We start from the raw sequence: 57,410 nt of genomic DNA on the forward strand, positions 1-57,410 counted from the left end.
GGCCACTCACGACCGGGAACTCCTGCAAAGGATCTTGAATGGACTCCACAAGCTCTGAACGCTACTTACCAGAGGGCTCCCGGTCCGTGAAGGTCGTCGTCCTCGGTCCCTTCGGCGTGGGCAAGACCACCTTCGTGCGGGCCGTCTCGGAGATCAGGCCGCTGCACACCGAGGAGCGGATGACCCAGGCCGGGGAGCTCGTGGACGACCTCAGCGGGCTGGCGGGCAAGGACACCACGACCGTGGCCATGGACTTCGGCCGCGTCACGCTGGCCGACGACGTCGTCCTGTATGTGTTCGGCGCTCCCGGCCAGGCGCGGTTCGCCCGGATGGTGCGCAGCCTCCTCGAAGGTGCCCTCGGCGGGATCGTCCTGGTCGACACCAGGCGCCTGCGCGCGAGTTTCGACGCGATCGATCTGCTGGAAGAGGCAGGGCTGCCCTACACCGTGGCTGTCAACGGATTCGACGGCACATCTGACACCTACAGCGATGCCGAGCTGCGTGACGCGCTGACCATTGCCGACGACCGGCCACTGGTGCGCCTGGACGCCCGCTTCCGTCATTCGGCCAAGCAGGGCCTCGTCGTGCTCGTCACCGACATCCTCCACCCCCGCACCCGGACGGAGTCCTCCCGATGAACGCACCAAGTCCCGTTCCGCGGCTGTTCGGCGAGGAGTTCGCAGCCCGGCCGGACGTCGCCTACCAGCAGTTGAGGCAGAGCGGGCCAGTGGCGACGGCGGAGATCGCGCAGGGTGTGTACGCGCTGGTCGTCACCAGCCATCGGGCCGCCGTCGCTCTGCTGAACGACACCGCGGTCTTCAGCAAGGACAGCCGCAACTGGACCGCGCTGAACCAGGGTTGGATCCCGCAGGACAGCCCCGTCCTGGCCTTGATGGCATACCGGCCCAGCCTGCTGTACGCCGACGGGGCACAGCATGCCCGCCTGCGGCAGGCCATGGACGACTGCCTTGCCCGCATCGACGTGCACGAGCTACGCGAGACGACGCATCGCCACGCCTCCCGGCTCATCGCGCGCATCGCCCCGACCGGCCACGCGGAACTGATGCGCGACTTCGCGGACACCCTCCCGCTGCTCGTCTTCGTCGACATCCTGGGCTGCCCCGCACAGTTGGTCAGTCGCATGGTCACCGCCTGCCAGGGCGTGATCGGCGCCGATGCCGGGGCCATGCAGGCCGCTGCCGACTTCGCGGCCTGCCTGGCCGAACTGATCGCGGCGAAGAAGGAAATGCCCGGGCGGGACGTCACCTCCTGGATGCTCGCCCACCCCTCCCAGCTCACCGATGAGGAAGTCCTCCACCAACTGTTCTGCTTCGTCGGAGCGGGCACCATCCCCACCGCGGCCTGGATCGCCTCCACGCTGCGGCTCATCCAGGACGACGACAGCTACGCGACGCGCCTGACCGCAGGCGCGGTCACCGTTCGCGGTGCCATGGACCACACGTTGTGGACCTGCTCCCCCATGGCCAACTTCAGCGCCCACTACGCACGCTGGGAAACCCTCCTGCACGGTGTCCCCATCCCGGCCGGCGTACCCGTACTGATCAGCCATGCCGCAACCGGTACCGACCCCGCCCTGCCCGACCTCGGCCCGGACAACCGCGCCCACCTGGCCTGGTCCGCCGGCCCGCACCGCTGCCCCGCCGACAACCAAGCAGGCGTCATCGCCCAGACCGCGATCGAGGCGCTCCTGGACCAACTGTGGGACCTGGAACTCACAGACCCAACCGTTCCCAACCGGCCCGGCCCCTTCCACCAGTGCCCCGCAGCCCTGCCCGCCCGCTTCCACCCCGCACCTGCCGACGCCCTCACGTCCACCGCACCCACCGGAGGTACCGGATGACCACCGCCAACATCCCCACCGTCCTCGACCCCACAGGCGCCGACCTCCACAGCGAGGCGGCCCGCCTGCGCACACAAGGCCCCGCAACGCCGGTGACGCTCCCCGGCAACGTCACGGCATGGTCCGTGACCCGCCACGACATCATCAGGAAGCTCGCGGCAGACCGCCGCGTCTCGCGTGATCCCCGCCAGCACTGGCCCGCACTGGACGCCATACCCGCCGACTGGCCCCTCAACGTCTGGGTGCGCGTCACCAACGCCTTCACCTCCTACGGCGACGAACACCGCCGCCTGCGCAACCTGATCTCCACCGCCTTCACCCCACGCCGCACCCAGGACCTGCGCCCGAACGTCCAGAACCTGGTCGACACCCTGATCCACGACCTACGCCAGATCCCGCCCGGCCAGGCCGTGGACCTGCGCAGCCGCTTCGCCTACGTCATCCCGACCGAGATCATCTGCGACCTGTTCGGCGTCCCCGACACCCTGCGCGACCGCACCCGCCGCGTCATCGACGCCGCGCTACACACCGGTGCCACACCCCAGCAGGCCCAAGCCGACTTCGAGGACCTCCTCGCCTGCATGCGCCACCTTGTCGCCCTCAAGCGCGACGACCCCGGCTCCGACCTGACCAGCGACCTCATCGCCGCACGCGACGGCCAGGACAGGCTGGACGAGGAACAACTCGTCTCCACCCTCATTCTGATGATCGGTGCGGGCAGCGAGACCGCGGTCAACCTCATCGCCCAGGCAACCCTCGCCCTGCTCACCCACCCGCTCCAGCGCTACCTGCTGGCCGCCGGAACGGTGACCTGGGAAGACGTCATCGAAGAAACCCTGCGCACGCAGGGGCCCATCATGCACATGCCCCTGCGCTACGCCGTCGAGGACATCGACCTCGGCAGCGGCGTCGTCATCCGCAAGGGCGAGCCGATCCTCCTCGCCTTCGGCGCCGCCGGACGAGACCCCGCCATCCACGGCCAGGACGCAGACGTCTTCGACGCGTCGCGCCCTTCCAAGGATCACCTCGCCTTCGGCCACGGCGTCCACTACTGCCTCGGGGCACCCCTGGCGAAGCTCGAAGCCGACATCGCCCTCCGCGCCCTCTTCGACGCCTTCCCCCAGATCCGACTCGCAGTAGACCCGAGCCAGTTGCGCCCCCAGGCGTCGTTTATCGCCAACGGCCACCGCGAACTGCCCGTCGTCCTCACCCCGGCCGCAGCCGCTTCGGGACATCAGGCAGCCCAAGAGACGACGATGCCCACACGCCAGGTAACGCCGACCCCGCAGGCAGCCGCCCCGTCCCTGCCTCCCGACCAGAGAGGCCCTCTACTGGCGCCGACCGAGCGTGCCACTCTCGCGCTGGTCGCGGACGGCCTGTCTACAGCCGCAGTCGCCACACGTCTCGGCGTCACCGAGGACACAGTCAAGTCGACGATGCGGCGCGTCCAAAGCAAGGTCGGCGTCCACGGCCGCCCCGCCCTCGTCAACACCGCATACCGCAACCGCCAACTCCCCGCCCCACCCCGGGCATCCACCGGAACCCCGCTGGTCAACCTGACCCCTGAGCAACGAACCCTCCTCCAACTAGTGGCGACCGGCGCCACCGTCCGCCGCATCGCAACGGTGACGAACAGGTCCCTTGAGGCCGCCAAGTCCCGCCTGAAAGCCCTATACACCGCCCTGGGAGCCAACACCGCCGCCCACGCCGTACGCATCGGCTGGGAAAACGGCTACCTCGGTCACGAGCACCCCCTGATCACACACTCCGCAGCGCTGCCTCCGGCTTCCGCCAGCAACCTCCGTACGGACGCAACGGTGGTAGGAGGGCGCGTGGCTTCCCGGCACACGCCGGCCAGCAGTTGGGGAGCGGGTACGTCGGCCGGGGGGAGCCAGCGGTAGACGTACCGCATCATCGCTGCCAGGCGGGGGCCAGAGGCGTTCAGGCCACCCGCGTGCCCAGGTGCGGTGAGCCGCGACCCACAGGGCGGTCCGGGTCGTGAACTCCCACATGGCGATGACGGTCTCGTGCAGGGTCCGTCGCAGTCCCTCACGAAGTGGGTGCCGTCCTCGCGCATGTTCAGTTTGCGCAGGTCACGGGTGCCGGGCAGGGCATGGGGCCAGGACGCGTCCAGCCGCAGCACGGGCTCCGGACAGGGGCGACCGGTGACTACTGCGGCGACCGCAGTGTTCGTCAGCTCGTCGGCGAGCGGCAGGGTCGCGTTCCGCAATATCCCGGGCGACCGCGTCGATACCGGAACGGGCGTACCGCCCAAGAAGCGTGCGGAGGCGTGTCGGCAACGTGCCAGCAGCATCGGGGTAGAGGTGCCTCCCTCGGCGTCGTGAGTGAGTGCACTCTGCCTGGTGTCCGCAGAGGCCCGCTTCAACTCGCCAGCGGGCCAGCCTAGCGTTCTGCCGCTGCCAGCGTTTGCAGCGGCAGAACGGTTGAGGAGCCAGCACTCATTCAGGCGGCTCTCTCAGACTTTCCAGAAAATAGAGTCTGAAATACTTCGGAAAATTCTCGCATCTCCCGGTCACCCTGGTGTGACGTGACAGTCTCGAAGTACCACGCACTTTCAGATTCTGCCACCTCCCCCGATATCCCCCACGTCAAGACGATGCGCCCACCCGAACGCCGCTGCGCAGAAATTCTCAATTGCTCTTCATCTGACTTCCAAATGCGGACTTCATCCCAACTGCTCGATTCGTCAGCCAGTGATGAAAAGAATTCCACCAATCTGTCACCGTCCAATGTCCGGATCGACTCCTTGACGTCCACCCACGCACCCTTGGCCCGTATGGGAATGTCGAGCGCAGGATCGTCTCCGTACGGCCGCGTTGGCGTGGAGAACAGCAGATGGACCCCTTGCCCCGGGTCCCCTACACGGAGGAGCTGTCCGCCATGTGCGTCATGCATGATCATTGGCATCCTATTTTCTTCTTCTCTCTCCTGAAGAGTGCGGCTGGCCACGCAGTTTCGCTGCGAGCACCGCACACTCACCTGGTACTGGAACGGTCTTTTTCGTAGGGGTGTGCAAGTGAGCGACTAGAGTCGTTGTGGCGAGATTCCATGAAGTCACGCCGCGGCTTTGCGAGTTGAACGCGTATGATCCTTGGGTCGTTACGGGCCGGAGCCGCCAGTACCTGCTATGCGGCGAGCGGATAGCACCGCTGGAGCGGAAGAGCGGGTAGATGCTGGCCGCGGAGGTCGGTCATGCCGCGCCTACCCGGTGCCAAATTCAAATAGCGCCATGACAGCCGTGCCCCAACCTCGCGGTACATAACCGAATGGCGGTAGAGGGCACCATCACGTTACTTGGACAGGCTGCTCGCATGCCGGCTCGCGGCTTGCTCGCTGGACCAGGATCGTCATGCGGCAACCAGGAATGCCAGCAAGCTGCAAAACATGGGTGACCAGTTCGGTCACCTGACCGTCGAAAAGCGGGAGCGCCAGCTGAAGTATGTGGCCGTCATAGTGGTCAGCGAAGTCGGCTGCACCATGAGTCCACAGATGGCGGACGGCGGGGTTCTGACTGGTGTCGCTGATGAGCTGCTGAAGGTCTGCGTCGTGGGGACGGTCGACGGCTGCGGCACGGAGCATGCGGACGCACACCTCCGCGTCAGCCTCCCAGTTCAGATGCTGGTCCCGCGCATCAGCACTCAGGAGCACCCACCGCATGAGGTTGGCCCCCGGCCTTGTCGACCACGGGAACAGGGCGGCCATCGCCGTGTTGACCGCCACGACGTTCCATGTGGCATCAACGACGTAGGCGGGGAAAGGCTGCTGGTCCAGCAGGAGGCGCAGTTCGTCACTGATGCGCGGTGGCTCCACGGCTTCCGGACTGGAGAGACCCCCGCCGTTGCTGACGAGGAACAGCGCATGTCGCTGGACCCTGTCGAGTCCGAGCAATGTGCCGATGGTGTCCAGTTCGTGGCGGGTGAAGGTCCGGGTGATCACTCCGCCCTCAAGGTCCCGGTACCAGCGCTCGCTCTTATGCAGGGCGTCGGCTACGTCTCGCTGGAGGATCGAGCGGCCGAGCCTGGCGCTGGCAGCATCCCGGAAAGCGCGCAGCAGGACACCGAGCCCGGTGGATCTTCCTTCACCACTGCCATCCTCCATGACCCTGTGCATGCCACGTTCCTCGCAATTCGCGTCTGCATGGTACTGAACCCGACTGATTATATCCGGATCAAATCATATGAGGTTCCAAGTTAATGTCGACCAGGCACTGTTCCCTCCATCACACGGAAGTTCGACAGTGACACTGCGTGACCGGCAGAAGATTGCCGGTCACCAAATTTTGAACCGAATTGTCCCCCGAGAACGCAGAGGGCCCTTGGCGGCCGCGTTGCATAGAGCTCGCGAAGTCCGCGCACAAATAGGCGAGTTGAGCATTGGTGGGCGCATCGAGTCCGGTACGAGCAAGCATCTCGTTGCTCCGTCGTGATCGTTTTCCTGCATTGACGAATGATCTGGGCCAAGCCCAAGATCTGTCCGTCCGCACAACGGGCGGCAGCTCACGTCGGTGAGCCAAGGGGGGTGGTCATGAACGGTGCCCCCCCGCAGGATCAGCGCGGGCGCTCCTGGTCACGCGTGACTTGAACCGCCCTGGTCAAGCGACTAATAGGCCGTCGCGGCATGCGACACGAGGGAGGGTGCATTGAAGATCATCAGCGCGAACGTGGGGCCGACCGTGCCGCTACCCGTGTCCCGGTCGGCCGCTCCGTCGGCAGAGGCACGTAGCTGTGGCCACCACCACTTAAAGAGAGCCCATTTGCGAGGTCTGGATCTTGATAAAGGCCACGCCTATGTTCGTCGTCGCCAGCCTGGCATCTGGCAACTAGAGGAGTGGGACGCGGAATTGAGCGATCCAACCGGGAAACGTAGACCTCATAAACAGCGACCACACCCAAGGGGGGTTTCAACTCCCCGGCGCCGAACGCTAAGTGGCGCTTCACCCCTTGCAAGGGCTGGAGTTTTTAACCGCCTTCATCGCGCCGGTCCTCTCCTACGGTCACACTGGCGCGGGCTCCATCCCGGAGGAGAGTTTTACGATCCATCGCCCTGCACACGAGGTCGGTACCCCGTGCCAGCGCAGCGGCCCTCACCGCCCCTGGTATGCACTCCGCCGGCGTACCTCCTGCACTCGGCTGCAACACACGGTCATCGGTGACTCTCTGCAACCAGTACAGGGTTTGAGAACCAAGTCTGGATCTTGATCCGGGTCCGTGCGTATGTTCGTCGTCCCCGGGCAACTCACCCGCGGCGACGAGAGTGAGGAGAGCACGAGCGCAGACAGGTACCGCGAAGGCCCGCACACAGCGACGGCGCCCGAGGAGGTTACTCACGGACGCCGAACGCTTTGTGGCATACCCGCCCCGGCAAGGGCGGCAAATGCCGACCATCACCACGCTGAGTCCTTCCGACGGGCACATCAGCGTGGCAACACTGCAAAGGGGAGTCTTTCATGCCTCCTGCCCTGCGCGAAAGGCGTTTCCGCCTGGCCTGCGCGGCAGCCACCTCCGCCTCGGCGCCTGAGTGCTCTGAGCCGCATCGCACCATCCCGACCCCGGCCCGTAGCCGGTCCTGCCCGCTCCTCGGGAGCGGCCGATGAGCAGCGAAGCCCGCGAGTGGGTGTGGGAGCACAGCTCCAGCCGAGGGGCCGCGCGCCTGGTCCTACTGTCGATCGCCGACCGGGTGGCCGACGAGCAGTGCATCTCGTATGCCTCGCTGTCCACCCTGGCCAAGCGCACCTGCGCCTCGGTTTCCACGGTGCGCGAGGCCGTCGGGCGCCTGCTCCAGGCCGGCGAGCTGGAGCAGCTCGACGACCTCGTCGGTCCACAGCGCAGCACCGTCTACCGCATGCCTCTCGCCGCCGAAGCCGTCGGCCAGGCGCAGCGCGATCAGCAGGACGAGGTCGGCGACACGACAGTGTCAGATGAGTCCGCCAGCCCTGTGACACTTCGGCTCTCGCCTCTGCGGCGGTACGGAATCCGCCCGCGGGAGGTGCCGGAATCCCCTGCGAGGGTCCGGAAACCGGCAGTACCGGAAACCGGCAGGTCGCGGCGGAAACCGGCACAGCGACGTACCGGCCACCGACACAGCGATGTACCGGCCACCGGCGCACAGAACCGTAGTGAACCTGATGTGAACCGGAGGTACAGCAGTAGTGGTGCTGCCGTCCTCTCGGCTGCCCAGTGGCAGGTCGACCCCGCCACCCACACCTGGGCCCGCCAGCAGGGGCACCTCGACCGCCTCGGTGAGGAGGGTCTGCGCACCGCCGATGCCAAGTGGCGCGCCCATCGGGCCGCTCTCAAGCCGAGGCCGGCGGACGCCTGGGCTGCCGACTGGCGCTCCTGGGTCGCCCGGGAGCACGCCCCCAGCCGCCCGAACCTCTACGCCGTGCCCGGCAAGAACACCGCCGCACCGGGGGGCATGACGCGGACGGAGGCCCACACCGCCGCCCTGCTGGCCGCCCTCGACGAGCCGACCGGAACGGAGGGCTGACCGTGGAGCGCCGCGAAATCGCCGCCCTGCTGGCCTACATCGGCAGGCTCGACCCCCGCACCATCCGCACCGACCAGGGCGAAGCACGCGACCAACTCGCCCAGTGGCACGAGCTGCTCGGCGACGTGCCGATGGCCACCCCGCACGGCTGGGACGTCCGCGTCGCCGCCCGCAAGCACATCCGCACCTCGCCCTACCAGATCCTGCCCGCGGACCTGGCCCGGCCTTGGGAGAGCTACCGGCGCGACCGCCTGGCGCGACACTGCGACCCGACGCCGTCCGTCGACCCGGACGACCAGGCCGCCTGGACCGCGGAGTTGGGCGGTACCCGCCTTGCCGTCTCCGCCGGTACCGCGCAGCCCGCGCAGGCCCGAGCGATCACCAGCGGTCGCGGCAGGGTCGACCCGAAGCTGGAGGCGCGGCTGCGGGAGATCGGCTCCTGTATACCTCCCGCCGCCCGAGCGGCCCTCGCGCCCTACCGGCCCGCCCGCGCGGCCCGGGAGGCCGCTGTCGCGCAAGGGCTACCCGACGCACTGAGCGTGCGGTGCGAATGGTGCCTGGCCCAGCCCGGCGAGCCGTGCCGTCGCCGGAGGGTCGGTCCCGACGGCGGAGCCCGCGGAACCGCCGCTCGCGCGACCCCGCACCCCGGCCGCCTCGACCTGGCCGCCGCCCAGCAGGCCCAACGCCCGGAACAGGCCCAGCAGTCTGCCTTCGCCTGACCGGCGTACCCGGCGCGTGCACCCCGTCCGCTGCACCGCCACCCGACCTCACCGTCCCGCACCGGCTGCCGCGCACGCCCAGCGCTGCAGCCGGCACTCGACGCCGCACCCCGCCGAGCACCATGCCCGCCGGTCGGCGCGGCAGCACATCGGAGACCCGCCTTGCGCCACATCACCACCCACGACGCGCCGGCCACCGGCCTGCGCGGCATCGCAGACACCAACTGGCACAGCGCCGGAGCGTGCCACGGCATGGACGTCGAGGACGCCGACGCGGTGTTTTTCCCGGGGCCGCGGGATCATGAGGAGATCGCGGAGGCGAAGGAGCTGTGCGGCTGGTGCCCCGTACGCCGCGAGTGCCTGGCCTTCGCCCTGGAGAACACGCTCAAAGAGGGTGTCTGGGGCGGTCTCACCGAGGCGGAGCGGCGCCCGCTGCACGACAATCTGCACCAGCGCCTGGACTACCGGCGCGTGACCGCTTTCTTCCAGGGGCGCGACGTGCACCTGACCGAAGCCGAGCGGCAAGTCGTCATCGACCACGCCTACGTCCGGGGCTGGCGGCCCGACCGGCTCGGCGCCGCCTTGCAGATCAGCCGCAAGCACGCCCGCGACCTGCTCCGGCAGGCCGCCAACAAGGTCCTTGACCGCGACCGCAACTACGGCGTGCCCCGCCCCGAGAAGAAGCGGAAGAAGACCTCCGAGGCCAACGGCACCCCGACGCCCACGACTCCCGGCGCCCAGAAGTCCGTAGGCCGCCCGGCGGCGTCGGCACCGGCGCACGCCCCTGTCGGAAAGGCAGCATGACCCACTCCGTCCTCGCCTTCGGTGCTACTTCGGACCTCCCTCTCCTCCTGGCCGCCGTCGTGTTCGCCGCCTTCGCGTTCGTACTGACCGCGTGGACCATCCGGCGAAGGGGAGCCCGCTCGCGGAATCGTCTCGGCGGGCCGGCGGTCAAGGTCGCCGCACTGGCCGCCGTGGGGTGCACCGCCTACAGCGCCGACACGAGCTGGCGCTTCGCCGCCGACTACCTCGACATGGCCGGCACCGCGGAGCGCGCCAGCATGTTCGCCGCCGCAGAACTCGCCCTGTTCGCGACCGCTCTGATGGCACGCCAGAACCTCGCCGTCCAAGGCGCCCCCGGCATGCCGGGCACCCTGGTCTGGGTGATCACCACAGTGCAGGTGATCCCCGCCTACGCCGAGAGCGGCCCCATCGGCGGCACAGTCCGCGCCTTCGTCGGACCGATCATGGCAGCCACACTGTGGCACCTGGCCATGGGCATCGAACTGCGCCTGCACACCCCCGACGCTGCCTCGAAGGGACTGATCGCCGTCCTGGGCCGGGAAGCCCGCGAACGGCTGCTGTCCCGCCTGGGCATCGCCGCGCGAGACCGCGACGCCGCACAGATCACCCGGGACCGGGCCACCGCCCGCGCGGTCACCCTCGCCGCCCGCCTCGCCGAGCGCACACCCGAGCAGCAGCGAAACCGTCGGGGCCGGCGGCTGACCCGACGCCTGTCGAAGGCGGTCGGCAGGGCCTCGGTCGGCACCGACCCCCTCCAGCGGGCACAGCTGCTCGACCAGCTCGCCGCTCGACGGCACGCGCTCGCACTCGCCTCGGTCCCGCTCCCTTCTCCCTGGTCCCCTGCGCGCAGCAGCGCATCGGCGGCCACGGTCCCCGCACAGCCGACATCGAAGGTGACGGTCCCCGCCTCCGGTCCCGACGTGCCGGTCCCGGACCGAGGACCGAGGACGCCTCCGGGACCGGTCCCCGAGCAGGCGGACTCACAAGCCCAAGCTGGCTCGGGGACCGGGGACGACGAAACGGGAATGCTCGCCCAGACCAAGCGGCCTGGAGGCAGCGCGGTCCCGGGGACCGGTCCTGCCGAACCAAGGACCGCAGCGCGAGAAGTAGCAGCCCAGTGCCCGGATTTCCATCGAGGACCGGACGCCGCGACGTCGGGGACCGAGAGCACCCGGGACCGCGGACCGGCCGCCACCGAGTCCGGGACCAAGACCACCCAGGACCGCGGGCACAAGGTCCCACTCCGCCGGAAGACCGCGCGGAAGTCCCAGACGAAGACCAGGGACAAGCGTGCCCGGTCCCGCTCTCCGCAGACCGAGCGCCCGGCACGCGAGCTGGGCGAGTCCGAGCGCCAGCTTGTCCAGGAGGTGCGCCCTCACGTTCCCGCCCTACTCGATCGGGACAGCAACGCAGCGATCACCCGGGTGCAGCTGCGCGAGATCATCCGCCGCCAGGGCCTGACCGGAGTCGGGAACGACCGGCTCGGCCTCGTCCTCCAGGAGCTGCGGAACGAGGGCATCACGACGACGAGGAGCACCGCCTGATGAAGACCTGCCACCAGTTCGACACCGTCCGCGTGGAGTACGAGCGAGAGATCGGCTTCATGCTCGCTCACTCCGAACGGCACGCAGGCAGGCCGGCGGCGAAGGCCAGCGCGAAGCAGGCTACCTCGGCAAAGCAGCGGATGGCCCGCGCGCTCAACAGCCACGTGGGGCGCTGCCCTGAGTGCGGCTGAACCGGCAAACCCCCAGCTCAAACCCCATGCCCGTAAGGGTGGCCCGGCTCCGCGCCGGGCCACCGCCCCGTTCAGGAGGTATGCCGTGGTTCCACGTCCACCTCGCTCTTCCGACCCCACCGTCGCCGAGGCCGTCGCCTGGGCGGAGGTCTTGGTCCGCCGACAACTCGTCCACGCTGTCGTCCGTACGCCGACCGGGCAGTGGCTCCTCCAGGACCAGCCCGACGGACCGGTCCACGTCCTGGCGAGCCCGGCCGATGTTCTCGCGCTGGCCGCAGCAATCCAGCAACGCACCCGCTCTGCGAGGCCCGAATCCCCATGACGAACCCCAGCAGGAACGGCACCACCCCGGAACCTGATCGCGACTCCAACTCGGTCTCGGGGCGAGCAAGTTGGGGCGGAAGCATAGCTTCCGCCGAACCCGCCCCCGAGGGGGCGGGAGAGGACCTGCACCGGGGGGCGCAGGTCCTCCGGGCTTCGACCGGGGGCGGATCGAAGCCGGGGCAGGAGGAGAAGCACACCGAGCCGCGCGCCCTCCGACAGCGCGCGCCACGCGCCCGTCAGCGACCACGTCAGCCGCCCGAAAACAAGCGACTGCGCCAGCCCGCCACACGATTCAACGAGGACGAGTACGCCCTGATCAAGTCCGCCGCCGCCCGATGCAATCTGTCCGTCGCCGGGTTTCTCGCCCGTTCAGCGCTCGCCGCCGCCCGCGACCTCGACCGCACCAGCGCCGAGATCCCCGACGAACGCGAAGTGATCACCGCCCTGTTCGACAGCCGGCGACGGCTCGGCTGGGCCGGCAGCAACCTCAACCAGGCCGTGAAGGCGCTCAACTCCGGGGCTGAGGCCGCTCACCTCGAAGCGGCCGTCGCCGCCGTGCGGCGTGCCGCCGACACCGCCCACGAAGCCGCCACACGATTGATCGAGCGCCACGGCTCATGATCCCCAGCGTGAACCCGTCCGGGTCGGACACCAGAGGGCTCCTGTACTACCTGTACGAGACCGGCAAGTACGAGGACCACACCGACCCCCACCTCGTCGCCTCCTTCGACGGCATGTCCCCCGACCCCGGCCGCGACCCGGACGCCACCCTCACCGACCTCCAGCGGCTTCTGGATCAGCCCGTGATGGCCCTCGACAAGCACGCCCGCCCGGCCAAGCACGTCTGGCACACCTCCGTACGCGCCGACCCGGGCGACAAGATCCTGTCCGACGAGGAGTGGGCCGGCATCGCCCGCCGCATCGTCGCGGCCACCGGCATCGATCCCGGCGACGGACAACCCGGCTGCCGCTGGGCCGCCGTACGCCACGCCGATGACCACATCCACATCGTCGCCACCCTCGTCACCGAGGACGGCCACCGCCCCGACGACTACCGCTCCGGCGCCCGCGCCCAGGCCGAAGCACGGCTCATCGAGAAGGAACTCGGCCTGCGCCAAGTCGCGCCCGGTGACGGCACCGCAGCCCAGCGGCCCACCAGCGCAGAACGGCACAAGGCCGAGCGGCAGCGCCGCGAGCGCACCGCCCGCGAGGAACTGCGCGAAACCGTACGCCGCGCGGTGAGCGGGGTGCGAAGCGACCAGGAGTTCTTCGACCGGCTCGCCGCCGCCGGCCTCCTGATCCGCAGGCGTGTCGCGCCCTCCGGCGACCTCCTCGGGTACAAGGTCGCCCTGGCCGACGACCTGAACAAGGACGGCGAGCCAGTGTTCTACCCCGGCGCGCGCCTGGCCCCCGACCTCTCACTGCCCCGCATCCGCGAGCGCTGGACCGCAGACACCCCGGCATCCCGGCAAGCGGAAGCAATCCTGACGCAGCCGGGCAGTCCGGCCACCGCGCGCCGCAGAGCGGCATCGACCGCGTGGCAGACCATCCTCGTCATCGAGCACGGCGAGGACGCCGTCGCCGCCGCCCACATCGCCGCGGCCGGCGAGGTCCTGGACGCCCTCGCGAAGACCTCCGCCGCCCACACCCGCCGCGAACTGCGCAACGCCGCAACGGCTTTCGAACGGGCCTCACGCTCTCACATCCACGCCGTACGTGGACACGATCGAGCCCTGCGGCAGGCCGCCCGCGACCTCGTCCAAGGCGGCCCGGCCCTCGGCCGCGGAGAGGACGGCGCCACCACGGCCATGGCGATCGACATGCTGTTCTTCCTCATCACCGCCACCGCGCACTGGCACACCAGAAAGGGACACGCCCAACAAGCCGAGGCCGCCACCCGGGCCGCCGAACACCTGCGCACCGCCTACCAGGCCGCCGCCGCCCAACCCCTCGGCGTCCTCCACCAGCACGGCCGGCGCATGAACCGACCGATGCTCCAGCGCCAGACCGCACTGCTGCGCGAGGCCCTGCCAGAACTTGCCGAACAGATCCTCGCCGAACCCGGCTGGTACGCCCTCGCCGCCACCGTCGCGGAAGCCGAAGCCGCCGGCCACGACCCTGCCGCTCTCCTGTCCGACGCAGCCGAACGGCGCGAGCTCGGCACCGCGGACTCCGTCAGCGACGTGCTCGTGTGGCGGATGCGACGGACGGCCGACCTGCCCTCCGACGCCTCCCGCCTGTCCGAGACCAGCACCGCAGGGAACCGGTCCGCGACACGCGTGACAACCACCATGCCCTCCGCGCCCGGCAGACAGCACAGCGGCGAGGACACCTCGGCCCAGAGTCGGTAAGGCCGCCGAACGTGTGATTGGGCGCACCGTGGCAACGCCGCCGCGCGCACCGAGACACGCACCGCGCCCAACTCGTCATCTGGGCAGCCGAGAAGCCGATTCCCTGCTGAACCTAGCCGGAGGGGACTGTGGACATCGTGAATTGAAACCGGCGGGGGCGTGGGGCACGATCATGAAGCGCGCAGGACGAGGTCACGAGGTAGAGGAGGACGCCAGGGTGTTTCATCGGATACGCCGCCAGGCCAAGGAGCCGACCGAAGCTCTGAGTCAGTTCGCCGCGCTGCACGCGCAGTTGCAGGGCCAGGTCCCGCCCGGCTTCGGAGTGCCAGCCCCTGCACCGGAGCCCTTCGCGCCGGCCGTCGTCATGGATGACTTCCTTCCGCCGGAACTGCGCGTGCCGAGCCATGATCAGGTTGGCGGCAAGATGATGCCCTGGTCGCAGCCCCTCGTCCTCGACGGCGAGATGGTCGCCTGTACCGAGTGCGGCGCGTACCGGGACTGGCTCATCCTCTCCACCCGCGGCGAGATCTGGCTGCGCTGCCGGGCAGGCCACCAGCAGCACGAGACCCGCATCGACACTGCCTGGTACAACCGGCACTCCGGGCCGGCGGACGCGACGCACGCCACGTTCGAGGACTGCCTGCGCCACCTCGGACACTGACCACCACTCCTCTACGATCCCACCGGGCCCCCGGGCCCGCACTGACCACCCGTCGCCTAGCACCAAGGGGTCAGTTCCGCCATGCGTGTACGCGTCGCCACCACCGCTCTCGGCATCACCGCCACCCTCCTCATCCTGCCCGCTTGCTCCACCGACCCCACCGGGAAGCAGCACAGGACCCCCTCGGCTGCCCGGGCGAGAAGGCCGTCCGGCGGCGTCCAGGAGCCGGGTGTGCTCTCCTCGGCCGCGCTCAAGTCCCGCCTGCTCGACCCGAGCGACCTCGGCAGCGGCTACCTGCCCAAGGCGGAGCTTCCGGCCCGGCACGACGACGTGACCGTCCTCGGCTGCCCGGCCTTGAGCGAACTGGGCGGCGACGCCGCGACCGGCGCCACGCTCACCTTCCCGCACGAGGCGAAGGCGGACTTCACCTACGGCGGCACCTCCTCGGAGATCTCCGAGGAGCTGTACAGCGACAGCGCAAAGATTCTCTCCGACAACATCGGCCGGATCTTCAACGCCATGACCGGCTGCCCGACCTATCAGATCGTCACTGGCGGCGCCCCGGTCGACATCGCCTCGCAGAAGCTGACCGCACCCCACGCCGACGGTGATCAGCAGTGGAGCCAGCTCCTGACGTTCACCGCAGCAGGGTGAAGCAGCGTGGTCAAGCAGACCGCGATCCGCGACGGCAACCTGTTGGTGATCATCTCCGGCTCCCCGGGCCTCGTCGACCGCCACCTTGATGAGGCCCTCGCCAAGGCTACGGCGACAAACTGACGGCGGGATCCGTGCGCGCCGGTCACCACCGCGCGGCCGGGGCTTCGACGGACCGCGGCACGCGAGTTACATGTCCCGCCTGATACGCAGTGTGGCGCATGTGCGTCGGTTGGCCGACGTCGCCGGCATGCACGAAGCCCGGCCCCGTTACGGGAGGCCGGGCTTCGCCCGTACTCAGCGACGTGGGCCGGGCCGCGGACGCCATTCCCGCTTACAACGGTTAACACATGAGGTGGACCGCTCCTGGTTGCCTTGTCTGGGGCAGGAGTTGAGCGTTCTGTGCGGTGCGAGGACGTCGCCGTGGATCGTGACAGATGAGCTGTGGGATCACATGAAGCCGCTGTTGCGGTAGCGGTGATTCCACCAGACCCTGGGCACGTCAGAGCCTTCACCGAACCCGGAAAGGTTCTATGTGCTGCGTGGGATCTTGTACGTCCGGGATCCACCGGGCCCATTTCGGCGTTGCCTCTCCGGGGTGAGGGCGGCCTTGGGGATGACGGTCATGTGGGTGGATCTGATCCCGGTTCTGCGGAAGATCTGCCAGGACTTCAACCGTGCCATGCCACAGACGACGGAGTCGAGGCCACGGTTGGCGGTGCGATGAGTGGGAGTGAGTTCTCCGCGCGGTGGTCGTTTCAGTCTGGTGGCGGCGCATTGGTAGGCGCGGTCGGCAAGGATCGGGACGCCCTGCGGCTGGCAGATCAGGTGATGAGATGGGTGCGGGCCGCAGTCAGGTCGTGGGCGAGGCCGGATAGTGTGGGTGAAATCCACAGCACGGCACCGACCAAGTCGGTGACGACCCGACGTTTGAGCCGTACGACGGTGCTCGGCCGAGTAGTAGGCCGCGGTTGTCGCCGACGCGGTCGCACACGGCGAGGGAGCCGTCGAGCTGGACAAAACCCAGGTCACGCTGTCGGGGTGGCGGCAGTTGCGCCAGACCAACCGGCGCGTCCTGGTGCAGTGGGGGTATGCAGCGTCGGTCACCCTGGCGGGTGACGATGAGCATTGTTGCCTACTCGACCAGGCTGTGAGGTACGTCGAGGGCAGCAAGATAGGGAACCAAGGCAGCTCCTGTGCTGATGGGGTGACACGTCGAACACCGCTCTCCATGGCACCGGAGCTTCGTGCGTTACGGCCTTCCGTCACCCGATCGGTGGCCACCCTGAAATGGCTCACTGAGCGAGATGGGCCCGGTAAATGTTGCTGACGCCCCGTTCATGAGTCGGCGCCGGAACCCGCTCACGTCACTCGAAAGAGAGCGCGCTCGTCTGAATCTCCCCGGATTCCCTTGGGCAGAACACACCCAGAATCTGCCATCGGAAAACCTGAAGCAACGGCGAGGCCAGATGAGGCATTTGGAGAGACGACCGCAAATCGACCAGCACGATGGCGATCAAGAGTTTCAACCGCACGGGAGAGAACTTGAGCCGAGGAGACTATCCGTGACCATCGGCCAAGGGCCCACGCGATATACGAGCGGGCATGAAGGCATGCACCTACGTCATGATATTGCTTGTGTAATCCGCGACCTGTTGGAGTGGGCCAGGGCGCAACAGGGATCAACGATCGATCCTGGTTCGGGAAAAGGAAACAGCTAGCATGGAAAAAACGGGTGCGGGCGCATTGGCGGACGAGGGGGACGCGCCGCAGGCTCAGGCTGACGTTCTCAGGGCGCCTTCCGGGCGCTCGCAACACGGTCAGATACTATCTGACCTGGCCGTCTCCCCCTTCGCGATGTCGTTACCGCTTCTCCATGAGCCAGTGCGAGTGGCATGGATTGGTCGCACATCCACCGAGGATCAGCAAGATCCGCGTAACTCGTTGATGCGCCAATTGGACCGGTGCAAGGGTGTCCTTCCTGAATCCTGGCTGCTGGCCTGCCACTTCTACGACGTGGAGTCCGGGAGGATGCAACTAGAGAAGCGGGGGCAGAAGGAAGGTTACGAACGATACGACATTCCGATCTCACGCGACGGAGGGATCTCGGATCTGCTTGCGGAGGCGCGGAGCCCTCACCGTCGTTTCGACGTAGTCATCTGCGAGAGCACTTCGCGTGTAGCCCGCGGCATGCTTGAAAATCTGTCAATCGAGAGGAGATTGGAACAGGCTGGAGTCCGGCTGTTCGCCTGGAACGAGCCGATCAAGATCGACGGTGGAAGAGCACAGCAAATCCTGCAGCGTCGTATCAACCAGTCCGTCGCAGAATATGAGGTCTACAACTCGCTGGAAACAGCCTGGGGTGGACTGTGTGCGCACGTCAGAGAAGGCTGGAACATTGGGAAACCTCCGTACGGCTATACGGCCAAGATCTACCGTAGGCCCAATCCAGTGAGGGCCCGACGCGGAGCCGCCAAAACACGCCTCGAACCGGACGGACTTAAAGCGCAAACCGTTACGCAGATCGCGCACTGGAGATACTACGAGCGCCTCGGGTACGGTGCCATCGCCGACCGCCTGAACGCAGAGCCTGCTCGGTTCCCTCCACCCGAACCGCCAGGCGGCTTGCGCGCCCGGGGCGTGTGGGGCAAGTCGGCCGTGTACGAGATCCTCCGCAACCCGAAGTACACCGGGTTCCAGGTCTTCAACCGCCGAGCTACGCACTCCGGGAGCGGCAAGGTGAACGACCCAGCTATGTGGGTCTGGTCTCCCTATCCCGTTCATGAACCACTGATTCCGAAGTGGATGTTTGACGAAATCGCCTCACGCCGGCGCCACCGACCGGCTGCGGACAGCGACACCCGTCCCAACGACCGTCCAGTCCAACGGGCTTACGTGCTACGAGGCATGGTGGTATGCCCTTGTGGTCGACGCCTTCATGGCAATCAGCGCCATGGAGTGACCTACTACGTCTGCTGGCCCAAGGGCAACAATCGTGGCCGACCCGACGCCTACGCCCCACACCCCAAAACCCGCTACATCAGCGAGACCGACCTCATGAAGGCGGCAACAGCCTTCTACGCCGAGCATGTTCTTGCTGCCCACCGCTGGCAACCACTCGCCGCCGACCTGGCGCTCCTTGATGACAGAGCGCTTCAAGACCGGCAAGAGGAAAGGGAGCGGTGTCAGCGCGCGCTGGACGCCATCACTCGGAGACAGGAGAACATCCGCGTGCAGTCGCAGCACCTTCCGGCGACGGACCCCTACACGCGTGGATTGCGGGATGATTACAATGATCTTGAGCGCTGCAAGCAAGCCAGCGTCGCAGCCCTTGCCCACCTGGAGACAGCCAGGGAAAGCGAAATCGAACAGGGCAGCATTCACAGAGCAAACCTTGTGGCCGCGATCCCCTATCTGGCCAGGAATCTGGCAGCCGCACCCGAAGCGCTGCTTCGCCGACTCTTCGAACTGACGTCCTTGCAGTTTCAGCTCAGCGGGGACGGCAGTACGCCATCGGTATCCGGTGTGCTCCCCGCTGGCTACGAACTGCCCCGCTCATCGCTGATTCCCAATGGCGTTTGTCAAGGGCTTCAGTGACGCTTGGTGATCATTCGAGCAAGCAAGAACCTACGAGAGGGTACGGGGAGTACGGACCTATTTGAGCACTAAGTAGCCTGGGTGCGCAGGAGGCGTTCCCGGGTGGCCTCGGGCAGTACCCGCCGCAGGACCGGTGCGGTCGAGCTGAGGGAGGCCGCGAAGGCGGCGACGAGATCGTGCGGGGCACTGGCAGCGAATGAGGCCGCCCACAGGCACGGTGCGCCGAGCGCGGGCTCGGCCCATGCCTGCCATCCAGTCAGCCCCGCCTCGTCGGCCTCGGAGGACAGGGCACGCGAGTCGGAGTCCTGGATGAGGGGCGGAACCTCGCCGAGGCTGATGTGCGAGGTGAATGTCGGGTCCGTCGCTGCTACCTGGGGCTGGTCGATGTCGCGGAACCATCCATGGGCGGCGACAGCGTCGAGGACCAGCTCGGCTCCGGCAAGCGGCACGGCAGGCTGGTCGCTTGCGTCGAGCGCGACGAGGAAGTCGACCACCGCCTCGCCTGGGACATCGCGGGTGAAGTAGGACGACCACTGGGCAATCGGGCTGCTCGCCTCGGCCCGGGCGGAGATTTGCCACGCGATCGGCAGCTCGCCCAGGTGAAACGGCTCGTCCGCCAAGCCCCATTGGGCCCAGCGCAGAGCGTCGGGGCTGATGTGCAGGACGGTGCTGCGCAGGACCTGGTGGTCCTCAGGTGTCTCGTCCCGCTCGCGCCGTCCCCGGACGATCGTCAGGCTCGTCCAGCCCAGGCTGGCGAGCACGTCGGCGACGACGTCGTAGAGGCGCCCATCGTCACCAGCCAGGTGCCGGGGGCCGACCCAGAACGCGGGAAGGCCGCCGCCCGGGGTGGACGAGTCGGGCGGGTCATCGGGGTACAGGGCGCCTCCAAGGGCTCGGTGCGTATCTATTTGCCGCCGGTGCGGCGGCGGGGGCGGCGCGGGGGTGCCTGGACGGGGCCCTGCCACGTCAGCACGGTGGCGACCGCCGGTGGCAGGTGGCCGAGCTGTGCGTCCGGGTCCGACCCTTCGGCGAGGTAGACGACGGTCCGGCCGGTCTCGTCGACCGACTGCAGGACCTGCGCCAAGCGATGGGCCATCGGGAAGAACGGGTTCATGGCCTGGCGGACGCTAGCGTTCGGGTCGCAGGCGGACAGCAGGTCGATTAGATCGCCGACGGTCATCTCCGGGGATGTCACGAACAGCCTCCTGGGGGCTCGGGTGAAGGGCTACGTGGGAGCGGGCGGCCGTTCGGACGGCCAGCTTGCTGACTGGGGCCTCAGCCTCTTGGTGTCCGCGCTGTCAGAGACGGCGAGAGGTCTCCAGCACGCGTGCTACCGCGGCGGCGACGATGTCGGCTGGCGTCTCAATGTCGAACGACACGTGGTAGCCGGGCACCTTGGCGGTGCCGGTGACCGAGATCTTCCATCCCTCGCCGTCCGTGCCCGGACGCCCGAGCGGGAACCAGCCGAGGTAGAACCGGCCGTCCTTGCTGCTGACGTGTACGTCTGCGCGGTCATCGACGACCAGGTGGAAGTCCTCCGCGGAGAACTGGTCCATGACCAGCGTGGGCTGGCCGGGGCCGAGCTGCCACTCGCGCAGTCGCAGTGCTTCGACGGTGGTGGAGAAACCGGGGCCCGCAGGGGCTACGGTCACGGGCAATCACCTCTCTGACCTGGGATTTCTTGCAAGGTCGTTTACGTTGACATGCCCTCGCACTCGTTGGCCAGTCTTTCTGTGTTCTTTCCTGTCTGCCCCCGGCGAACTTGCGTCCATTGGCGGTGAACTCAGCCCGCCGGAACTCGACCTGCGGCGGCAAACTTTGCTTTCGAGGTGGCGATATGGCATGTGTTTCTGCGTTCAGCCCTGTGGCCTGCGGCGACTGAGTTGGATGGCAGGGGTGGCGGTTGGGCTGAGTTTGATGTCGGCGGACAGCTCGTCCCTGGACAACGTATCGAGGTTCACCTTTCTCGCGCCGAGGTCGGTGCCGGACTGCGGGGCAAGTGCGTGCTCTGGTGAGCGCTCTGTCGCCGAGCGCCGCACTCCGTTTACAGTTGGCGGCGCCACAAGGGCAGCCAGGCTCCCCGGGCCGGCGCTTCATGGGCACCGACGTTGAGAGCGGATCTGGCCGCCTTCAAGAACAGGTTGTGCTGGCCGTGGTAGGCACCGGACAATCTGGTTCGAGCCGCCATCTGTTGGCCCCGGTCTCTTCGTACCGTGCCGAGCCGGACTGGTTCTGGGGCATGGTCGTACAGGAGAGACTGCTGAAGCGCAGTGGCCATGTCGACTAGGTCCGTTGGAGCGCGAAGTTCGAGTGCGGCGAAGGCCCGCTTCAACGGTTGCGGTTCCAGGTCCCGGGCCCGGCGCTCCATCTCGTCCCAGCGTTCGTTGAACGCGTCCTCGTACATGGCTTGATAGTCCTGGTAGACCTGCTCCGCCTGGAGGAGGAACTCTGCGCAGAGCGAGGGCAGGAGTTCTCTGATCCATGGGGCATCGGCTTGGTAGCGGGCTGCACTGGCCTGACTGCGTCCGGCTATGACTGCAGCACCGGCGCCCAGGAGAGCTCCGCCGAACGCCGCTCCCGCAGCGATCAGGCCGAGCAGGAACTCGCTGTTCAAACGCCCTCCAACTCGTCATGAGAACCGGGAAGTTACCACGGATGACCATGCTGATCATTTGGGTTTCGGTCGATGCGCGTTACCTCATCAATCCGGCGGTGTCGAATGCGTGGTGAACCGCGAACGCTCGCGATTTCACGCTTGGGCACGGCGAGGTCGACGAAGATCGAGTGTGGTCGAGGCGCCCGTTCTCCGGCGGGTAGAAGCCGGTGATGTGATAGCGGACCTGGTCGTGCCAGACGTCGAATTCCATGACCCAGGTCTCGGCCAGGCCATCAACGACGATCAGTGCCGGGTGGGTGTCAGCGGTGGGCCGGTACAGGAGCGCGGCCACTGGAACCGGGCATTCGCCGAACAGGGAGTCGGCATGGAAGGCCCTGGCTGTCACCATGTGTTCCACGAGCGCACCGGCCGCGTGGTATTCGGCTGGCACCTGCTGGAGGAGAGCGTCCAGCTCGATCACGACGGTGCGGTAGCGCTTTCCCGTCCCTGTGCGGCGTGGATCCAAGGTCACGGGGTCACCACCAGGTGCGGGGCGAGCGGGGTGTCGTAGCGCATCCATGAGCGCATGGCAGCAGCGGTATGGAGCCTGCCGGAACCGAGAGCGCGGTATCCGTCAAAGATCCAACCCGTCACTTCCAGGAAGGTGCCGCGGCCCGTGCTGATGTCCAGTTTCGTGTTGAGGAAGGCGGGCCGCTTGGCCACCGCGAAACCCTGCCAGGCGCGGTTCCAGCGGAACAGTGTGCCGAAATCCGGGTCGTCCCAGACCAGGAGGCGGTTGCGCGCGTGTGCGGCTCGGCAGTCGAGGATCCAAAGGTCTGTGTGGGCCTCCCGGCCGGCGACCTCCACCGGGGCAAGCCGGTGGGCTTGGATCTCTGCCCGCTTGCCGCAGCGCAGCAGGCAGTCGGCTCTGCGGTTCCCGAGTGCGATTTCGGTGGCCACACCCCAGTCCTTGACTTCTTTGTGCCACGTGGACTCGGTCACAGGGCGCCCGCGTACCGGAGGAGCTCGGCGTCTTCGTCGTCCAGGCCAAGGGCCTGGGCTCCGACCTCGGCAAGGTAGTCGGCGAGGTTGAAGATGCCGGGGATGCTGTCGATGCCGACAACGAGCCTGTCGTAGCGCTTGAACAGGGCGAGGATACGGTTTCCGCGGGCCCTGTGCTCCTTGGCTCCTTGAGCGGATTCCTTGGCCGCGCTTTCAAGCCGGTCCGCTTCCATGAAGTCGCGCTCGGCAAGAGGAGGCAGGACTTCCATGATGCGGTCGAGGTCTTCCAGCACGAGTTGCTGGGCCGACTTCTCCGTCAGCTCGCCGCCCTCACCGATCAGGACCTTCGCCACGACCCTTTCGTCGTCGGACGCGGCGCCGTGCGAGCCGGGAACCGTAGCGTCGCCAGGGCCCGATGCTCCGGTTCCGCAGCTCGGACCCATGACGGTGGTGCCGCCTTGTGTGGGTCCGGCCGGACCAGCGAGAGCAGCGATACGAAGTTCCTTGCAGACCTTGTTGAACGAGGTGGTGCACATCGATTTCACCGCGCGGTCGAACACAGGACGGTATTCCTCGGAGAGCACGTTGATCTTCGACCGGACGACGCTTTGCATCCGGGCGAGCTGTTCGGCTTCGCTGCCGCCCTGGCGGATGCACCGCAGAGCCTGCCGGTCGAGGACGTCGCGTACGGCGTTGGGGTAGCGGCCAGCGGCATTGGGGATAGGCACGGGTTTCTACTTTCCAGAGAGGAGTCGGATCGTTCGGGGGCGCTTCTCCAGGACACGGCCGGCCCAGGATGCGACCGAGTCACGGATGGATTCGACGGACTGCCACACGTCGGGGTCGTCGACGTGTGCGAAATCGTCAGGGCCCAGCAGGAGGAGTTCCCTGCACTTGTGGGCCAGACCGAAGTAGCGGATGGTCCAGTCGGCACGCGGGTCGCGTTCGTCGTCGCCGATCAGTTCGTTGAGCAGTTCTTCGTCCGGGTCTGGCACGGGGCGCATCTGCTCGCGCACGTACCGGGCAACCTCCTGGTCCTGGAGAACCTCCCGCACGGTCGGCTCCCGCAGGATGGACAGGACGGCTTCCGGGGTTTTGGTCAGTTCCGCGACCACGGCCTCCCGCACCCCTGCGCGGCCGAGCTGAGCGACGATCTCGCCCGGCGTCTCCGTACCGCAGGCCGCTCCGTCCGCCAGGCCCAGGGCCCGGCAGTACTCCCCGGCGTCGAGTACGGCCGGCCATCCCGCCCGCTCGGCGCCGGCGAGCCGCCCGAGCAGAAGCCTGACACGACGCGAGCGCTCGGCCGGGTCGGTTACGCAGGCCGCGACCACGCACTTCCACGGCACGTGGACGGAGGACGTGGCGAGACGTTCACGGAATTCCGTGCCTGCCAACACCGTGACGCGCTGGTATCGCTCAAGTGTCTCGGCCGCGTAGCCGAGTTGCCGTGCCAGCGGTTCCAGGGCACTGCTCACCGCCAGGCTGGACTGCTCGGCGATCTCGGCGCACACGTCGCCGAGTCCGAAGCGCGCCGCAAGCTGCACCCGCGTTGCCTGGACGTCCTGCTCCGCGAACCCTCTCGCGCGCTTGAGCTGATCGTCGGTGTAGCCGGGATCTGCGCTGCTGCCCGGCTCGATCCACACGTTCTCCATGGCCGAGGACGGTAGAAGCCCGAGCCGTCAGAAACGGTCGCGAGCCACTCGGACAGCCGCGCAGAAAGCGGGTCGACGACCAAGATCTCAAAAATGTGCCCTAACCTCCCCGTTTCAGTTGGGTTGGCCGAGTTGGGCTGACTGTGGTGGGCCGTGGCTTTCGGTGGGTGGGTATGCCGGGGGCCCGACGCTCGGGTCGGGTGCTCCGGGTTCCTCGGGTTGTGGGTGGACAGGGCAGCGCCATTGGTCAGGTGGCTGGCCTGGGCAGCGCCGCGAGGCAGGCGAAGGCGTTCGCCAGCTCATGTCGCCAGGGCCAGGTGGCGGCGATCCGCAGGTGGAGGCGGCGGCCTCCATGGGTGATGCGGGCGGCTGCGTGTAGCAGCCGGTAGCGGAGCTTCTTCGGCTCGGCGGTGGCCAGTTCGCCGTCCAGCAGCAGGGTGCGGGTCCAGGCGAGCAGGTCGATTGCGGTGAGTGACAGCTCCAGCCAGGCCGCGTTGACCTGGAAGAGCCGCGAGGGAAAGCGGTCGAAGCCGGTGGCTTTGCCGCAGCGGATGCGGTCCTCGACGCGGGCGTGCGCGCGGTGGCGGACCTCGAGGTGCTGGGTGGATCCGCCGCCGCCCGCGATGGGAGTGTCGGTGAGGAAGACCTGGTGGCGCATGCCCTCGTCAAGGTCGAACAGGGAGAGCTGGGCGCCGGGATGCGGGCGCTCACGTCGCACGATGATGCGGGTGCCGTCGGGATATCCGGCCAGGTCGACCATGCCGGTCAGCTCCGCGACCTCGGCTGAGCCGCGCAGGGATCCGTCTTGTTCCAGGGCCGGGTGCCAGGTTCGGTCGGGCAGGGCCCGGATCGCGCGCCGGACCGGTTCGGTGACGGGGTGGCCGACGGAGAAGAAGGTCCGGATGCCCTGAGCCCGCAGATTCCGCAGGTGGGTCAGGAATGCTTTGGCTCCTCCAGCGCTGTCGGTGCGGATGAGGATGTCGGTGCCGTGGCGATGGGCATCGGGGATCTGGGCGAGGGCGGCGTCCAGGACGGTGATGTGGTCGCTCGCGGTGTTCGCGCCGGCATTGCCCGGCCGCAGCAGGCCGGCCAGAGCCTCGCCGGTGTTGTCCAGGAAGCACAGCAGCGGATGGAAGCCGAAGCCGTGTTTGTAGGTGGCGGCTGCCTGTTCCTTTTCGGAGTGGCAGGTGATGAGGGTGGCGTCGAGGTCCAGAACCAGGCCAGGCACGTCGCGTCCGCCCGCGCGGGAGATCGGTATCCCGCGCCGGGTCTCGGCGGACTGCAGCCAGGCGATCTCCCGGGCAGCGGCGCGGGCCGTGCGCAGTGCCGCGAGTGTGGCGGTGTCGATGTCGGCCAGGACGCGCCAAGCGGTGGGGGTGGAGGCGACCGGACCGAATACCTCGCGTTGATCGCGCAGGAGGGCCAGGTCGGCTATTGCCTCGCCGCCGTCAGCGAGCATCACCGCCAAGTCGACCGCCACCCGGCCGGGATCGTGGCCGGTGCCACGCGGCCGCAACCGGTGCAACGCGTTGGTGAAGGAGCCGGTCAGGCCCGTGGCGTCGGCGAGATCGGCCAGCAGGCGGGATCCGGCGTGGCTGACCACTCCGCGACCGTCGGTCGACACGACGAGCTTGGGACGCGACCCGGTAGTGTGCACGCAGAAAGTGCCTTCCTGCTGCGGTGACAGAAGCCCTAGACAAGCCTCATCATCCCAGTTCAGAAGGCACTTTCGTGTTCCCGCTCAAGATCCGGACACAGCAGCAAGTGAAACGCGCAGGCTAAGGCCGACCACTCCCGAAGTCCGGTTTGACCCGGCCCCGTCGACGGCCCGAATCTGCCCCGCGTGACAATCCGATCGTCAGGAGAGGCAATGCTCGGCGCAGAGGAGCGGCAGAAGTGGAGCACGGGGTACCCGTCGTTCATCAACGGAATCCCGGAGTGCGACTGGCCCCATCTCCGGCTCGGCGAGGAAGACCAGCGGCTGATCCAAAGCAAGCGAGGCGAGCACAACCGGCTCGGCCTCGCCGTGCAGCTGACGGTCGTGCGCTTACTGGGCCGTTTCCAGACCGACATGGAGAGGATCCCGGAGGACCTGGTGCTGCGCGTGGGCGAGCAACTCGGCATCTCCGACCCGCTCACCAAGATCAGCCTGTACGGGGAGAACAGCGACACCGTCCGAAACCACGTAAGAGAGATCAGACGGGAACACGGCTGGACTTCCTTCCCTGAGGGCAAAGCCCAGCTCGTGGCCTGGTTGGAAGACCGGCTGAAGTACTCCACGGACGGGCCGAAGGCGATGATGCTCCAGGTCCTGGTCTGGCTCCACGAACAGCGTGTGCTCCTCCCCCGAGAGTCGACGCTGCGTGACCTGGTGACGCTCTGCCGGGGTAGAGCCGAAGACGCGGTGTCGAAGGAACTCGTCTCCAAAATGAACCCTCAGCAAGTCCGCATCATCGACTGGTTGATGGAGGTTCCCCCCGACGAGCGCACCAGTCGTCTGGACGGCCTGCGCCGCGGTGTCGGCGTACCCTCGTGGGCGAACCTCGTGAAGGCGCTGTCACGCGCAGACGAGATCCGCGCTCTCGGGTTCACTGATGTGGACGTCTCGTCCATCCCCGACCGCAAGCTGGCGCAGCTAGCCGATCACGCCTTGACCGAGCGGGTACCCCGTCTGAAAGAGCAGACCGGCAAGCGGGCTGCAGTACTTGCGGCCATCAAGCGCCTGGAGACGAGCGCCCTGGACGACGCCATCGACATGCTCGACAAGCTGATCACCGAGAGCTTCATCGCCAAACCCCAGAGGTGGGCCGACAAGGCCCTCGTCAACGCCTACCCGAAGTTCGGCCCGGACGGCACCCTGGTCGGACAGGCGCTGCTCGCCATCCTTCACTCCGTGGCGGAGAGTATCGACCAGGACAGCGGTGAAATCACCGACCCAGTCACCGACACCGACTCCACGCGCGCCGTGCTGGAGACGGTCGCTGACCGGGACACTCTCAAGCGGGCGGCCAAGAACTTCCTGGAGTACATGCCGGCCCAAGACTCCGATACCCATGAGGCCCGTCGTGCCAAGGCACTGGAGCGGTTCCGAGACGTACGGACGCTCGTACCGGTCCTTGTCGACAGGGTCCGCTTCGGCGCACGTCCCGCGGGCCAGGCGGCACTGACCGCGCTCCACGCTTTGCCGCCTCTGCTTGATCGCGAGGACGTACGGCTCGATGACATCGACACCACGTTGTTGGAAGGCTCCTGGAAGCGCCTCGTGGAGGGTGGCCTGGAACAGTCCGGCGGCGCGGTTAACCTGTCGGCCTACGCCCTGTGCGTGGTGAAGACCTTCCACCGGCTTCTGTGCAAGCGAGAGATCTTCGTTCAAGGCTGTTCCCGCTGGGGAGACCTTCTCGCGCGACTCCTGTCGGACGAGATCTGGGCACAGGTCCGGCCCAGCCTGCTCACCAGCTTGGATCTGCCCGAAGACCCCAGCGCCTACCTCGACCGCGCGGGCAGAAGCCTGCACGCCGACCTCGTCAAGGTCGCCTCCCGCTTGCCCGAGGGCGCTCACATCACGCTCGGCAACGGCGGCTTGGCCTTGTCGAAGGGGCAACCACCGCGTCCAACGAGCCTGAGTCGCCAGGTGGAGAGGATGCTCCCCAGGGTAGAGCTGCCCCAAGTGGTGCTGGACGTGCTGAGCCGAACCGGCGGGATCGCCGCGTTCACCACCCGCAACGGCAATCCTTCCCCTCACCCGGAATTCGAGCTGTCCGTAGCCGCCGTGATGGTCGCGTACGGCTGCAATATCGGCCTCGAAGCCGTCGCGAACGAAGAAAAGGACGCCCTCAAACTCGACCGCCTCACCAGCATCAGCCGCAAGTACTTCCGCCCCGATGTGATCGAGGCGTGCACCACCCTCATGCTCAGCGCGGAGAGCGACGTACTCACCACCCTGCAGTTGGACGGGGAGCGCCTCGCCTCTGTGGACGGCCACAGCTTCGTCTTGCCCACACCACAGCCTGGCCTGCGCATCGTGCCCGAAGGAAAGTCCGAAGTCACCTGGCTGACCGTGCTGACGGAGCAAGCCATCCAGCTGTCCGGGCGCATGGTCAGCGGTCGGCCCAGCGCCGCGCTGGAGGCACTCAACACCCTTACGACGTACCGGGACCAGACCAGCATCCGGGACAGCCGACACCCCGAAGCCATCGTCGCCGAGGCCGGAACGCACGAGGACCTCGTCTTCGGCCTTCTGACCCTCTCCGGCTACTCCTACCAGCCCGCTCTGCACCAGATCAATGACACCAGGCTCTGGCGCATCGACAGGTCAGCGGACTACGGACCTCTCCAGGGCGCAACACGCCGGCAGATCGACCTCTCGCAGATCGCGGCACACTGGGAGGACATCCTGCGGGTGATCGGCTCGATTCGCCACGGCGCCGTCAGCGCACACGACGCGCTGCGGATCGTGACCCGCAACGGCCAGCCCACCGACCTCGGATCAGCGATCGTATCCTTCGGGCGCATCGCCAAAACACGTCATCTGCTCCGCCTCTACGACAACCCCGCGTACCGGAGCGGGATCGAAGCACAAAGCAGGCTGCACAAGGAACGCGCCGACCTCGCCAGGCGTATCTGCCACGGCATCGACGGCCCCTTCCCCGACTACTACCCTGGTCTGGAAAACCGGCTCGGCGTCCTCGGCCTCGTCCTCAACACCGTGGCCCTCTTCAACACGGTCTACATCCAGAAGATCGTCGAGAAAATGCGCGCCCAGGGCAGAGCCATCTCCCAAAGCGACCTCCGCCAGCTCCCCCGCTTGACGTACGGACACATCAACATGCGCGGCCGATTCCACTTCGAGCAGCCTACCGACACGATGTTCGAGATCCCCGACATGGAACCGGATCCCACCTAAAGTCAGCAGGCCCAGGTGGAGCCGTCCCCAAGAACTACTGGTGAACCCTTCCGCCTCCCACCCCAGCCGGTACCTCACCGAGGTACCGGCTTCGTCCTTGCCTGCTCACGTCCACGTTCACCAGCCCGTGGAGGATACCCCCCTCGCACCCCGACGCCGCGTCAACTTCTACAGGGCCGGGGCAAGAGGAAACCCCGTTCTCAGTCCAGCCGAGTCGGCCAGACCTGTGACCAGGTAAGACACCGCTTAGCCACTTTTTTGAGATCTTGGTCGCCGAACGGCAAGGCCAGGGTGAAACGAATGACCCACAGGGAAACTGAGCGGGCGCGCCACGGAGATGGCCATCATGCACAGACGGTTGGCGGCCACCGCCCTGGGACAGCCCGGAGATCGGCACCTCACGGCATCGGGCTAGGTCACGGGAGTTGAGATCCCACAGTCCCAGATGTGTCCGAACACCAATTCCGGAAAGCAACCGAATCACTCCCGCCGCGGCCCCAGAACGCCCGCCCGGCCCCGGGCGGGCTGACCCCGTGGCAGAGTGATCCGCATGATCCCCGCACACATTCCCGATGAGCCACCGCTGACCTACGCCGACAGCTTCGACATACCAGTCCTGTTCCGTAACGGGCCAGCGAAGAAGCCTCGGCGGCAGTGGCGGACGGCCCAGCACAAGATGTGGACCGGATCGGACGGGTTCCCGGCGGCCGACGGCTGGTACGCGCCGACCACCACATGGCGGGAGATCATCAAGGCCGCCACCGAAGTCGGCCGCGACGTCACCCCGCACCTGCAGAACCAGCCGCGCTACGCACACGGGGAACTCGTCGCCCGGGTGTCCCCGCTGTACGCCTATCTCGGCGCGCACCCCGTGACGCCACGCCATCCCGTGCCGGGGGCCAAGGGCCGACGCCTGACCTGGAACCCGGTCTACGCACACGGCACCGAGCGCAGCGCCAAGGTCGCCGCCAGCTACCGGCTGGGCATGACGATGACCGAGTGGGCCTGCCGCTCACTGCTGGGCCTCGGCCAGACCGAGCACCTCGAACTCGGCGGACCCGTCCCTGCCCTGTACGGCACGTTCAAGGACCCGAAGAAAAGGCTGCCCGACCTATGGGGCCACCACCAGGCAGAAGAGCTGTACTGGCTGATCGAGGCCAAAGGCGGCGACGTGGGGCTCAGCACGCTCCGCAAGGGGTGGGCGCAACTGGCGGCCGGCAGCAAGGCCCTCGGCTCGTACGCCCACCGCACCGTCCTGGTCGGAGCGTCCGTACGGCCCGACGACGACCTGTTCCTCACCATCGACCACGACCTGCACACCGGCCAGCCACCGCTCTCCCCTGCCGGGTCCGAGGCCGACGACGACGAGGCGGCGGGCCCGGGCAACCTGGAGGACCACCTCGGCGACAGCGACGACGCGCTCATCGGCGCCGCCCGCGCCCAGATGCTGGCCTACCTGGCACTGCGCTCGGCTCCCGCTTCGCAGCTGCGCACCGTACCCGTTGCCGCCGACCGAGCCTCCCGCCGCCGGCGCTCCGGGCTGACCACTCCCCTGGAGGACGACACCCTCACACTCGCCATGCGGGCCGACGCCCGCGGAGCAGCGACCGGCACGGAACAGCACGCCCTGCGCGCTGGAATCCGCTCCATGGGCCTCGACGACTTCCTGAGCTGCCGCATCCCCGGCACGGAAGTCCACCTCGGCATGTCCCGGAAGCTGTTCGCCGCCTGCGAGCGCCTCCACGAGGAAGACCTCGCCATCGCCCGGCGCACCCCAGGACTCCGCGCTGAGGACCAGCCGCCCGCCGACCTAGAACTCAGCGACGAGGCCCAGGAAGAACAGCGACTCACCGAACGGCGCATCTTCCACGAACAGCAGGAGGAAGCCCGCCCACTGCTGCGCCCCCTGCTCCGCGACGCCTACGAGCGCGGTGCAGCGAGCGACTGGAGCGACCTTCTTCGTCGCCCCCAGGAGCCGGAACTCGACCTGTGGCCAGACGAGAGCCTCCTCGAAGCAGCGACGCCGGAAACCTACGTGGCTGTCAGCCGCTACGACCTGCCCGCCGCACGCGCCTAACCTCCTCGCACGAGAGTTACTGTCCTGTGTCAGCGAACCCTGATCGCGTGTCACCGAGGCTGACCGCGGCCGGGCAGATTGGCGGCCGGATCCTCCTATGCCGTCTGCGCGCCTTCGCGGGCTTTGAGGGTCGGCAAGCATCAATCAGCGGGGAACCTGCCGCCCCCTTGGCCGAACTCTGGCCAACAGCGGGACCGGTATGGTTCTTTGGCATGAGCGAGGAAGCAATCATGACGGGTGGCCCTGCGGCTGGTCGCGTTTCCCCGTTAGGCTGCGGCCGCAGGGGCTTTCGTCAGCCTTCTTCCTGGTGAGCCGCGTGCCAGGCTCGGAGTCCGCCGAGTTCACCGCGCTGCCTTCACCCGTGCCCGGCTGGGTCGAAGTCGATGAATCGCACCTGATGTATGTACGGGCGGAGTGGATCAGCAGCGGCCGCCCTGCGAAGGACGAATTGGGGCGCTGGTGCTACATGTGGCGCGATCATCTGGCCGCCGGACAGAGCGGCCGTACTGCCCCGGCCTAGCCCAGCTACCACAACCGCCAGCACGTCGTTGTGACTTTTCGCGGCGGTTTTCAACGAGAACGCCCCGCGAGCTCTTCGGTGGCGTTGTGCTCCCGGATCGCGGTGTCGAGGGTGCTGAGAAGGCGGTGGAGCAGCTTCGCAGCCTCGTCCCTGCGCTCGCTCATTGCCCAGAAGAGAGCGGCGATATGCCCAGGGACCGGGGCGCCGCCGCCGGATGCGGTCTTGAGGATCTGCGCCACCTGGCCACGGTTGATGGGTGTGCCATTCTCGACGAGTGCGACCAGGTCGGTGGTCGCGGTGCGCAGCCATCCGAGGCCGTCGGCGGCGGTCGCGGGAGCGGCCTTGTGGGAGGGCGGGCGAAGGTCGGCTTGGTCCAGCACCTCCAGCTCCAGCCCAGCCGCTTTGCACAGTTTTCGTGCGGTGTCCCGGATTTCCTCTGCGACCGGGGCCACCGAGGCGAGCAGGTGGATGTCGGCTCCGAGTCTCTGGCTCAGCGCGACGTCGCGTCGGAGCTGTGCCTCGTTGAATTCCGAGGCTGAGGTCTTCACCTCCCCAGAGAGGACCTTCCCGTCCCAGATCCCGAAGATGTCCACCTCCTCCTGGACACCGTCGTTGAAGGTGACGTCGGTGCCGGGGAGGAAGTGGGAGCGGGGCTTGCGTCGGCACAGCTCGGCGATGACGAGCAGGTGTGGCAATAGGCCGTTGTCGCTGGCTCGGTCGGTGAAACTGTCGAGCCGGTACTGCACGGCTGTCGGCGCACTGCCGGACTGGTACGCGGACACGGCCCCGCAGCCGGGGCACTGTGGGGAGCCGCTGGTTTGGTTGAGGGGCACGAAGGAGCGGCTGGCGCACGAGGGGCAGGTGCTCTCCAGGCCGCGCTCGGCCCAGCCCAGGGCGCACAGTCGTTCCAGGGCAGCCGCCCGGTCCTCCACCCCGACGTTGTTCAGTTTGTCGGCTGGCAGGTACCGGCGCTCGGACCGGCCGCCCCACGTGGCGGCCAGTTCGGCGAGGTCGGCGTCCGGGCTTCCGTCTGCCCGCAGCTCCTGTAGCCGTTTCATCAGCTCCTTGGACCGCGGCGTGGTCAGGGCGATGGCCGCCTCGTAGACGCCAGGTTCGAGGAGCGCGGAGCTATCGGCGCGCTCGGATAGGGCCGCGCCCAGGCGGCCAGCCGAGGACAACTGGTGCATGGCGGTGGCGTCGTCCAGCAACTGCTCCGTGGCCTGCGGCAGCAGGACGAACGTCATCTGGACGGCGAGCTGATGGCTGATGGGGAGGAACGCGAGCTGCAGCTTGCCGTTCCGCCACTGAGCGTCGGGGTGGACGAGCCGGGCGAGCGAGCGGCGGGCTGGCAGGCCGAGCAGGGGCTCGCCCCAGAACCTCACGAGGGCCCCGGCCTGACCATTGAACCGGACGGGCGGGGTGAAGCGCAGTGTGCTCGGCCCGTCGGCGAAGACTTGCACGTCGAAGGACGTCGGGACCCCGTAGTGACGTTCTAGGGTCACCCAGTGCCACGGGTCCAGGTCCGTCCGGAAGGTGAACGGGGCGGTTCGAGCCGGCGGTGCGGGGATGCGCACTCCCGCCCGTGGCTCCTCGTTGGTGGCGTCCAGGCCGAGAACCGAGGCGAGCTCCAGCACCTGCTCGGGCGACGCCGAGCGGCTGACCAGGACCACGTCGGGCTCGAACTGGCCCGGTCGCGCACCCAGGAGGTGGGCCACCTGCTGGGGGAACTGCATCCAGTGCTTGACGGCATCGGCGCCGGGCAGCAGCAGCATCGGCATGTCGATCGTGTCCACCGGCCGCAGGGCTCGGGTATTCCAGAAGCCGAGGCTGTCCGCCAACCCGTCTTCCTCGGCTACCCACAAGACCAGCGGGGTGTGTCCCGGGGTGGTGCTCCGGTACTCACCGAACTGCTCGACCGTGCCCTGGATCCTGGTGTCGTTCTGCAGTTGGTAGCGGCCGAACTCATCCTCCCGCTCGCTCACCCTGGCGTGCTCGTCCCGGCCCGGGTCCACACCGCCAGCCACGGCCAACTGCCACAGCGGTCCGTCGGGGCTCGCCGCGATCGGAGGATACGACCGATCGGTGAACTCCCTGACCTCGTCCGGGGAGCAGGTGAACGCCACCGCGTCCTTCCGAATGTCCGCGAGTGCGACGACGGTCAGCCCCAGACTCTCCCCGATCTCCTCAGCAGCCTGAGGATCAGCATCCACGTTGACGAGCGCCTCGACGCCGGCGATGCGGACGGCCTGCTCGTGGTGCTCGGACAGACCCGATGCCGAGACCTCGACGATGGGCTCGGTCATGCCTCCCCATCGACTGCTGGCCACCGTCACCGCGACCCGGAACCCGCCCTCGCTGCCGACCGCGATGAGGTAGGCCGCCCGCGAGGGAAGCACCGCAGCCTCCATGGCGGCCTGCCCGAGATATCTACTCGATTTCACGACGCCAAGCCTCCCACCGCCACCGCTGAGCACGGCACAAGGTAACCCAGAGCGGTCTGATCGGGCGCGGTCGTTGTCACCGAGAACGCTCCCCGAGCTGCGGCTACACCTCAGGCCGTTCACGCCATCTGTCACCAGGTGACAACTACCGTGACCAGTCACAGCCTGTGCGGGGGGGCCGGGCCGCCGTGCGCAAGCTCGTGGAGCAGCTCGGTTTCGGGAGTGCCGAAGACCTGGTCGCGTTCGTCAAGGCGCAACAGGACGCTGAGCAGGACCAGATGACCGAGGTCCAGCGCCGGGAGAAGACCGCAGCCGAGATGGACGACAGAGCCCCCGGATTCCAGGCTGTGGAATCCGGGGGTTCGGAGCAATGGAGCGGTGTGGAGGGCAGGTCAGCTCTCGGTGGAGTCGTCGGCGCGAGTGTCCGTGCGGCTGCGGCGTGCCAGGAGGAATGCGCCTCCGCCTGCTGCGATCAGCACGCCCGCGCCGCCGATCAGCCAGGGTGTGGCGTCGGCTCCGGTGTGGGCGAGGGAGCCCGTCGGCGTCTTCGGCGTGGAGTTCCCGACCGGGGTCGCGGTCACGGATGAGGAGTCGGCATCCGGCGATTGACTGCCCGAGGCGGAGGGCGTGCCCCCTGCGGTACCGCTGCTGGGCTTGCCGGGGCTGGACGGGGAGTGGGTGGGATTGTGCGTCGGCTTGTCTGAGGGATCGGGCTTCGGGCCGGTGGCCGTCCGGGTGTTGGTGACGGTCACGGTCACCGGGGCGCCGGGGCCGGCGGTGAACGTCTTCGTCGGCTTGTAGAGGTCGTAACCGGCGGGGGCCTTGATCTCCTTGACCCAGAACGTCGTGCTGCGGCTCGACACGGGCAGTTCGCCGTAGGCCGTTCCGTTGGCGCCCGTGGTCAGGGTGAGCAGCGCACCGGTGCCGGTGCCGATGTTCACGGTCGCGCCGGGCAGGAGCTTGCCGGTCTTGTCGTCCTTGGCTTGCACAAGGACCTTGGCGGCCTCGAACGGGACCGTGAGTGTCAGCTGGGTGGTCGCGCCCGGGGTGACGATGACGTCTTGGTCGGCTACGACCTCATACAGCGGGCTGCCGGTAGCTGTCTGCTTGAGCCGGTAGATGCCCGCTGCGAGGTCGGGGAAGGTCACCTTCCCATGAATGTCGCTCTGCCCGTGTCCGGCTTCCTGGCCGGTGGAGTCGAGCAGCAGGAACGTGGCGGAGGACAGGAAGCCTCCGGCCGCGTCCTTCGCGGTGATCTCGACGCTGCCGACGTCCGGGGCCGGTGTTTCGGCGGGAGCGGCGGTGGCCGAGGGGGGCGGCTCGGACGGCTCGGCGCTGGCGACCGGCGCCCAGATCAGGGTGCCGGCCGCCGCGACAGCGACGGCAGCAGCGGATCGAACGAATCGTGCGTGCACGAGGTAGCGGACTCCTTGGAGAAGGGGACGAGGAAGGTCATCGGGTGTGGCCAGACCGGGGCCGGAGGTTGCGGGGTCGTCGAGGTGACGGGGCAGGGCCTGCACGCTCGGGGCCGGGTCGAGCTTGTCAACGGGGCAGTGATCACCTGCGGAGCTGCTCCGCAGGAAGGACAGGCTGCCGGGAGGGGAGGTCGCGGCTCAACGGGTGCGAGTGCCGCTGCGCGCGGTCGGCGGGGCGGGAGTCGTGTGTGCTTCGGCTGGCGGCGCGGTCCGGCGCAGGCGCCGCCCATGCCCCTGGGAACCAGACGGCGACGTATTGCTCGATGGCGTCGTGAAGCCCGGTGAACTCGGCTCCTTCCCAAGGTGGTTGACCGGTGCGGTGGTACTTGTTGAAGGTGCCGTGAGTGGAGTTGGTCAGGGGCCTGTTGCTGGCCACGTCGCGGCGGTGGAAGGTGCCGTGGTCCAGGAAGCTGAGGGCGACGGCATCGATCTCGCCGCGCTCGGGGTGGACGACTGCGAGGCGTAGACCGCCGTAGGTGTCCGCGTGGATGGTGCGGGTGAAGTCGATGCGGAGCCGAAGGTGCACGTCTGGGTTCGGTTTGGCGAGGTAGGTGTTGCCCACGATGGTGCTGTCGTGAAAGGGGAGGCGGAGTTCGGCGAAGAACTCGGGGGCTTGCAGGGACACGGAGGATCTCCTGGCGGGTCAGGCGCGTGCTACCGGCGCGGGCCGGGCAGGGCCGGTCGGCTGGTGGTGCTCCAGCGCGGGGCGCTGGCCGCGGTCAGCGCGGCCGGACGGCGGGATGCGACGGCTCGCTGTACGTCGAGCGGAGTGGGGGACGGCGGGCCGGGCGGGAGGATCGGGGTGAGCTGGGCCATCTCCTTGATGTAGCTGGCGGTCGCCTCGCGCCACCGGGGCAGGGGCGCCGGATCGGCGATGCACTCGGTGACGGCGGTGAGCAGGGCGACGGGAGTGTGGGTACTGGCGGTGGCGTACCAGACTGGCCGGTCGATGGACTTGCCCGCCCACAGCTGCCAGCGGGCATCGCGCGTGGTCAGTTCGGCTTCCGGATCGAGGTCGCCGGAGGTGAATTCCAGGCCGGCGTGCCCGTCCGGGGCCTGGATTGCGAAGACGCCCCAGCGCGGATGGTCGATCTGCCAGCCCTGCTTCAGGAGGGGCACGACGGCGAGGAAGGGGTCGTGCTCGTCGTTGCCGGAGACCGGCCGGGCGAGGTAGGCGTCCGGTCCCTGCTCGTACGCGGTTGCGAGGACGGTGGTGAACGCGGTCACGAACTCGGTGGGGACGCGGTCGTTGAAGCACACGCCCCATGTGGGCCGTCCGAAGGAGTCCTTGAAGGCGTTGATGCGCCACAGTCCGTCGTCCTCGCCTTCGGGCAGGTAGCCCAGGCGTACGCGCCGGTCGGGTGCGCTCACGTACACGTTGTAGTCCCGGTCGTGCCGCAGGTCCCAGCCGATGTCGAGGAGCGGGGCGAGGGCGGGGTCGCCGATTCCGGTGGTGGAGGCGAGGTGGCGCGGCCGGACGTAGACGTCGCCGTCGATCTCGTGGTGCGGATCGGGCTGCGGTGTCACTGGTCCCCCCTGGTGGTGATGGTGATCTCATCGGCGGCGGTGTCGAGGCGTTCTGTGACCTCGGCGGTGGTGCGGCCGGTGACGAGGTAGAACCCGGCCCTGGCGGTGAACAGGTCGCCCTCGGGCGGCAGGGCGAGCTGGTCGCCGATCTCGCGGATCCATTGCACCTTCCGTAGCCAGGGGGTGCGGGCGGCGAAGGGCTGGTTGATGTGCCGGGCGGTGAGGGTGCCGGAGGTGTCCGGGTAGAGCATGCGGATGCCGGCGGCTGCGCTGCGGGTCGGGGTGAGGTCCGGTGCCCGGCCGCAGGCGAGGTCGGCGGCGGCCGTGGGCAGGTCGATGCCGGTGGCGAGTTGGACGAGGTGGCCGATCATGTCGCCGCCGATGCGCGCGTTGACCTCGATCAGCCGGGGATGGCCGTCCACCAGGCGCAGCTCGACGTGCTGCACGCCGTCGGTGATCCCCAGGGCCTTGACCGCAGCGGCGGCGGCCGGGGCGACCTGGGCCAGGAGCGGGTCGGCGGCATCGACGGTGTGCCCGGTCTCGTCGAAGTAGGGCGCGGGACCCAGGTGCTTTCGGGTCACGGCGATCGCCGTGGTCACGCCGCGGTGGGTGACGCATTCGACGGAGACTTCCGGGCCGTCGAGGTACTCCTCGACCAGGACGCCGGTGTCCTCGCGGCTGCGGCTCGCGCCGGCCGAGGCGAACGCGAACGCGGCGGGGAGTTCCTCGGGCCGGTCGACGCGGATGACGCCGATGCTGCCGGCGAACGCGGCGGGCTTGATGACGGCCGGCAGGCCGAGGGTCATCGTCGCAAGTCCCGCCTCCAGTACGGTCCGCGCTCTCATCGAGGCGGCCGACGGCACGCCGTGGCGGGCGAACAGGGTGCGGGCGGTGGCCTTGTTGCGGCAGGCGCGCATCACCTCGACGGTCGGCGAGGACAGGCCGAGCGCGCGGGCGAGTCGGGCGGTGGGGACGAGATGCCACTCGTCCCAAGTGACCACGCCGGCAAGGTCGTGGCGCTCGGCCAGCGCCCGGCATGCGGCGAGCAGGGCTGCGGGGTCGCTCAGATCGACCACGGTGTGGTCGACGATGAACGGCTCCTCCCACGACGGCTCGGTGCCGGTGAGCAGGACGACGTCGTACGTGGCGGCCACCTGCTCCAGGCAGTAGCCGCGATAGGTCTCGTCGCCGGGAGAAACGACGAGCACGAGGGGACGAGCAGGCAAGAAGAGGTTCTCCGAATCGGTGAAGGCGGGACGAAGGAAGACAGGGGTGTCTCAGGCGGCACGGCGCCGTCTCAGTTCGAACGCCGCAGCCCAGTGCGGGTGTTCGTCGATCAGGCGGCGTGCGTAGAGGGCGGTGTAGTTGTTGTTCAGCCCGGCGACTCCGTGCGGGAGCTGGCGGCGCAGGTCCTCGAACAAGTCCTTCAGGCTGACCCTGGTGGCGCCAGCGGCCAGGCGGCGGGCGGCCATACGTTCCAGGGCCCGGTAGACGTGGGGGTTGTTGGCGTCGAAGGCGTGGAACTGCTCGGTGATGCTGCGGCCGGTCGCGCGGTGCGATCCGAGGGCGGCGGCGGACATGAGTTCTCCACAGGTTGGGGAAAAGCGCGGCAGGGTCAGGTGCGTAGGGCGGGGTCGGCGCGCAGGCGGGCGAAGGCGCAGAACAGGCCGAGGGCCTGCAGGGCGGCGCAGGCGGTGATGACGCGGCCGAGCCCGTCGGGGGGCGTGAGTGCGGTGAGCACGCCGGCGACGGGGAAGGGCAGCAGCAGGATGAGGATGGTCGCCGACAGGGTGCTGCCGAATTTCTCCGGTGCGATCAGGCGGGAGCGCAGGGTACGCAGGACGACCGTCATGCCGCCTTCGCCCGCCGTGAGGACCGCGACCAGGACCAGGTAGGACAGGTAGTCAGGGGCCTGGGCGGCGGCGAGACAGGCGAGCGAGGCGAGGGCCGCGCAGGTGGCGCCGACCAGCCACAGGCCGAGGCGGTCGAGTGCGAACCGGCAGAGCGTGACGCTGAGGAGCGTTGCTGCGGCGGCAGCGGACCAGACGAGGCCGACTGCGGTGGTGGACTGCCCGAAGTGCTGGACGACGATCACGGGGCCGGCTGCTTGGAGCAGGCCGGTTGCCAGGTTGGACAGGGTCAGCCCGGTCACGAGCCAGCCGAGCGCGGGCAGCGAGCGGATGGTGCGCCACCCGGTGAGCAGTCCGGCGCCGGACTTAGCCTTCGGCGCACGGGCCGGTGCCACGGGCGAGGGCGGCGTGCGCAGGGCGAGCAGCGCGGCGAGCAGCGAGAGCACGGTGATCACCGCGAGCATGGGCGGCGGTCCGGCCAGCAGGAGCACTCCGGCGAGTGCCGGGCCGGCCAGGGTCGCGGTCTGGTCGATGCCGAGCAGGGCGGCCTGGACACGGTGGGCCCGTCGTCCTGCTCGACGGCTGGCGGCGGCGCCCGCGGTCTCGGCAGCGATATAGCTGAATTCGGTGCTGGCGCCGGTCGTCGCAGCTATCACCATCACGGTAGCGCTCGCCACGGTGCCAGACGGGTGGAGGTGGAGCAGGACCGCGCCGGCTGCGAGGGCCAGCGCCCGGCCGAGGGAGGCCAGGTGGAAGACCATCGCGGCACCCCGTCGGTCGACGATGGCTCCGGCCCACGCGAACGCCGCCAGCCGTGGGATCCACTCCAGGGCGAAGGCTGCGCCTGTCAGCGCGGCGGAGCGCGTCGTGGCCAGGACGAGCAGCGGGATGCCGTAGGTGGACATCGCGGACGCCAGCGCGTCCGCTGTGCGCGGGAGGTAGATGCTGCGCATCAGCCCGCCGGTGTGGCGTGCGTGGCGGGGTGTGACCGCTTGGCTCACGCGACCGGCTCGGGTTCGGGCACCCCGGCAACCTGGAGGTGGTCGGCCAGCCACTGCATGAGCAGCGTGCGGAGACGGGCAATGCCGGCCTGCGCACCGTCGGCGCGTTCGGTGGTGAGCGACGGTGCCAGCAGGTCGAGGACGCACCGGATACGGCTGCTGAACTCGCAGACGGGGGCCGGGACGGCGTGACGCCGGGCCCAGCGGGCCATTTCGTCGTACAGGTCGGCCAGGTCCATGCCCGCCTCGGTCAGTTCCAGACCGGTGCCGGGCGCGATCCGCACGAGACCGTGGGCGCGGGCGGTGGCGGATGCGCTGCGCAGTTGGTGCGTGGAGAGGTCAGGCAGGGTGACGGCCAGCCGTCGCGGCGGTACGGGGCCGTTGTCGTCGATCTCGGTGACGAGCCGGACCAAGGGCCGCGAGGCCAGCAGCTCGACAGCGCGCCGCGCTTGGGAACAGGTGAGAGGAGTGCTCATCGGCGCGGGCCTCCCGCCGGGACGGCCGCCTTCGGGCGGGCGGTGGCGTGCGAGAAGAGATCCCCGTTGTGCCAGACAGGGGAAGGCTGAGGTATCCGAGGGACGGGTAGTGCCGTGGGAGCCGGGCGGGACTGGCTGCTGATCCACGGCCTCGCGGGCTTGGCCTGCGGGTGCCCCCAGACCGGGTGCTGGGGGGCCTGGTCGAGGGGCTGCCCGGCCGACCACGCGGACAGGGCGCCGAACACGGGGCCCAGACCCACGCCGGCCGCGGACAGCCGGTAGGGCTGGCCTATGCCGTCGGTGTCGGCCAGGCCGTCGGCGACGAGCTGCCGCAGCGGCGGATAGATGTTGGTCCAGTCGCTGCTGGGCATCACGATCCGGGCCAGCGCCCGGCCGCTGACGACTTGGCGGGACTTAAGCACCCACAAGATGGCGGCGGCGTGCCGCCGGGTGAGCAGGGTGAGGCTGTCCTCGATCTGCTCGATCGCGGGCAGCGGGCGGTCCGCCTTCTCCAGGTGTTCCTCGGCCCAGGTGACGATCACCGGCAGGACCGGCAGCAGGGCGACGCCGCGTTCGGTGTGGCCGTAGGTCACGTGCCGTGCGCTGTGTTCGGTGCGTGCGACGAGGCCGGCGTCGCACAGTGCCTTGACTTTGGGGTGGAGCTGGCCGTTCTGCAGCCAGGACACCTTGGCCGCCAGCTCGCTGTAGCGCTGCGGCGGGCCGGCCAGGGCCAGGAGGATCCTCACGTTCCAGCGCGGGGTGATCATGGCGAGGGCCTCGGTGACCCGGGCGATGTCGGCGTCGGTGTCAGGCGCCAGAGCGGTGATGGCCAAGGGTGGAACTCCTGGGTGGATGAAAGGGGGATCGCCTGCGGGTCAGCGGCTGCGTGCCGGACTCGGGGCCGCAACAGGCGGAGCCGGAGCAGGCGGTGAGGAAGCCGGCGGGGCCGGGACACGGGCCAGGCTCTGCAGGACGGCGGCGACCGACATGGCCTGAACCTCGCGGACAGCGACGGCTTCGGCGAGCCGGCGGGCGCCGTCGAGGAGGTGGGAGACCTCGTGCGGGCCGATCTGCCGCTCGGGATGGAGGAGCCGGGCGAGATGGTCGCGGTGGAAGCCGATGCTGCGCTCGGCGAGGGCAAGGGCGTCGTGCATGCCGAGCAAGGCGGAGAGCATGCCGGGCGGCTGGTCCTGGGCGTGGGCTTCGAGGTCGGCCAGCGGTGCGCCGTAGAGGTTCTCGATCCGTGCGGCTATGTCGGTGGACGTGGGGTGGGGCAATCGGGGGCTTTCACGGTCGGGCTGCCCGGGCCGCCCCGGCACGTGGGGGTGCCGGGGCGGCAGGCCGGGGCAGGGCTGCGGTGGTCCTGAGTGGTGCCGTGCCGGCATGCCGGGCCTGCTGGGCGGGCGGGGGCATGGTGCGCAGCAGTTCGCCGAGGGCGGCGCGGTAGCCGGCCCGGGCTTCCAGCGCCGCGTCCAGCCACTGCGCGTCGAAGCGGAGTCTGTCCGCGGACAGTTCGCCCATGTCGCGGTCCGGGTCCATGTCGGCGTGGACGCGGTCGCGGACGCGTGCGATCTGCTCCTCGGTGAGCGCCAGGAAGGAACGCAGCTGCAGGGCACGGGCAAGCGCGGGCGAGGCATCCTGGCCGGCAGCCGCCGCGTACAGCTCGGAGACCGGCTCCCCGAAGAACTCCTGGAGGTCGGCGTCCAGGGTGCTGGCCTTGTCCCGGCTCATCGGGCGGCCCTTGCCGATCGCCACCCCGCTGGCGGTGCGGTTGTACCCGCGGGCCGGTTGGGGGCGCTGGTGTGCACAGCCGGGCCGGTGCGGGGCGCAAGGCGGGCGAGGCGCTCTGCGGCGAGGTCCTTCCTCCCCGGGGCGTCGGGGGCGAGGAGCCATCGCACGACCATGGCCCGGCCGTCGCGGGCGGTGACGGCTGCGTTCACCCGGTGGGCAAGACGCATTGTCGGGTCGTCAACGTCGCTGGGCTGGCTCTGCAGTGCGGCGAGGAGGTTGTCCTCCGCGCGGTCCAGCACCAACTGGGCCTCGACGAGCAGGCCGTGCCACTTGACGACGTCGGTGGCGTCAGGGTTCGCGGTCGGCGCGGCGGCGACCGCAGCCTTCAACTGGGCCATGCCCATGCCGAAGCGCGCTTCGATCCGTTCGGTGAGCACGCCCACGACGTCCGCAGAATCCTCGGGTATGCCGTTGGACAAAGGAGATCTCCTGTTCTGAATGGGCCGATGAGCAGGGAATGTGCGGGGCCGCGTACTCGGCGGATCAGCCGCTTGCCGCGACGCGCTGAAGTCGGCTCAGTCCAGGGACACTCCGACGTCGCGGTAGACGTCCGTGCCGGAGACCCAGCCTTTGACGCGGGTCGTCTTGTCCGTGACCGGTGCAGCGCACGCGGTGGCGGACAGCACGGGCAGTGGGAGTGCGCCGAGCATCGTTGCGGATATGGCATTTCAGGCGGAGCGCATGCGGAAGCAACCTCCGTGAAGGCGTGGGAAATGTGCGGAAGGGGGCCGCAGGGGTTGGCCCGGCGGCTGTATAAGAGTCCGGAGAATCGCCGGTTTGGCTAACCGGCGGTCGTCGGCTATGTTGCGCCGCCTGCCTCGCCCTGAGCGCTCATCGCGGCCGGCCGGGCGGGCGGGCGGCAGGCGGCTTCGCTACACCGGCCGGGCGGTTGGCGGCGGCGGCCGGACGGACCGGCGGGAGGGGGCCGGCCTCGCCGGTGAGCCGGTTGTCGCACCACTGGAGAGCCTCGTCCACCGTCTCGAAGCCGCCCTCGCGCAGGGTGTGTGTCCACGTCTCCGCGTCGACCTCTTCAACGATGACGCGGAACGGCGACGGGGCTCGTTCGTCCAGGGCGCGCAGGGCCACGACGACGACCATGTCGTCGGGGTCGTCGCTGGTGTAGGAGTAGCCCATGGCGTAGTGGTCGCCGTCGCCGACCAGGCGTCGCTCCAGCGCTCGCGTGGCCTCGTCCGCAGGCGGCGGGCCCGAGATGGGGTCAAGGCCGATTCGACCGTGCGGACAACCGCGGTGGATGAGCCAGGACTGCGCCATCGCAGGCAGCGGCAGCGGCGCCTGCTCGAAGCTGAACGTCTGCTTCTTATAGTCCCGTTGCAGGTGCACGGCGAGCACCTGGGGCGCACCGGGGTGTCCGTAGGTGGCGACGCGGTCGAACAGGACGTAGTAACTGTGCGGCCCGTCGTGGTGTTCGGCGAGGGGGACGAGCATGTCCTCGCGGACGCCGACCTCGCGGTAGAAGTGGAGGTAGGTCTCCGCGTCGGCGGCAATACCGCCCAAAGCGAAGTCGACCTGCGGGATGGGCTTCCGGAACGGCTCCGGTTCGGTAGGAGACAAGCAGTGACCCTTCGTGGAGTTCAGCGCCGGCGCGCCGGAGTTGACGGGGACGGGCGGGGTTGAGCTGGGACGCTCGGGGTCAGCGTCGTGGGGGTGCGGCAAGCGGCGAACAGAGCAGCTCTCCCGGCGTCGGTGAGCGCGACCGGCTGGCCAGCGTGTATGGGGTGGGCGGTGTCCCGGGCGACCAGGCCGGCCTCCTCCAACCGCCGCAGCTTGGCGTGGGGAACGTGGGTACCGCAGGCGGCTGTGACGGCCATCCGGCCGGTCAGCAGGTACTCGTAGAGCTTGGCGCCGCCGGCGATGGCGAGCAGCGCTGCCTGGTCGTCCGTCGAGAGCTGATACGCGTCGGGCGCGGGGGACGCTGCTGCGGCTTCGATGGGCTCGAGCGCGGCGAGCACCTCCCGGGCGGCGGCGTCCCGGGTGTCGGCTGCCGCTTCCAGCTGGTCCACGGTGCGGTCGATGCGCGTGAACAGGGCGCCATCGACGTCGAACTCGCCGCTGGAAAGGCGGTTGAGGAGACGCAGGTAGAAGACGACGCCGGTCTGGGTCTTGGCCAGTTCCCGGTGCCGGTCGACCAGCAGGGCGTGCTGCTCATCGAGGACCCCGCGGTCGCGGTAGGCCCACAGGGTGTCGATGTCGTGCCCGGTGGCGGCTTCGAGGCGATGGTCGAGCGGGGAGACCGCACGACGGGCGGGTGTCGGCGCGGGATCAGGCGGCATAGGCGACGCTCCGGCGGTCAGCGGGTCTGATGGTGCGCGGGATTCGGTGCGGGACGGGGCAGACCTGGCGTCGCGGTGGGCGGCGGACCGGGCCGAGGCACAGGCGTGCGGGTGGTCAGTTGCGGGGAACGCGAGCGGGCAGCATGTGTGCGGGCGCTCAGCGGCCGACGGGTCATCCCCAACCGGCGGCCGACCTCGTCGTACACGTCGTTGCCCGCGCGCGGCCGGACCGCGACCACGTGGATCTCCTTGCGGTGAGCGGATTCCGCCGGCGCCGGGCGAACGCCGTAGACGACGCGCCAGTTACCGCGATCCACGAACAGCTTCCGGAATCCCTCCAGGTCACCGTCGAGGCGCAGCCCGAAGCGCTGCGCGTTCACGACCTCCTGCAGGTAGGCGAGGGCGAGGTCGCGGATATCGCTGGGGGCCTGGAGGAGATCGGTCAGCGCGCGAGGGTCGAAGCTCAGGCCGAAGGCGGGCTGCACCTGTCCCGTGGTCATGACGCCGGCTCGTCCGGCTCGGCGGATTCCGCCGTGGCCGCGGACTCTGCACGTACCGACGGCGGCGGGCCGGGCAGAAGACGGTGCGCGGGCCTGTCAGAAGAGGTCATGCAGGCCGACAGCGGGCCGCCCGGAGCGCGGACCGCCGCGACGGCATGGGTGAGGAAGTCCCGGTGCCACACGAACAGACCGCTCATTCCGGATTCGGGGTCCTTGTGCTGCTGGTAGGCGAGCCACAGGGCATGGAGCCAGGCCACGACGTCGTCGTGCTCCTGCCATTGCAGACACCAGGGCGCTGCGGTGGTGACCTCCGCCCCGTAGACCGGGAGGAAGAAGTCGTCGACCCAGTCGGACAGGGCGTCGAGTTCGTCCTCGCGTGCCTCGCCGTCCAGTTCCAGGATCGGGCGGGGCTCCGGTGGAGCGGCGGTCGGCGGCCCGCCGAGTCCCGGCATGCCGAACGCGGCGAACGGTGATCCGCCCGGTGGCGGGGCGGAGGCGAGATGGTCGATCTGCTGAGCCTGTTGCGCCGACTGCTCCATGAGTCGTCGCACGCTCGCCTCGATTCCCTCCAGGTGCTGATCCGGAAGACGAATCGGCTCCAACTCTTCATCGTCGGTGGATTTTTCGGATTCGGGCATTGCGAGGTTCGGCCTCCTACGAGACTCGGGATGAGGGAAATATGGGAACTCTCGCGCGGCACCGCCGGCGGATTGCACGATGTTCCGGCGGTAGTGCGCGGGCGGCTGCACGTGTGGGCTGATCGCCTGACGGCAAGGGAAAGGCTCAGGCGGTGAGAACCACGTCGTCCTGCGTGAGAGTCGAGCGGATCGTCTCAGTGAGCCGGTCGGCGGCGACCGAGGCGTAGTGCTCGGTCTTCTCCACGCCGATGAAGTCCCGGCCTTCCAGCAAGGCGGCCACGCCCGTGGAGCCGGAGCCGGCGCAGAAGTCGAGGACCGTGCCCCCCTCGGGACTGATCTTGACCAGCTCGCGCATCACCTCGACCGGCTTCTGTGTGATGTGCCGGCGCTTCGCCCCCGAGGGCTGCGAAGCCGAGTACATACCCGGCAGGTAGACCGGGTTCCGGGAGCCGTCTATAGACCCCTTGGACGCCCAGATGATGAATTCACAGTTCTGGGTGAACCGGCCCTTTTGCGGCCTGGCCTGCGGCTTGTGCCAGGCCAGCACGCCGCGCCACAGCCATCCGGCCGCCTGGATCGCGTCGGTGGTGGTGGGAAGCTGACGCCAGTCGGTGAACAGCAGCGCGGTCCCGCCGGTCTTCGTCAGGCGGTGCGCTTCGGTCATGATCTGCGTCAGCCAGAAGCCGTACGAGCGCTGGTCCATGTTCTCGCCGGTGAAGTCCGGCAGGGCGTGCTGGGCGTCCGCGGAGGTGTACTTCTGCTTCGCGGACCGGGTGGTGCGCTCCTTCGCGGTCCGACCCCCGCTGTTGTACGGCGGGTCGGTGATGACGGAGTCGACGCAAGCCTCCGGGAGGCCGGACAGAACGGCCAGAGCGTCGCCCTGGTGCAGAGAAAAAGGCAAAGAGGAACCCCGATTCGAGTGCGGGAACGCGAAGGTGAAATGCCGCCTCGCACAGGAGTCCTCGCGGGCCGGTAGTGGGCATGCAGAAGCCCAGGGCCGCAGACCGAGGGAGGGCGAGGGGGGAGTCCAAAAACTGTAAATGCGAAACGGCCGACGGCCAAGAAGTACCCTGCCGAGGTACCGGTTTCCGGCACCTCATGCCGCCTTTTTGGTCAACCGCCGATCCGCGCCTACAGTTTTTGAACCGCCCGGCGCCCACCGCCGCTGCGACACCCCCCCGGCCACACCGACGGAGCTACCCCATGCCCCGGCACACCCAGCTCACGGCCCGGCCAAGGGCTTGCCAGCGGCAACCAGCCCCGCACCGGCGCCAGACTCCGCCCCTAAGGACACGTTCATGACGTCTCGCTACCCACCTGTGCCCGATACCGCCGACCGGCGAGCGGTCCGCTCGGGTTGAAGGCGCTCGCCGCCTGCATCGCCGTCGTGTTCCTCTCCCCGATCCTGATCGCGGGTACCGGCATGATGCTGGTCTCCTCGGCCGACGCCGTGCAGAGCAGCGGCTCATTCACCAACTGCTCGACCGACATCGACACCGACACGATCGCCGAGCAGGTCACCAAGATCCTCGACGGCGCGTCAGGGAAAGACGTGCACGTCGAGGGCCTGGACCTGCCGGCCGAGCAGATCCCCAACGCGGCGACGATCGTGGCCGCCGGTCTGTCCCTCGACGTCCCTGCGAAGGGACAGATCATCGCACTCGCCACGGCGATGCAGGAGAGCCGGCTGCGCAACCTGGGCTACGGCGACCGCGACTCTCTCGGCCTGTTCCAGCAGCGCCCTTCCCAGGGCTGGGGCAGCGCCGAGCAGATCCGTGACCCCACCTACGCCAGCGAGCAGTTCTACAAGCACTTGCTCAAGGTGAGCGGGTGGCAGCAGATGACGGTCGCCCAGGCCGCCCAGGCCGTGCAGAAGTCCGCCCAGCCGGAGGCGTACGCGCAGTGGGAGAAGCTGGCCACCGCGCTGCAGGCCGCCATCGTCAAGACCTTCCCCGGCGCCGGTGACACGGGCGGCAAGGGCGCGGAGCAGGGCAAGGAGCAGTCGGCTACGACCGGTTGCGTGCCGGACGGTTCCGGGTTCGGCCGCATCCCCGAGGGGAGCATCCCGAAAGGTTACTCGATTCCGAAGGACGCCGATCCCAGAGCCCGCATGGCCATCGCCTGGGCGATGCAGCAGCTCGGCACGCTCTACCAGTGGGGCGGGTCCTGCACCAATGCGCACGGTCCCGACCCCATGGGCCGCTGCGACTGCTCCAGCCTGATGCAGCAGGCGTACGCCCATGCCGGCGTCACGCTCACGCGCACCACGTACACGCAGGTCAACGAGGGTAAGGCGGTGTCATCGTCGGCACTGCGGCCCGGTGACCTGATCTTCAGCCGTGGCAGCGCCGCACGGCCAGAGCACGTCGGCATGTACATCGGCGAGGGCCTCGTCATCGAGGCGCCGCGCACCTCCAAGCCAGTCCGGATCACCCCGATCAAGGACTGGACCATCCTCGCGGCCCGCCGCGTCCTGTGACGCCGCACCCGTCCGGTATCGCCCCGGGTAGGTGCGGCCCCTCGGCCACTTCCGCGCATCTTCCGATCCGCTTTCGCCTTCCCTGACGGCCCTCGCTGGGCCCGCGTATGCAAGGAGCCCCACCAGCCCTATGTCCGTTCCCCTCGCAGACCGCGTCCTCCAGCTCGCCTACGACCCAGGCATCTCGCCCAAGGACGGGGGCCTGCCCGGTCTGAGCGTGCTCAAGAGCGTCGTCAGCAGCATCAACATGTTCGGGATCATCGCCGTCGTCGGAGCCCTCGCCGTCTCGCTCGGCGTCTGGGCCTGGGGCCACCACACCGGTGGCCACCAGGCCGAGGCCAACGGGAAGAAGGGCGCCGTCGTCGCGGCCGGCGCCGCGCTCGGCCTCGGCGCCGCGAACGGCATCGTCGCCTTCTTCTCCTCGCTCGGAGCGCAGGTCCACTGATGCGGAAACGATCCCTCTCACTGCCCCTGTCCTCGTACGGCGCGGGGTGGTCTGCCAACCGGCGCATCACGATCGGGGCCGCCGCCGTCGCCGTCCTGCTCGCTCTCGCCGTGGTTATCGCCCTGCTGACCGCAGGCCGCAGCAGCCACCCGGCTCCGGATACTGCGGCACCTGCCCCGACCGGCAGCCCGTCCGCCTCCGAGGCCGCACCGAAGCCTGCCTCCGGGTCCGGGCCTGTGCCCACGCCGCCGCAGATCTCCGAGCCAGTCGCTTTTGCCAAGGCGGTGGCTCAGATGTTGTGGTCCTACGACACCCGTGACACCAGCCGCGACCAGCAGCTCGCCGGCATGCGTGCCTGGATGACCGCGGAGCCCAAGTACGCCGACTGGGCCTCGGTCTCCGGTCAGGTTCCCGACCCGGTGTTGTGGTCGAGGATGGCCGACCAGGGCCAGCACGCCACCGGCCACGCCACCGAGGGCCACTACCCCGGCGCGTTCCAGCAGGCCCTGGCCGAGGACCCGTCTGCGATCACCGAGGCGTACATCTACGTCGTCACCGTCAACGGCCAGCAGCAGATCGCCTGGGACCAGGGCGGCGAAGGCGCCGAGGAACGGGCCGTGACGCTGGCCGTCCAGTGCCGCCCGAGCCACGACTGCACCCTGGCCGCCATCGCCCCGAATGTCACGCAGTGACCGGCGCCTGAGACAAGAACGCAGGAGCAACTCCCCGTGGGTTTTTGTGATTTCCCCCTGGCCGACAAGGTGTGCGCGGTAGGCGACGCGGTGGGATTCGCCTCGGACCCGGGCAAGGCCATCGGTGACTGGATGGCGAAGTCCGCCGGCGAACTGGCAGTCGCCGCAGCCGATCTGGCGGCCGAGGCCGTCGACACCACCACCAAGGTGGACCTCAATGCGTCATGGTTCGTCGACAACTACGAGATGCTGCTGCCACTGGGGCTGACCCTGCTGGTCGCGACGTTCTGCGCACAGCTGGTCCGGGCCGCCGTCCGGCGCGACGGGCAAGCGCTCACCCAAGCGTTCACCGGCACCATGAGCGGTGTCCTGTTCGCTTTTTGCGCCATCGCCCTGACCACGGTGGGCGTCGAAGTCGTCGACGCCCTCAGCGACAGCCTGTTCAAGGCCGCGCATCTGGACATCGCGTCCGCCGTACGCCGCATCGTCAGGGTCAACCAGATCGCATCGCTGTCCAACCTCGGTTGGCTCGTCCCGGTCGTCGCCGGGCTCGGCGCTGCCGTCGGCGCCTTCCTCTACTGGTGCGTGATGATGGTCCGCAAGGTCGGCATCCTCGTCATGGTCACCTTGGCGATCTTCGCGTCCGCCGGCGGCGGCTGGGAAGTCGCCCGCCGCTGGCGCAAGGGCTGGATCGAAGCCACCGCCACGCTCGTGGTCTCCAAGCTGCTGATGACCGTGATCTTCGTCCTCGGCATCGCCGCCATGGGCAGGACCCAGGCCAAGGACGGCACGGCCGCTCTGGCCGACGTCATGTCCGGCACCGTCATCATGGTCATGGTGCTGCTGTGTCCCTACGCCGTCTTCAAGTTCGTCCACTGGGCAGCCGACGGCACCGACGGCGAGTCCATCCACCGTGCCGGCGGCGCCGGAGCCCAGATCGCCAGGGCGCACGCGGAGAAGGCTGCCCGCAAGGCCGCCGCCGCGGCCACCGCCGGAACCGGTGGCGCCGCTGCCGGAGCGGGTGCCGCACCCCAGGGTCCCGACGGTGGCGGAGGCTTCCCCGGCGACATCGCCGCCAACCCGACCGGCGGCAGCGGCGAGGGCAGCTCGCAGAGCGGCGGAACGGGTGCCCCGACGGGCGGGGACGCGGTGAAGTCCGGTGTGGAGAAGGCCGTCCAGCCCGCGCCGACCAGCGTGTCCGACGACACCAGCGGACAGGCGGGAGGCAGCCCGGGACCTGGCGGATCCGGCACGAGTGCCCCGTCAGGGCCAAGCGGGGGGTGGCAGTCCACTCCGCCGGTCACCACCCCGCCGCCGCAGGGTGCACCGCCGTCCACCGGAACGCAGAACGCCCCGTCCAGCGGCGCGGGCGGATCCCCGCCGCCGCCTGCGACTGGCCTCTGATCTCCTGACCGACTCCCGGGGGCGGGACGTGCATACTCCCTCCCGCCCCCGGGTTCCGCCCGCGCCTCCAGGACCCGCCTCTTGACTGATCTCTCCGTTGCCCCGGTCACGGTGAAGTTCCCGCACCGGTCGCGCCGCGGCATCCTTCTCGGCCTCTCCTGGCCCCAACTCGTCCTCGTCTCCTGCACGCTGGCACTGCTGCTGATGACGGTGATCTCCACCGGACTGCTCGGCGCCGTCGCCCTGGCACCTGTGTGGGCCGCGGCCGGCGCACTCGTCGCGATCCGCCGGCACGGCCGCTCGCTGATCGACTGGGCGCCGATCGTCGCCCGCTACGCGTACCGCCGCCGCACCAGCCAGACCCTGTGGCTCGCCCGGCCCCTCACCCGGCCCCGGCAGGACGGCATCCTCCACCTGCCCGGTACCGCCGCGTCCTTGAAGGTGGTCACCCCCGGCGACTCCGCCAACCAGGCAGCGGCCGTGCACGACCCGCACCGACAGACCCTGACGGCCGTCGCCCGCGTCACCAGCCGTGCTTTCGCCCTGCTCGACCCCGCCACCCAGAACCACAACGTCATGGCCTGGGGGCGCTCGCTGGCGGGCATCGCCCGCACCGGGCACATCGCGACCGTGCAGGTGCTGGAGCGCACCGTCCCCGACAGCGGCGACACCCTCACCCGGCACTGGACGCACAACGGGCAGCCGCACGCCCCGGTCGCGGGACAGATCTACTCCGAGCTGGTCGCCTCGGCCGGTCCCGCCGCCGCCCCGCACGAGACGTACCTGGCCATCTCTCTCGACCTCAAGGCCGCCCGCCGCCTGATCGGCCAGGCAGGCGGTGGGCTTCCGGGGGCGTTCACCGTCATGGAGCAGACCACCGCCTCCATCGCGCAGGCCGCCCGCACCGCAGGTCTCCAGGTCACCGGGTGGCTGAGTGCGCGGGAGATCGCAGCGGTCATCCGCACCGCCTACGACCCGAAGGCCCTCGCAGCGCTCCAGCAATGGTCCGACACCGGCCGCGCCGAGGCCGACCCCGCCGCCGCCGGGCCCGTCGTGCAGTTCGAGGAGTACGACCGTCTCGCCACCGACAGTGCACGGCACGCGACGTACTGGGTGGAGAACTGGCCGAGGACCGAGATGGGGGCCGGGTTCCTGCACGGGATCATGTTCACCGCCGGGGTACGCCGCAGCCTCTCCCTCATCTACGTGCCGCAGGGGCTGGAGTCCGCGCTGCGGGACGTCCAGCGCAAGAAGGCCGCCATCATCGCCGACGCCAACGAACGCGCACGCCGCGGCCAGGTCGATTCCGAAGAGGATTCCGTCGAGTACGCCGACGTCAAGACCCGCGAACGCCAGCTCATCGCCGGACACGCCGACGTTGCCCTAACCGGCCTTGTCACCGTGACCGCCGAGACCGACGCCCTCCTGGACGCCGCCTGCGCACAGATCGAGACCCACGCTGTCACCTCCGGCGTCGACCTGCGTCGGCTCAACTACCAGCAGCCGGACGCCTTCGCCCTCACCGCGCTCCCACTCGCCCGCACCGCCCTGTGAACCAGCCGCGCCCGTACGCGCCATGCACCACCACGCTCAGGTTCACCCACGGCGGGACGCCCCTCACTGCCCTGCCCACCGGCAGGAAGGACCACCACCATTGACCTCTCCCACGCTCCCCGACGATGCGCACCCCTACCTCCGCGCCGCGAGCGCCGGCATCCGCCACCACGCACGGGCGTTGGCACCGTCCGATGGTGACCTGCCCAAGCCCGGGGACCGCCTGCACCTTGACGTACTGCACGCCCACCTCACCGCTCTGCTCCAGCTTCTGGACCGGCTCGCGGACAACACCCGGCCCCCGCACCCGGCCGCAGGCCGTCACCTAGCCACCGCCCACACCAGGCTCTGGCAGGCCACCAGCGAAGTCCACGCCGCCTTTCACCTGCTGCCCGGCCTACCCCAGGGCGACGCCTGCCAGCCAGAGCGGCTCCCCGAGGGCCCGCCCGTGCTGACGATCTGTCAACGCCACCTCGCCGCCGGCCACGTCGTCCGCCGCAAGACCACCCCCACAGACCTCCGCCCGCACACCACGGCCTGCGTGCGATGAGCAACACCCCCAGAATCGAGGGCCTCCGATGAGCCACCGGCCCTCCCGCCGCGCCCGCCGCGCATCCGCCAGCCCCCTGTTCACCCCCCACGGCACCGACCGCGCCAGTCGCAAGGCCGCCCGCCGCCAGCTCGCCGAAGCCACCGCCAAAGCCCGCGCCGAAGCCAGCGCTCACCGAAGCGCCAGCACGCCCGCCGAGCACCAGACGCCTGCCCCGCTCCACCCACCGAACGGACGCCCCGGGCCCGCCTCCGCGCGCGGGAACCGGCTGAAACTCCCCGCCCACCGCATGACCACCGGGATCGCGGCCAGCGCCTATCCCTTCCTCGCCGAAGGCGGACTCGGCGCCGAGGGCATCTACATCGGCCGCGACGTCCACGCCGAAGCGTCGTTCGTTTTCGACCCGTTCGCCCTGTACGGCAAAGTCGAGGGGTTCACCAACCCCAACCTGCTGCTCGCCGGCGTGATCGGCCAGGGCAAGAGCGCGCTGGCCAAGTCCTTCGCTCTGCGATCGATCGCCTTCGGATACCGCGTCTACGTCCCGTGCGACCCGAAAGGCGAGTGGACACCGGTCGCGGAAGCCCTCGGCGGCCGGTCCGTAGCCCTCGGCCCCGGACTGCCCGGCCGCCTCAACCCCCTGGACGCGGCCCCGCGGCCGAAGAGCGTGTCCGAGACCGACTGGGCCGGCGAGATCCGCAAACGACGCCTGCTCCTGCTCGGCTCCCTCGCCCGCACCATCCTGGGCCGGGACCTGATGCCCATGGAGCACACCGCCCTGGACGTCGCCCTCGACGCCGTCGTCACCCGCGCCGCCGACGCGCACCGCACCCCGCTCCTCGGCGACGTCGCCGCCACCCTCAACAGCCCGCTGGCACTCGACGAGGCCGCCGGGATGATGTCGGGCCAACTCGGCGACGCCGCCCGCGACCTGGCCCACGCCATGCGGCGCCTGGTGCACGGAGACCTCAGCGGCATGTTCGACGCCCCCTCCACCGTGGCCTTCGACCCGAACGCGCCGATGCTCACCATCGACCTGTCCCGCCTCGGCGGCAGCGGGGACGACACCGCCCTCGTCCTCGCGATGACCTGCGCGAGCGCCTGGATGGAATCCGCCCTCTCCGACCCCGGCGGCGGGCGACGCTGGATCGTCTACGACGAGGCGTGGCGTCTGATGCGACACGTCGGTCTGCTCCAGCGGATGCAGGCCCAGTGGAAACTGTCCCGCGGCCTCGGCATCGCCAACCTCATGGTGATCCACAGGCTGTCCGACCTGCTCACCGCCGGCAACGCCGGATCGCAAAGCCGGGCCCTGGCGGAGGGGCTTCTCGCCGACTGCAGCACCCGGATCATCTACCGCCAGGAGACCGACCAGCTCCACACCGCGGCCTCCCTGCTCGGCCTGACCTCCGTCGAGATGGACGCCATCGCCCACCTCAACCGAGGGCGCGGTCTGTGGAAAGTCGCAGGTCGGAGCTTCATTGTGCAGCACCTTCTGCACAGTCACGAGCTGACGCTCTTCGACACCGACGCCCGCATGCACTGAAAGGTCCGGGAGTTCGCGACTTCCGCGCCCCTGATTCCCATGAACCCAAGGACGATGTTCCGATGATGAGGGTATCCCCTCCTGGAGTTCCCGGAACTGTCGACGACGCCGTTATTGAAGTCCTACATGCGTTCCGGCGCTGGCTGGGCACTCTCGGGCTTGATCGCGGCGGTCATGCGGACCAGTGTCGGGAGCTGGATCTTCTCGGCGGTCTCCCATACGAGGCACTCGGTGTCGCCGTACTGCGGGAGGGGCACCTGGGGGCGCTGCCTCGGGTACTGCCGCAGCACCAAGCGCTCTATGACTCGGGCCTGCCAGCGCGGCACCTTGACCTTCTGAAGGACGACGCCTCCGTGCGTCTCGTGGTCGCGTACGCGTTGGTCGAGTCCGATACCGATCTTGACGAATCGCTCGCCGCACCAATCCGGGAATGCAATCAGATAGACCCAGGTCGGGGTCTCGTCGCCGAGCGGGAAGGAGCCCAGCTTGTAGAAAGCCCATCGATCAGTCCGCGGCACGCGACCGACTGCGATGTGCCCACCCGCGTGCCACAGCACAACATCCTTCAGCGGGATCGTCTCGTTCAGGGCTTCAAGGCGGTCGATGAAGTGCATTTGCTGCTTTTGCGGGGTGTTTCGTTTGTGCCCGCATGGACACTTGATGTGATTTCGCACCTCGGCATAGGAGTGCCAGCTGTACGCACGGACCCGGCTGCATTCGTCGCACGTGCGTATCTCAACCGGCTGTGGCATTCCCTGATGAAGACGATCGCTCGGCTCGCCGGACCACACATCGATGCGCCTGGCCTGCATGCCCACATGCCCACCCCCGACAGGCACCGTACAGCCGTTCGCGCAGCGTCGGCGGGGGTTCGGACCAGATCGAACAAGCCCCGAGAGCCCCCAGGAACCCACGGCCATAGAGACAGGCCAGAGGCCCGTGAGACCCGACTTCCAACGCGACCTGATACCGCGCGACGCCATCCTCCACTTTATCGGCGCGCTGAACGCGATGAAGGACAAACGCAAGACGCCGCCCAACAGTGGGAGCTGCTCGACGAGAACGGACACCTACCGCCCGCGCCCTCCTACACCGAGTTGCTCCAGCACGCCATCGACGCACAGGACCTCTCCCGCGGCGTCCTCCGACTCACGGCCGACTTCGCCCGGAGCCCACACCACACCGCCCCCGCCGGCAGCACGGTTCTGAAGCATCTCGGCACGGCGGCAACCATGTCGAGCCACGCGGCACCGCACTTCGCCAAGACCGCCGAGTGTGCCCTGCCCCTGACCCGGTCCGCCGACCCGACCGACCGGCGCTACCTCGCGAACCGCATGGTCATCGACCACGCCACAGCCCGCGCCTACCTGCGCCGCACCTCAGAATCCCTTCGCGACGCGGCCAAGGAACTCGACCACCCTCTCGGCTTCCAACGCTTCCTCGCGACGCTCACCGGTCAGGAAGGCCCGCCGGCGCGCCCCCGCCACCCAAGCCGGGCCGTCACCACCGCTGACCACGCCAGCCGGGAGTCCCCTCCACCCACTTCCCGAAGAAATGCTCTGAACCACCCCGCTCACATCAGCGACGCCGGCCGGGCCGAATAGCAGCGGCGCCAAGCCGAGCACGACGACCTCATGTCACAGGCCGCCGACCGCGAAGCCGCGAGGGAACACGACCTGATCACCGCCTACGACGAGTACGAACTCGACTTCAGTCCGGTACCGAAGCCGGAAGCAGACCCTCCTCGCCGAACGCCTCCGCGACATCGACCGGCGTTCCGAAGGAGAAACCGTGGCCGCTGACGACGCGAACGCTACGGACGCCCGCGCGGACCAGCTCGCGCCACTTCCCGACCACCGCGACGTGAACATGCCGTGGTGGCAGGAGCTGTGGCGTCGCCACGCGCACATCACCACACCGCTGCGAGCGCGCGGACTGCCATGCGACATCGAGTTCGGCCTCAGCGCCCACATCGTGCGCGTCCCGCTCCCCGACGACAGCTATCTGATCATCAGTCCGCCGCAGGAACCGGCTTCCGATCGTCCGCCCGGGGACCCCGAGGGCTGGGTCGCGACTCGCGAGCACCCCGACGACCAGAGGCTGTTCGAGGTTCTCTACGACTCGGACCCCATCGACGACCCCGGTGCTCGCCAGCGGCCCGAGGTCCGACACGGCGGCAACGCCCAGCCCCTGATCGACGCGATCGAACGCCGCCTCACCCAGCTCGGACTACTTCCGCACCCCGTCCTGTCCCGCGAAAGCTCCCACGCGCACCCAGCCCAACCGACGTCTCCGGCCTGGAACGCACCCGGCACGTCAGACCGTGGCCCCGTCTACGTCTACGGCGACGCGCTGCGCGATCTGACCGACCGGCTCAACGGAGCCGAGTCGCACGCGGATGCCGCAGCCCTGCTGCACCAGATCGTGGAACCCACCGACGGTCTGCTGGCGCAGCTCGGCGAGTTCGTCGAAGCAGCCAGCGAGAAGGCCAAGGAAGCCGAGGAGGACGACGGCTTCGACCTGTCCTATGACCTCGCCGACGCCGCCGCCGAGATCCTCAGCCTCGGAGAGGCCCTGCATGGGGCCGAGGACCGAATGCGGGCCCTCACCCCGCTCCGGCCCGCACCGCGAGAGCGCTCCACCCCGGCCCACGCACCGTCCGTTCCGCCACGCGCTCTCCCGCCAGCGCCGCCGCGACACGCCCGCTGACACCGCACCGCCGCCGCTCCGCCAGGAACACGCGACCTCATCCCGCACCAATGTCTTCGGATCCGCCACTCAGCGCACATG

56 protein-coding genes and 3 pseudogenes (1 of these 59 only partly in view) are annotated in these 57,410 nt (G+C 68.9%); 26 read left to right on the top strand and 33 right to left on the bottom strand.

Annotation, left to right across the window (positions count from 1 at the left end):
* The 4 genes in view from AB0M29_RS10810 to AB0M29_RS10825 are tightly spaced (each overlapping or abutting the next) and all read left to right on the top strand, a layout consistent with a single transcriptional unit that may run on beyond the window.
* Positions 1-58 carry the 3' end of a DUF742 domain-containing protein gene (locus tag AB0M29_RS10810; RefSeq protein WP_365381955.1) on the top strand. It extends 272 nt beyond the left edge of the window, so the window shows 58 of its 330 coding nt (coding positions 273-330); the start codon falls outside the window, past its left edge; it ends in the stop codon at positions 56-58.
* Entirely contained in the window at positions 39-638 is a 600-nt protein-coding gene (locus tag AB0M29_RS10815) for an ATP/GTP-binding protein (protein ID WP_365381834.1), read from the top strand. Before AB0M29_RS10810 ends, AB0M29_RS10815 begins: the two co-directional genes overlap by 20 nt.
* Positions 635-1,861, top strand: coding sequence for a cytochrome P450 (locus AB0M29_RS10820; protein ID WP_365381836.1), 1,227 nt, complete (start codon positions 635-637; stop codon positions 1,859-1,861). Before AB0M29_RS10815 ends, AB0M29_RS10820 begins: the two co-directional genes overlap by 4 nt.
* Entirely contained in the window at positions 1,858-3,762 is a 1,905-nt protein-coding gene (locus AB0M29_RS10825) for a cytochrome P450 (RefSeq protein ID WP_365381837.1), read from the top strand. The genes AB0M29_RS10820 and AB0M29_RS10825 overlap by 4 nt, the downstream gene beginning before the upstream one ends.
* 102 nt (positions 3,763-3,864) lie before the next feature.
* Here AB0M29_RS10825 and AB0M29_RS10830 read toward each other — a convergent pair.
* The 3 genes and pseudogenes from AB0M29_RS10830 to AB0M29_RS10840 all read right to left on the bottom strand — a co-directional run.
* Positions 3,865-4,049: pseudogene (locus AB0M29_RS10830) on the bottom strand (type III polyketide synthase); the annotation flags it as partial.
* Between the two features lie 275 nt (positions 4,050-4,324).
* Positions 4,325-4,789 (bottom strand): DUF6228 family protein, encoded by a 465-nt coding sequence (locus tag AB0M29_RS10835; protein ID WP_365381839.1) that lies wholly within the window; start codon positions 4,787-4,789, stop codon positions 4,325-4,327.
* A gap of 378 nt (positions 4,790-5,167) precedes the next feature.
* Entirely contained in the window at positions 5,168-5,992 is an 825-nt protein-coding gene (locus AB0M29_RS10840; protein WP_365381841.1) for a helix-turn-helix transcriptional regulator, read from the bottom strand.
* Positions 5,993-7,471: 1,479 nt separating this feature from the next.
* Here AB0M29_RS10840 and AB0M29_RS10845 point away from each other — a divergent pair.
* The 9 genes and pseudogenes from AB0M29_RS10845 (at position 7,472) to AB0M29_RS10885 (ending at position 15,739) form a co-directional block, all read left to right on the top strand.
* Positions 7,472-8,368, top strand: coding sequence for a helix-turn-helix domain-containing protein (locus AB0M29_RS10845; protein ID WP_365381843.1), 897 nt, complete (start codon positions 7,472-7,474; stop codon positions 8,366-8,368).
* Positions 8,369-8,370: 2 nt separating this feature from the next.
* Complete coding sequence (locus tag AB0M29_RS10850) at positions 8,371-9,087, top strand: hypothetical protein (protein ID WP_365381845.1); 717 nt, start codon at positions 8,371-8,373, stop codon at positions 9,085-9,087.
* A 162-nt stretch (positions 9,088-9,249) separates the two neighbouring features.
* On the top strand, positions 9,250-9,891 hold the full coding sequence (locus tag AB0M29_RS10855) for a WhiB family transcriptional regulator (RefSeq protein ID WP_365381847.1): 642 nt from the start codon (positions 9,250-9,252) through the stop codon (positions 9,889-9,891).
* Complete coding sequence (locus tag AB0M29_RS10860; protein ID WP_365381849.1) at positions 9,888-11,435, top strand: hypothetical protein; 1,548 nt, start codon at positions 9,888-9,890, stop codon at positions 11,433-11,435. Before AB0M29_RS10855 ends, AB0M29_RS10860 begins: the two co-directional genes overlap by 4 nt.
* A complete protein-coding gene (locus tag AB0M29_RS10865; RefSeq protein ID WP_365381851.1) occupies positions 11,435-11,626 on the top strand; it encodes a hypothetical protein in 192 nt (63 codons plus the stop codon). The genes AB0M29_RS10860 and AB0M29_RS10865 overlap by 1 nt, the downstream gene beginning before the upstream one ends.
* A 318-nt stretch (positions 11,627-11,944) precedes the next feature.
* Positions 11,945-12,571, top strand: a complete 627-nt coding sequence (locus AB0M29_RS10870) for a hypothetical protein (protein WP_365381852.1) — start codon at positions 11,945-11,947, stop codon at positions 12,569-12,571.
* Positions 12,568-14,301 (top strand): relaxase/mobilization nuclease domain-containing protein, encoded by a 1,734-nt coding sequence (locus AB0M29_RS10875; protein WP_365381854.1) that lies wholly within the window; start codon positions 12,568-12,570, stop codon positions 14,299-14,301. Before AB0M29_RS10870 ends, AB0M29_RS10875 begins: the two co-directional genes overlap by 4 nt.
* Positions 14,302-14,473: 172 nt before the next feature.
* On the top strand, positions 14,474-14,962 hold the full coding sequence (locus AB0M29_RS10880) for a hypothetical protein (protein WP_365381856.1): 489 nt from the start codon (positions 14,474-14,476) through the stop codon (positions 14,960-14,962).
* Positions 14,963-15,043: 81 nt separating this feature from the next.
* Positions 15,044-15,739 (top strand): annotated as a pseudogene (locus tag AB0M29_RS10885) (hypothetical protein).
* 408 nt (positions 15,740-16,147) lie between these two features.
* Here AB0M29_RS10885 and AB0M29_RS10890 read toward each other — a convergent pair.
* Positions 16,148-16,745 (bottom strand): annotated as a pseudogene (locus AB0M29_RS10890) (transposase family protein).
* Between the two features lie 593 nt (positions 16,746-17,338).
* On the opposite strand from AB0M29_RS10890, the gene AB0M29_RS10895 reads away from it, so the two are divergent.
* A complete protein-coding gene (locus AB0M29_RS10895; protein ID WP_365381858.1) occupies positions 17,339-19,213 on the top strand; it encodes a recombinase family protein in 1,875 nt (624 codons plus the stop codon).
* A gap of 68 nt (positions 19,214-19,281) precedes the next feature.
* Here the strand turns inward: AB0M29_RS10895 and AB0M29_RS10900 are convergent, their stop codons facing one another.
* The 9 genes from AB0M29_RS10900 to AB0M29_RS10940 all read right to left on the bottom strand — a co-directional run bounded on the left by AB0M29_RS10900 (position 19,282) and on the right by AB0M29_RS10940 (position 26,120).
* Positions 19,282-20,091 carry a DUF317 domain-containing protein gene (locus AB0M29_RS10900; protein ID WP_365381956.1) on the bottom strand — a complete coding sequence of 270 codons (810 nt, stop codon included), beginning with the start codon at positions 20,089-20,091 and terminating at the stop codon, positions 19,282-19,284.
* A gap of 26 nt (positions 20,092-20,117) precedes the next feature.
* Positions 20,118-20,408, bottom strand: coding sequence for a hypothetical protein (locus AB0M29_RS10905; protein WP_365381859.1), 291 nt, complete (start codon positions 20,406-20,408; stop codon positions 20,118-20,120).
* Positions 20,409-20,511: 103 nt separating this feature from the next.
* Complete coding sequence (locus AB0M29_RS10910; RefSeq protein ID WP_365381861.1) at positions 20,512-20,865, bottom strand: DUF317 domain-containing protein; 354 nt, start codon at positions 20,863-20,865, stop codon at positions 20,512-20,514.
* A 392-nt stretch (positions 20,866-21,257) separates the two neighbouring features.
* Positions 21,258-21,827 carry a hypothetical protein gene (locus AB0M29_RS10915; protein ID WP_365381863.1) on the bottom strand — a complete coding sequence of 190 codons (570 nt, stop codon included), beginning with the start codon at positions 21,825-21,827 and terminating at the stop codon, positions 21,258-21,260.
* Between the two features lie 79 nt (positions 21,828-21,906).
* Complete coding sequence (locus AB0M29_RS10920; protein ID WP_365381864.1) at positions 21,907-22,290, bottom strand: hypothetical protein; 384 nt, start codon at positions 22,288-22,290, stop codon at positions 21,907-21,909.
* A 47-nt stretch (positions 22,291-22,337) separates the two neighbouring features.
* Positions 22,338-22,811, bottom strand: coding sequence for a hypothetical protein (locus AB0M29_RS10925; protein ID WP_365381866.1), 474 nt, complete (start codon positions 22,809-22,811; stop codon positions 22,338-22,340).
* A complete protein-coding gene (locus AB0M29_RS10930; RefSeq protein WP_365381868.1) occupies positions 22,808-23,539 on the bottom strand; it encodes a hypothetical protein in 732 nt (243 codons plus the stop codon). Before AB0M29_RS10930 ends, AB0M29_RS10925 begins: the two co-directional genes overlap by 4 nt.
* Positions 23,540-23,545: 6 nt before the next feature.
* Positions 23,546-24,463: a hypothetical protein gene (locus tag AB0M29_RS10935; protein ID WP_365381869.1), complete on the bottom strand. Its 918-nt coding sequence runs from the start codon at positions 24,461-24,463 to the stop codon at positions 23,546-23,548.
* Between the two features lie 247 nt (positions 24,464-24,710).
* The gene (locus tag AB0M29_RS10940; RefSeq protein WP_365381871.1) at positions 24,711-26,120 is read right to left on the bottom strand and encodes an IS1380 family transposase; all 1,410 of its coding nucleotides are present in this window, start codon (positions 26,118-26,120) and stop codon (positions 24,711-24,713) included.
* A 213-nt stretch (positions 26,121-26,333) separates the two neighbouring features.
* Between AB0M29_RS10940 and AB0M29_RS10945 the strand changes: the two genes are divergently transcribed.
* From AB0M29_RS10945 to AB0M29_RS10955, 3 genes are all read left to right on the top strand, one after another.
* Entirely contained in the window at positions 26,334-29,366 is a 3,033-nt protein-coding gene (locus tag AB0M29_RS10945; protein ID WP_365381873.1) for a Tn3 family transposase, read from the top strand.
* 550 nt (positions 29,367-29,916) lie between these two features.
* Entirely contained in the window at positions 29,917-31,443 is a 1,527-nt protein-coding gene (locus AB0M29_RS10950) for a gamma-glutamyltransferase (protein ID WP_365381874.1), read from the top strand.
* 307 nt (positions 31,444-31,750) lie between these two features.
* Positions 31,751-31,963, top strand: a complete 213-nt coding sequence (locus AB0M29_RS10955) for a hypothetical protein (RefSeq protein ID WP_365381875.1) — start codon at positions 31,751-31,753, stop codon at positions 31,961-31,963.
* Positions 31,964-32,013: 50 nt separating this feature from the next.
* On the opposite strand, the gene AB0M29_RS10960 is transcribed toward AB0M29_RS10955, so the two are convergent.
* The 19 genes from AB0M29_RS10960 to AB0M29_RS11050 form a co-directional block, all read right to left on the bottom strand.
* Entirely contained in the window at positions 32,014-34,404 is a 2,391-nt protein-coding gene (locus AB0M29_RS10960; RefSeq protein WP_365381876.1) for a hypothetical protein, read from the bottom strand.
* Between the two features lie 158 nt (positions 34,405-34,562).
* Entirely contained in the window at positions 34,563-34,775 is a 213-nt protein-coding gene (locus AB0M29_RS10965; RefSeq protein ID WP_365381877.1) for a hypothetical protein, read from the bottom strand.
* 21 nt (positions 34,776-34,796) lie between these two features.
* Positions 34,797-35,819 carry a SpaA isopeptide-forming pilin-related protein gene (locus AB0M29_RS10970; protein ID WP_365381878.1) on the bottom strand — a complete coding sequence of 341 codons (1,023 nt, stop codon included), beginning with the start codon at positions 35,817-35,819 and terminating at the stop codon, positions 34,797-34,799.
* A gap of 142 nt (positions 35,820-35,961) precedes the next feature.
* A complete protein-coding gene (locus AB0M29_RS10975; protein ID WP_365381879.1) occupies positions 35,962-36,504 on the bottom strand; it encodes a hypothetical protein in 543 nt (180 codons plus the stop codon).
* Between the two features lie 29 nt (positions 36,505-36,533).
* Positions 36,534-37,406, bottom strand: coding sequence for a DUF317 domain-containing protein (locus tag AB0M29_RS10980; protein WP_365381880.1), 873 nt, complete (start codon positions 37,404-37,406; stop codon positions 36,534-36,536).
* Positions 37,403-38,632 carry an ATP-grasp domain-containing protein gene (locus AB0M29_RS10985; RefSeq protein WP_365381881.1) on the bottom strand — a complete coding sequence of 410 codons (1,230 nt, stop codon included), beginning with the start codon at positions 38,630-38,632 and terminating at the stop codon, positions 37,403-37,405. Before AB0M29_RS10985 ends, AB0M29_RS10980 begins: the two co-directional genes overlap by 4 nt.
* A 51-nt stretch (positions 38,633-38,683) precedes the next feature.
* Complete coding sequence (locus AB0M29_RS10990; protein ID WP_365381882.1) at positions 38,684-38,986, bottom strand: hypothetical protein; 303 nt, start codon at positions 38,984-38,986, stop codon at positions 38,684-38,686.
* A 35-nt stretch (positions 38,987-39,021) separates the two neighbouring features.
* Positions 39,022-40,257 (bottom strand): MFS transporter, encoded by a 1,236-nt coding sequence (locus AB0M29_RS10995; RefSeq protein ID WP_365381883.1) that lies wholly within the window; start codon positions 40,255-40,257, stop codon positions 39,022-39,024.
* Positions 40,254-40,733: a regulator gene (locus AB0M29_RS11000; protein WP_365381884.1), complete on the bottom strand. Its 480-nt coding sequence runs from the start codon at positions 40,731-40,733 to the stop codon at positions 40,254-40,256. Before AB0M29_RS11000 ends, AB0M29_RS10995 begins: the two co-directional genes overlap by 4 nt.
* The gene (locus AB0M29_RS11005) at positions 40,730-41,566 is read right to left on the bottom strand and encodes a helix-turn-helix domain-containing protein (RefSeq protein WP_365381885.1); all 837 of its coding nucleotides are present in this window, start codon (positions 41,564-41,566) and stop codon (positions 40,730-40,732) included. The genes AB0M29_RS11000 and AB0M29_RS11005 overlap by 4 nt, the downstream gene beginning before the upstream one ends.
* A 42-nt stretch (positions 41,567-41,608) precedes the next feature.
* Complete coding sequence (locus AB0M29_RS11010) at positions 41,609-42,010, bottom strand: hypothetical protein (RefSeq protein WP_365381886.1); 402 nt, start codon at positions 42,008-42,010, stop codon at positions 41,609-41,611.
* A gap of 10 nt (positions 42,011-42,020) precedes the next feature.
* Complete coding sequence (locus AB0M29_RS11015) at positions 42,021-42,464, bottom strand: hypothetical protein (protein ID WP_365381887.1); 444 nt, start codon at positions 42,462-42,464, stop codon at positions 42,021-42,023.
* Positions 42,461-42,943: a hypothetical protein gene (locus AB0M29_RS11020; RefSeq protein WP_365381888.1), complete on the bottom strand. Its 483-nt coding sequence runs from the start codon at positions 42,941-42,943 to the stop codon at positions 42,461-42,463. Before AB0M29_RS11020 ends, AB0M29_RS11015 begins: the two co-directional genes overlap by 4 nt.
* A gap of 96 nt (positions 42,944-43,039) precedes the next feature.
* Positions 43,040-43,174, bottom strand: a complete 135-nt coding sequence (locus tag AB0M29_RS11025; RefSeq protein ID WP_365381889.1) for a hypothetical protein — start codon at positions 43,172-43,174, stop codon at positions 43,040-43,042.
* A gap of 181 nt (positions 43,175-43,355) precedes the next feature.
* On the bottom strand, positions 43,356-44,096 hold the full coding sequence (locus AB0M29_RS11030) for a hypothetical protein (RefSeq protein WP_365381890.1): 741 nt from the start codon (positions 44,094-44,096) through the stop codon (positions 43,356-43,358).
* A gap of 20 nt (positions 44,097-44,116) precedes the next feature.
* Positions 44,117-44,815: a hypothetical protein gene (locus AB0M29_RS11035; protein WP_365381891.1), complete on the bottom strand. Its 699-nt coding sequence runs from the start codon at positions 44,813-44,815 to the stop codon at positions 44,117-44,119.
* Positions 44,816-44,832: 17 nt separating this feature from the next.
* Positions 44,833-45,315 carry a hypothetical protein gene (locus tag AB0M29_RS11040; RefSeq protein ID WP_365381892.1) on the bottom strand — a complete coding sequence of 161 codons (483 nt, stop codon included), beginning with the start codon at positions 45,313-45,315 and terminating at the stop codon, positions 44,833-44,835.
* On the bottom strand, positions 45,312-45,854 hold the full coding sequence (locus AB0M29_RS11045; protein WP_365381957.1) for a DUF4913 domain-containing protein: 543 nt from the start codon (positions 45,852-45,854) through the stop codon (positions 45,312-45,314). Before AB0M29_RS11045 ends, AB0M29_RS11040 begins: the two co-directional genes overlap by 4 nt.
* 244 nt (positions 45,855-46,098) lie before the next feature.
* Complete coding sequence (locus tag AB0M29_RS11050; RefSeq protein ID WP_365381893.1) at positions 46,099-46,854, bottom strand: site-specific DNA-methyltransferase; 756 nt, start codon at positions 46,852-46,854, stop codon at positions 46,099-46,101.
* A 456-nt stretch (positions 46,855-47,310) separates the two neighbouring features.
* Between AB0M29_RS11050 and AB0M29_RS11055 the strand changes: the two genes are divergently transcribed.
* The 7 genes from AB0M29_RS11055 (at position 47,311) to AB0M29_RS11085 (ending at position 54,620) form a co-directional block, all read left to right on the top strand.
* A complete protein-coding gene (locus AB0M29_RS11055; protein WP_365381894.1) occupies positions 47,311-48,432 on the top strand; it encodes a C40 family peptidase in 1,122 nt (373 codons plus the stop codon).
* A 130-nt stretch (positions 48,433-48,562) separates the two neighbouring features.
* On the top strand, positions 48,563-48,877 hold the full coding sequence (locus AB0M29_RS11060; protein ID WP_365381895.1) for a DUF6112 family protein: 315 nt from the start codon (positions 48,563-48,565) through the stop codon (positions 48,875-48,877).
* Positions 48,877-49,569: a hypothetical protein gene (locus AB0M29_RS11065; RefSeq protein ID WP_365381896.1), complete on the top strand. Its 693-nt coding sequence runs from the start codon at positions 48,877-48,879 to the stop codon at positions 49,567-49,569. Before AB0M29_RS11060 ends, AB0M29_RS11065 begins: the two co-directional genes overlap by 1 nt.
* A 36-nt stretch (positions 49,570-49,605) precedes the next feature.
* A complete protein-coding gene (locus AB0M29_RS11070; RefSeq protein WP_365381897.1) occupies positions 49,606-50,973 on the top strand; it encodes an ATP-binding protein in 1,368 nt (455 codons plus the stop codon).
* 81 nt (positions 50,974-51,054) lie between these two features.
* The gene (locus tag AB0M29_RS11075; protein WP_365381898.1) at positions 51,055-52,527 is read left to right on the top strand and encodes an SCO6880 family protein; all 1,473 of its coding nucleotides are present in this window, start codon (positions 51,055-51,057) and stop codon (positions 52,525-52,527) included.
* Positions 52,528-52,627: 100 nt separating this feature from the next.
* The gene (locus tag AB0M29_RS11080; RefSeq protein WP_365381899.1) at positions 52,628-53,077 is read left to right on the top strand and encodes a DUF6238 family protein; all 450 of its coding nucleotides are present in this window, start codon (positions 52,628-52,630) and stop codon (positions 53,075-53,077) included.
* Between the two features lie 28 nt (positions 53,078-53,105).
* On the top strand, positions 53,106-54,620 hold the full coding sequence (locus tag AB0M29_RS11085) for an ATP-binding protein (RefSeq protein WP_365381900.1): 1,515 nt from the start codon (positions 53,106-53,108) through the stop codon (positions 54,618-54,620).
* 122 nt (positions 54,621-54,742) lie between these two features.
* Here AB0M29_RS11085 and AB0M29_RS11090 read toward each other — a convergent pair whose 3' ends face one another.
* Positions 54,743-55,234 (bottom strand): hypothetical protein, encoded by a 492-nt coding sequence (locus AB0M29_RS11090; protein WP_365381901.1) that lies wholly within the window; start codon positions 55,232-55,234, stop codon positions 54,743-54,745.
* A 618-nt stretch (positions 55,235-55,852) separates the two neighbouring features.
* Here AB0M29_RS11090 and AB0M29_RS11095 point away from each other — a divergent pair.
* A complete protein-coding gene (locus tag AB0M29_RS11095; RefSeq protein ID WP_365381902.1) occupies positions 55,853-56,224 on the top strand; it encodes a hypothetical protein in 372 nt (123 codons plus the stop codon).
* A 187-nt stretch (positions 56,225-56,411) separates the two neighbouring features.
* Positions 56,412-57,329, top strand: coding sequence for a hypothetical protein (locus AB0M29_RS11100; protein ID WP_365381903.1), 918 nt, complete (start codon positions 56,412-56,414; stop codon positions 57,327-57,329).
* The last annotated feature ends 81 nt before the right edge of the window (positions 57,330-57,410 follow it).

The sequence above is a fragment of the Streptomyces sp. NPDC051976 genome (assembly GCF_040680795.1).
In the GTDB taxonomy this organism is placed as follows: Bacteria; Actinomycetota; Actinomycetes; order Streptomycetales; family Streptomycetaceae; genus Actinacidiphila.

Excerpts from the sequence above, each read along its gene's own strand:
- AB0M29_RS10815 (WP_365381834.1), top strand. The coding sequence starts at position 39 with ATGGACTCCACAAGCTCTGAACGCTACTTACCAGAGGGCTCCCGGTCC.
- AB0M29_RS10820 (WP_365381836.1), top strand. The coding sequence starts at position 635 with ATGAACGCACCAAGTCCCGTTCCGCGGCTGTTCGGCGAGGAGTTCGCA.
- AB0M29_RS10825 (WP_365381837.1), top strand. The coding sequence starts at position 1,858 with ATGACCACCGCCAACATCCCCACCGTCCTCGACCCCACAGGCGCCGAC.
- AB0M29_RS10835 (WP_365381839.1), bottom strand. The coding sequence starts at position 4,789 with ATGCCAATGATCATGCATGACGCACATGGCGGACAGCTCCTCCGTGTA.
- AB0M29_RS10840 (WP_365381841.1), bottom strand. The coding sequence starts at position 5,992 with ATGCACAGGGTCATGGAGGATGGCAGTGGTGAAGGAAGATCCACCGGG.
- AB0M29_RS10845 (WP_365381843.1), top strand. The coding sequence starts at position 7,472 with ATGAGCAGCGAAGCCCGCGAGTGGGTGTGGGAGCACAGCTCCAGCCGA.
- AB0M29_RS10860 (WP_365381849.1), top strand. The coding sequence starts at position 9,888 with ATGACCCACTCCGTCCTCGCCTTCGGTGCTACTTCGGACCTCCCTCTC.
- AB0M29_RS10865 (WP_365381851.1), top strand. The coding sequence starts at position 11,435 with ATGAAGACCTGCCACCAGTTCGACACCGTCCGCGTGGAGTACGAGCGA.
- AB0M29_RS10870 (WP_365381852.1), top strand. The coding sequence starts at position 11,945 with ATGACGAACCCCAGCAGGAACGGCACCACCCCGGAACCTGATCGCGAC.
- AB0M29_RS10875 (WP_365381854.1), top strand. The coding sequence starts at position 12,568 with ATGATCCCCAGCGTGAACCCGTCCGGGTCGGACACCAGAGGGCTCCTG.
- AB0M29_RS10880 (WP_365381856.1), top strand. The coding sequence starts at position 14,474 with ATGAAGCGCGCAGGACGAGGTCACGAGGTAGAGGAGGACGCCAGGGTG.
- AB0M29_RS10895 (WP_365381858.1), top strand. The coding sequence starts at position 17,339 with ATGGAAAAAACGGGTGCGGGCGCATTGGCGGACGAGGGGGACGCGCCG.
- AB0M29_RS10935 (WP_365381869.1), bottom strand. The coding sequence starts at position 24,463 with ATGGAGAACGTGTGGATCGAGCCGGGCAGCAGCGCAGATCCCGGCTAC.
- AB0M29_RS10945 (WP_365381873.1), top strand. The coding sequence starts at position 26,334 with ATGCTCGGCGCAGAGGAGCGGCAGAAGTGGAGCACGGGGTACCCGTCG.
- AB0M29_RS10950 (WP_365381874.1), top strand. The coding sequence starts at position 29,917 with ATGATCCCCGCACACATTCCCGATGAGCCACCGCTGACCTACGCCGAC.
- AB0M29_RS10990 (WP_365381882.1), bottom strand. The coding sequence starts at position 38,986 with ATGTCCGCCGCCGCCCTCGGATCGCACCGCGCGACCGGCCGCAGCATC.
- AB0M29_RS11000 (WP_365381884.1), bottom strand. The coding sequence starts at position 40,733 with ATGAGCACTCCTCTCACCTGTTCCCAAGCGCGGCGCGCTGTCGAGCTG.
- AB0M29_RS11015 (WP_365381887.1), bottom strand. The coding sequence starts at position 42,464 with ATGAGCCGGGACAAGGCCAGCACCCTGGACGCCGACCTCCAGGAGTTC.
- AB0M29_RS11025 (WP_365381889.1), bottom strand. The coding sequence starts at position 43,174 with ATGCTCGGCGCACTCCCACTGCCCGTGCTGTCCGCCACCGCGTGCGCT.
- AB0M29_RS11035 (WP_365381891.1), bottom strand. The coding sequence starts at position 44,815 with ATGCCGCCTGATCCCGCGCCGACACCCGCCCGTCGTGCGGTCTCCCCG.
- AB0M29_RS11040 (WP_365381892.1), bottom strand. The coding sequence starts at position 45,315 with ATGACCACGGGACAGGTGCAGCCCGCCTTCGGCCTGAGCTTCGACCCT.
- AB0M29_RS11045 (WP_365381957.1), bottom strand. The coding sequence starts at position 45,854 with ATGGAGCAGTCGGCGCAACAGGCTCAGCAGATCGACCATCTCGCCTCC.
- AB0M29_RS11060 (WP_365381895.1), top strand. The coding sequence starts at position 48,563 with ATGTCCGTTCCCCTCGCAGACCGCGTCCTCCAGCTCGCCTACGACCCA.
- AB0M29_RS11065 (WP_365381896.1), top strand. The coding sequence starts at position 48,877 with ATGCGGAAACGATCCCTCTCACTGCCCCTGTCCTCGTACGGCGCGGGG.
- AB0M29_RS11085 (WP_365381900.1), top strand. The coding sequence starts at position 53,106 with ATGAGCCACCGGCCCTCCCGCCGCGCCCGCCGCGCATCCGCCAGCCCC.
- AB0M29_RS11090 (WP_365381901.1), bottom strand. The coding sequence starts at position 55,234 with ATGCACTTCATCGACCGCCTTGAAGCCCTGAACGAGACGATCCCGCTG.
- AB0M29_RS11095 (WP_365381902.1), top strand. The coding sequence starts at position 55,853 with ATGTCGAGCCACGCGGCACCGCACTTCGCCAAGACCGCCGAGTGTGCC.